Genomic DNA, 55,859 nt, shown 5'->3' with positions numbered 1-55,859 from the left:
GTACGGCAACATCCGGTAACGGCAAATCTGATCCAGTATTCGATTGGCCTTGTATTCTGCGCACCTTTGGCGCTGCTGCTGGAAGACGTTCATGTGCAATGGACCGGGACGTTTGTCGCTGCGCTGAGTTATCTCGTGGTTGGCAACTCGCTGATCGCGATCACGTTATTGCTTGCGTTGGTTCGCGCGGGACAAGCGTCGAAGATCGCATCGTTGTTCTTCTTTATCCCACCGGTTGCAGCAGTGCTTTCATCGATGTTATTGAATGAAGTCATGCCACCGCTGGCATGGGGAGCAATGGTGTTTGCGGTGGCTGGCGTAGCGCTCGCCACTTGGCGATGAATCCCGGAAGACACGAACGGCAGTAGCGAAACGGTGGCCGCTATTTTTGATGGATATCGTGCGGCAAACGCGATCAGATTCTGAACGTTCCGGGCCAACGTGTCGCGGAGTGAAAGTGCGGAGCGTAAAAGCAAAAAGCATTTGAATCGTCACGACTTTGGCCGGACACTGAGCAGTTCTGTCAGCCTTCCGAGTGTATGACCATGTTGCTTGAATGGCCGAATGAACAAAGCGAACGACGTCCTTTAGCGCTCCGACTATATGCCGCGACCGTACTCGCTTTGTGCTTCAATACATCTGCTTTTGCCGATTGCAACGTCCTTAGTAGTGGTCCAGCAGGAATTGCAACGCTGGCGCTTCCCACGAACCTTGCGACTCCCCGCGACGGAGTTGTGGGAACGATTCTGTATGACAGCAATTGGGTCTCGACACCCGACACTAAAGCCAATTGCTCCGGCACCTCGGCAATCACTTTCGGTTATGGCAGCGCGATGACCCCCGTCTCCGGGCAGGCAGGCGTCTATAAAACCGGCCTGGATGGAGTCGGAATAAAGGTGGCTTGGGTCAACGGCATGTCAGGCACCCCCGACATGACTGCCACGAGTCTGGTGAATTGGCCCGCGTCGAACGGTGGGAGCGCGGGTGCTAAAACATACGGCCCAATGGGACGCTTTCGCGTGCAACTGATGGTAACCGGACAGGTTGCCGCCGGTAGCTTCAGCCTTCCAGCCAAATTGGCGACCGGAAATTATGGATCGGCTGAAATAAACGTATTGCAGCTATCAAATAACACCACATCGGTCGCCGCGCCGGCATGCACCGTCCAGCAGTCAGCCGTTTCGGTAACAATGCCGGTGGCCAGCGGGCGTTACCTGCCATCGGTCGGGTCAACAACCGGCGATACCGGGTTCAGCATTTCGATCAATTGCCCAAGCCCGGTCTCTGTGTCCATGACTATGACCGACGCCGCCAATCCCACTAACGTCAGCAGTACTTTGTCACTGTCGCCCACATCGACGGCCAAAGGGGTGGGCTATCAAATTGTCTATAACGGGACAGTAATCAGCTACGGTTCCGATTCGGCCATTGCTAACAACGTGAATCAGTTCAGTGTGGGCACCGTAAGTACCTCCGGCGTACTCGCTATTCCGTTCACTGCACGCTACGTGCGGACCGGGGCGATTACGCCCGGGACGGCGGACGCGAATGCGACCTTTACAATGAGCTACCAGTAAATACCGCCGCCCCCGTCGCCAAGGCGAACGCCAATCTTCAAGGGTGGTTCCGCGGAGTCTTTTGATGCACGGTTTTTTGCGTGCGAGCCGGGATGTCTCTTTGGAACCTCCGCCCTAGGTGTTTAACCCGAGCAAACTCCCTCGCCGTAATAACCCGCTATTACCCTCTTTTCTGTCAACGTTGCATACTTAAGCGACGCTATGACACGAGTCTCGCATGTCCAAATTCCTTCATCTCATGATTCGCGTTGAATCGCTGGATCGCTCCATTGCGTTCTATCAAGACGCGTTCGGCATGCGCGAGTCGCAACGTCTTGACTTCGATACCTTCACGCTCGTCTACCTTCGCGATCCCGAGAGCGGCGCCGAGATTGAACTCACGCTGAACAAAGGTACAACGACGCCCTATACGCACGGCACGGGCTACGGCCATGTGGCGTTTGCCGTCGATGACATTGAAGCGTTCCGTGAGCGCCTGCTGAACCAGGGCATGCAACCGGGCGACCTGAAATCGCTGACTCATGACGGCGCCATTGCCGCACGCTTTTTCTTCATCACCGATCCCGACGGCTACAAGATCGAGGTGCTATCGAGGGAGGGTCACTACGTATGAACTGACGTTGTCGCTGTGCACAATATAAAAGGAGACAAATCATGCCCAAGGCAATCCCCATTGCCATAGTCGCAGCCGAGACCGGCGACGCGATCCCCGCTATATCGTCTATATCGTCTGTGCCGTCTGCACGCGTGAGCCGCAGGCACTTCCTCCAAGGGTCCGTCGTGCTGACCGGTTTGCTGGTGGCCGGCACCCCGATCGCCCTGCTGGCGCCAAGTCGCGCCTGGGCGGTGGAACTAAGCCATATCGATCAGAATCAGGCCGACGCCATCATGGTGCTCGCGCGCACGCTCTATCCGCACAAGACGCTGCCGGATGCGGTCTACGCGCTCGCGGTCAAGGACGTGGACGCCAAAGCCACCGACCCGAAGACCATCGATGTCATCAAGACCGGCGTGGCGAAACTGAACGATGCCGCGTCCGGCAAATGGAACGACACAGCAAGCCTCTCGGACGCGCAGCGAACCGCTATTGTCGAAGCCAATCAGACCGATCCGTTCGTCCTGCTCGTGCGTGGCCAGTGCGTCACCTCGCTCTACAACAACGAGATGGCGTTTGCTCATTTCGGCTACGAGGGCGAAGCGTTCAGCAAGGGTGGCTACGTGTATCGCGGCTTCAACGACCTGACCTGGCTGCCCAATCCGCCCGCCGACGCAAGTCCGCCGGTCGCGTGATAGTCGGAACCGTGGCGCACATCTGATACTGCCGAGGAGGCAAGCATGGCTAAGTTCGACTACAACGACGACTCCGTTGTCGTGATCGTCGGTTCGGGCGCGGGCGGCGGGACGCTGGCAAACGAGTTATGTCAGAAAGGGGTGAAAGTCGTGGTACTGGAGGCAGGCAAGCGCCAGTCATCGGCTACGTTTATCAACGATGAATGGAAGTCTTTCGGGCAACTCGCCTGGACCGACAAACGCACCACGTCAGGTAACTGGCGCGTCGCCAAGGACTTCCCGGAACTGCCCGCATGGATCTGCAAGACGGTCGGCGGCACTACCACGCACTGGGCGGGCGCGTCGCTGCGGATTCACGAGCATGAGTTCAAGGCGCGTACAACTTACGGTTCCATCGACCAGGCGAACCTGCTCGACTGGCCGATCACACTCGCCGATCTCCAACCCTACTACGCGCGCGCCGAAGACAAGATGGGCGTCACGCGCACGAACAACATTCCGGGTCTGCCGGGCAACAACAACTTCAAAATCATGTACGACGGCGCGACGAAGGTCGGCTACAAGAACTGCAGCACCGGCCACATGGCAATCAACAGCCAGCCACGCGCCGGGCGTGGCCGTTGCATGCAACTCGGCTTCTGTTTCCAGGGCTGCAAGTCGGGTGCGAAATGGTCGACGCTCTATACGGAGATTCCCGCGGGCGAGGCCACGGGCAGGCTCGAATTGCGGCCGGAGTCGCATGTGATGCGTATAGAGACAAACGCAGCCGGCAAAGCGAGCAGTGTGGTTTACATGGATGCCGACGGCAAACAGCAGCGTCAGCGCGCACGCGTGGTGTGTGTCGCGGGGAACTCGATAGAAACACCGCGCCTGTTATTGCTCTCGGAATCATCGAAGCACCCGGACGGTCTCGCGAACAGCTCGGGCCAGGTGGGACGCAATTACATGCGGCACACGACCGGCTCGGTATTCGGCGTGTTCAAGGAGCCCGTGCATTTTTATCGTGGCACGGTGATGGCAGGCATCATCACGGATGAAGCCGAATTCAATCCGAAGCGCGGTTTTGCGGGCGGCTATGAAATGGAAACCATTTCGCTGGGCCTGCCGTTCGCCGCCGCATTCTTCGATCCGGGCGCATGGGGATCGGACTTTACTTACTATATGGATAACTACGCAAATACCGCCGGCATGTGGATTGTCGGCGAGGACATGCCGCGTGAGACCAACCGCGTCACGCTGAATCATGACGTGAAGGATCAGGTCGGGTTACCAGTGGCAAACGTCCACTACGACGATCATCCCAATGACATCGCCATGCGCGATCATGCGTTCAAGCAAGGCGAGGCAATCTACGCGGCAGCCGGGGCAGTGAAGACGCTACGCACGCCGCCCTACCCGTCCACGCACAATCTGGGGACCTGCCGGATGAGCGCGAAATCGAGTGACGGTGTCTGCAACAAGCACGGCCAGACCTTCGACGTGCCAAACTTATTCATCTCCGACGGCAGTCAGTTCACGACCAGCGCGGCTGAAAATCCGACGCTGACTATTGTGACGCTGGCGATCCGGCAATCGGATTACATCGCGGATCAGATGAAACGCCGTAATATCTAGGGGCTTGCGAAAGTACGCGCAGAACCCGCAGGAACCGCCGCCCGGCGGTTCCTTCTTCATTGTGAGGAGCTGTCCATGTGCAGGATCTACGCTCAAACCGATCCGATTCTCTATGAATGCCGCGCGCGCTCGGTGCGCATCAGCGGCGTGACGACAACCATCCGGCTGGAAAACCTGTTCTGGCAGACGCTGTCCGAACTCGCCGCCGACAACGACATGACGACGAACCAGCTCATCGCCAAGTTGCATGAAGAGATCACTCAGCATTTGGGCGAAACGACGAATTTTGCGTCGTTCCTGCGCGTCACCTGTCTTCGATATCAAGGGCTGAGGGCGAACGCATCGATGGATTTTCGCAGCCACGTGGCAGCGGCGACGACTGATAAGGTGGCGGGCTGATCGATGACAAAACCGATGACCGGACGTGCATGGGTAAGAAGGTCGTGCTGCGTGTTGTTCGCGGCGCTTGTACTGCCGGTACAGATGGCGCATGCCGCCCCGGACGCGGCAGTTGCCTTGTCGATCGTGCAGAAGAACAACTGTTTGGGTTGCCACGCCGTAAATTCGCAGGTCGTCGGGCCGGCGTATCGAGAGATCGCTAAGAAGTATCACGGCGACGCTACGGCGCCCGACAAGCTGTTTGCCAAGGTCCGCAATGGCGGCGCTTTCGTTTGGGGAGAAGTCCCCATGCCGGCGAACCCCGGTATTAGCGACGCCGACCTGCGTACCGTTATCGCGTGGATTCTTGCCGGGGCGCCTGAGCACTGAGCTCGACCAGTCAGTCCGCGCACGGCGCCTCTCTCCGGCGCGCGGTATTCCTCCCCCATCTAGGTAAAACCCCTGATTTCGCGTGGCCTCCTCACGCACTACTCTCGCGTCACTGATAAACAGAACGACGTTCCGTTAGATAGAACGTCACAAAGCGAGACGCCCATAGGAGGGTTCAATGGCAAGCGTGCCAATACATGCGACACACGGGTCGCCTAATTCAAGCGCCGGCGTGGGCGACACAACGTTCGGCGTCAACGCGCGCATCGACCGGCTGCCGGCGACGCGTTCCGTCTGGATGCTGGTGTTCCTGCTGTCCATTGGCGGCTGGTTCGAATTCTACGACCTGTTTTTCACCGCTTACGTGGGCCCCGGCCTCGTTAAAAGCGGCCTCTATTCCACGACCACAGCGTCCTTCTTCGGTGTCTCGGGACTCGGCGCGTTCGTGGCGGCGTCGTTTGCGGGCTTGTTCATCGGCACATTCTTTCTCGCCGGTCTCGCCGACAAATACGGCCGCCGCACCGTCTTCACGGTCTCGTTGCTCTGGTATTCGGCAGCCACGCTGATCATGGCGCTGCAAACCACCGCGCCCGCCATCAACCTGTGGCGGCTGATTGCAGGCATTGGCGTGGGCGTGGAGCTTGTCACCATCGATACGTACGTGAGCGAGCTCGTCCCCAAGCATCTGCGCGGCCGTGCGTTCGCGTTCGTGCACCTCGTTCAATATTCGGCGGTGCCCTCGGTTGCGTTTCTCGCGTGGTGGCTCGTGCCGCAAAAGCCGTTCGGCCTCGATGGATGGCGCTGGGTCGTGATCATCGGCGCATTGGGTGCAATCGTGGTCTGGGCGATCCGCCGGCGTGTGCCTGAGTCTCCGCGTTGGCTTGCACAACAAGGCCGCACGGCGGAAGCGGAGAAGGTTTTGCAAGCGATCGAGGCTAAGGTCGCTGCGCAGTACGGACGGGCGTTGCCGACGCCGGTCGCAACCGTCGAACCGGCGACAACGAAAGCCGCGTTCCGCGAAATCTGGCAGCCGCCGTATCGCAAACGCGCCATCACCATGCTCGTCTTCAACTTCTTCCAGGCGATCGGGTTCTACGGTTTCGCGTCCTGGGTGCCGACGCTGCTAGTCTCCAAAGGCGTCACGATCACGCACAGCTTGCTGTACTCGTTTGTCATCGCGATCTCGAATCCGTTTGGGCCGCTGATCGGGATGGCGATTGCGGACCGGATTGAACGGAAAACGTTGATCGTGTTGTCGGCGTTCGGGATCGTGGTGTTCGGCAGCTTGTTTGCCACCCAGACATCGCCGGTCATGCTGATGATTATCGGCGTGATGATCACGCTCTGCGGCACGTTGCTTTCCGTCGGGTATCACGCGTATCAGACCGAGCTGTTCCCCACGCGTCTACGCGCTCGCGCAGTTGGCTTTGTTTATTCCATCTCGCGTCTTTCAGCCATGTTTTCCGGCTTCATGATCGCGTTCGCGCTGCGCCACTTCGAAGTGACGGGCGTGTTCGCTTTGATCAGCGTGTCGATGGTGATGGTGATGGGCGCGATCGGCATCTTTGGGCCGCGTACCAACAACCGCAATCTCGATGAGATTTCGCAATGAACATGAGGTTTTGACATGACGCTTCCGTTAACTGGCGTGCGGGTGCTGGATCTATCGAATGTGCTGGCCGGGCCGTTCTGCGCGTATCAACTCGCGTTGCTTGGTGCCGAAGTAATCAAGGTCGAGCATCCGGAAGGCGGCGATCTGGCAAGGCGTCTGGGCGCCGATAAAGAGGCCTCGGCGCGTGACATGGGTGCGTCGTTCGTGGCCGTCAATGCAGGCAAGCAGTCGATCACGCTGAACCTGAAAGATGCGCGCGGCAAGGAGATCCTGCGCTCGCTCGTCAAGACGGCGGATGTGCTCGTGGAGAACTTCCGGCCCGGCGTGATGACGCGGCTGGACCTGGGTTATGAGGCTTTAAGCGAGATCAATCCGAAGCTCATTTATTGCGCAATCTCCGGATTTGGTAAGGATGGCGAATTTTCTAAACGACCGGCTTATGACCAGATCATCCAGGGCATCTCCGGCGTGATGAGCGTGACGGGCGATGCCGACAGCGCCCCGCTGCGCGTGGGTTATCCGGTCTCGGACACGGTCGGCGGCCTGACGGCGGCATTCGGCATTTGCGCCGCGTTGGTCGATGCCCGCGCGAATGGTCGCGGCCGCATGCTCGATGTATCGATGCTCGAAGCCACGCTCTCGACCATGGGCTGGGTCGTGTCGAACTACCTGAACGCCGGCGTCACGCCCGCACCGATGGGCAACGAAAACTTCACGGCCGCTCCGTCGGGCACGTTCAAAACGGGCGACGGCTTGCTGAACATCGCGGCGAATGAAACAAAGCAATTCGTGAGTTTGTGCAAGTTGATCGGCCGCCCGGATCTCTCCGATGACCCGCGCTTTTCCGAGCGCAACACCCGTAAGTTGAATCGCGCGGCGTTGAAGGTGGAGATTGAAGCCGCATTGGCAACGGACAGCGCAATGAACTGGGATGCGAAGTTTACCGAAGCCGGCGTGCCGGTAGGACGCGTGATGTCGGTGCCGGAAATCCTCGCGCATCCGCATTTGGTATCGCGGGAGTTCGTGCACGAGTTCAACGGCGATGACGCCACGACGCGGCAACGTGTCACCCGCGCAGGTTTCCGTTTCTCCGATGCCGACACTGCACCCTCCACCCCCGCGCCGACGTTGTCCGCCAACACGCGCGAGCATCTTGCCACGCTCGGTTTCGACGACACACAGATCGACGAACTACGCGCCGAAGGAGTGATCTGACCATGACGCAAACATTTGACGCCGCTACGCTCGCCGCGGATTACTGGAGCACGTCAATCATCGATATCCATCCGGGATCGATCAACGTGCGCGGCTTTCCGATTCAGGAGCTGATCGGCGCGGTCAGTTTCCCGCAGATGATCTGGCTGATGCTGCGCGGCGAATTGCCCAATAAAGCGCAGGCGGCTTTGTTTGAAGCGGCGCTCGTGGCATCGGTGGATCATGGTCCGCACGCGCCCTCCATCGCCATCTCGCGCATGGCGACGAGTTGCGGTTTGCCGTTGAACGGCGCAATGGCATCGGCCATCAATGCGCTCGACGATGTCCACGGCGGCGCGGGCCAGCAAGCGGTCGAGTTATACGATTCGATCGTCGCGCTCGAAGACGCGGGGGCCGCTTTGAGCGATGCCGTGGCGCAAGGCGTGGATGCGTTCATCGAGACGAAGGGCAAGTATCTGCCGGGCTTCGGGCATCGCTTTCATCCGGTCGATCCGCGTGCGGTCAAGCTGCTTGCTTTAGTCGATGCCAGCGTTGCGCAAGGCGAGATCAGCGGACGATACGCGGCGGTCGCGCGCGGCATTGAAGCGTTGCTCAAGCAGCGGAAGAACAAGCCGGTGCCGATGAACATCGACGGCGCGACGGCCGTTATCTACGCGGAACTCGGCTTCGCGCCGGAGTTGGCGCGCGGAGTGTTTTGCTTATCGCGTGCGGTCGGAATCTTGTCGCATGCGTGGGAACAGCGCGGGCGCAACGAGCGTAACAAAGGCCCGATGCCGCGTCAGATGGCCTACAAATACACGGGTGAACCCGAGCGTCATTTGACTTGAACGTTGGCCGCGTGCCGTTGCGCGTTGCGCAACGCGCGTGCGTCGCCGCCGAGCGCATCAGTCGCACGCGCGGCGCAATCGAACAAAGCGCCAATGTTGCTCGCTACGAACGCCTGATCGATTCGTGAACTCGGACCTGCCAGCGTCAACACGCCGCGCAGGGTCTGACGCACGCCGAAAACGGGCATCGAAATACCGGCTGTCTCGCGGTCCCGCTCGCCCATGGAGACGCAGTAGAAGTCGTCGCGAATGCGCTGGAACACGTCGCCTTCAGCGCCGCCAAACGCGAGCAACGCCAACCCACCTGAACCGCTCTCCAGCGGCAGTACGTCGCCCTCGCGCACGTGATAACGCACGGCATGCGTCGAGTCCACACGATGCAAACACACCCGCACCGCTTCGTCACGCACATAGAACGACACGCTTTCGCCGCTGATTTCGGCGAGTTCACGCATGAGCGGAACGAGGATATCGCCGAGATTCAAACTGCGTTGATACAACGCGCCGAGCATGAAGGTGGCCGGGCCGAGTTGATAGCGGCCGTCGTCGAGACGCAGCAACAAGCGGTGCTGGATCAGCGCGCCCGCCAGGCGAAGCAGCGTGCTTTTGTAGAGCCCGGTACGCGCCGCGAGTTCTGCGAGCGTAAGCGACCCATCGTCGGGTCTGAACGCGAACAGGATCGCGCAAGCACGGTCGATGACGGCAACGCCTTCGCTCTCTTTCGGGCCAGGTTTGATCTCGGGCGTTTGCATGGTTGTACGACGCGAGCGACGTAATCGACGCGTCTCGTCTTGTGTTGATATCGATGGGGAATTTTACGCGATGCGCGGCGCGTCTCATACGGTTCATATAAGAGGCTGGAAGGCCCCTTTTCTACGGAGCCCGCTTTAAAGAATTTCAAAGACGCTTTGATCGGGCGATGGCGGATGACAAATCCACAGGCGCGTGGCGGGGCAGATTGTTAGTTGCTTTTCATCGGAAACGGCACCCGGGCGAAGCTCGGGAATACGTGGCAGCATTTAAGGGTCGAACGTAACTGGCCAATCTTCCGGAGAACGCGCATGGACGATCGAAAACTGCTTGCACGCACATCTAAACTCGACATTGCCTACACCGAGTCCGGACCGGCCGACGGGCCGCCGGTCTTGCTGCTACACGGCTGGCCCGACGCCGCGCGCGCCTGGACGCCCGTGGCAGCACGCCTCGCCGCAGCGGGTTATCGAACGATTGTTCCGGACTTGCGCGGCTCCGGCAACACGCGGTTTCTGTCAGCGGACATTGTGCGTGATGGTTCCGGCGTGGCGCTCGCACAGGACGCGATTGATCTGGCCGATGCCTTGGGAATCGATCGTTTCGATGTCGTCGGCCACGACTGGGGCGCACGCGCGGCCTACACGCTGGCCGCGCTGTTCCCCGGGCGCATTGGACGCATCGCTGCGCTCGCACTGGCGTTCCAGCCTAAGGGAGCGTTCGAATTGCCGCACTTCTCGCAGGCGCGAAAGTTTTGGTATCAATGGTTCATGGCACTCGGTGCCGCGCCCGCAGCAATCGCCGCCGATCCCAAAGGTTTTGCGCGTTTGCAATGGGATACATGGTCGCCGCCCGGCTGGTTCGACGCCGAAGAATTCGCTCTCACCGCCGCCGCCTTCGACAACCCCGACTGGGTGCCCATCACGCTTAACGGTTATCGGCGGCGCTGGCGTGAAGGCGAGGTATCCGATCCGGCGTATGCCGTGCTGCGGGAAAAACTGGCGACCATTGACCAGCTCTCCACACCTACGCTGATGCTCCAGGGAGGCGCCGATTTCTGCGATGAACCGGCTTCATCGGAAGGGATGGATGGACACTTTACGGGCGGGTATCGGCGGGTGGTATTGGATGACGTGGGGCACTTTCCGCCCCGCGAAGCGCCGGATCAAGTGGCCGATCTGGTCATCGCGCATCTGCGCGGCGGGTGAGTGCTTGGTGAGCGGAGTCACTCAAATGAAACCGCCCAAAACGCGAGACCAATTTTCAACGCGGACTAAGCGTTGATGTATTCATCCGTAGACAGCATGGTTGCATAGCCAAAACCAAGCGCTGCCATGAAGGCCGCATGCACGTGCGCGGCCGGAACTTTCACGCCGCCGAATTCCATGTCGAGCGTCGCAACGGCATCATGTATGACCGTCGCCTTGTAGCCAAAGTCGACCGATGCCCGCGTGATCGCGTCCACACACATGTGGCTCATTGCTCCGGCGATAACCACTTCTTCAACGCCATTGGTGTCCAGAATATTCTTGAGATCAGTGTCGCGAAAGGCATTGATTTGATGCTTCAGAACGACGTGTTCCCCTTCTTGATTGATCACTTGCGGAGCGATCGAGGCACCTTCGGACCCCGCGACGAAAAACGCCGCGTCGGGCTTCGGGGATTCATGGCGAACGTGCACGACGAGATGCCCGGCAGCACGCGCTGATTGAAGCAGGCGCGCTGCATTGGCGGCGGCGGCTTCAATCCCCGTCAATGTCCATTTTCCCCCTGGGAAGTAATCGTTTTGCAAGTCTACGACGATGAGTGCACGCTGGGTCATGTCTATCTCCTGGTATTGACGAGAAACGCGATCGTTCTCCGAGACTCAAGAGTAAGCTAGCGCGGTTGATTGGCGAATTGGCAGGACTGACAAAAAACGAGGCAAAACTGACAATGGCGAAAAATATCTCTCCTGTGGAAATAGCGTTGTTGATCTATCCAGGATCCCAGCTCGCCGCCGTTCATGGGCTGACTGACTTGTTCCACATTGCTGAGCGCTTGTTTCATCGGTCGAAACCGCGCTCACAAAGCGGGGAACATTCAATGCTCAGGGTAAGCCACGTTCAGTTTGATGCGGGCAACTCTTCCCCGCCATGGGCCGAGAGCGCACCTGACTTCGTGATTATTCCGCCCTCGCTCGGGGGGCTGCCCGTCGGCGATGCTTTCGCCCCGATCGTGAGGTGGTTGAATGACTGTCATGCGCGAGGCGCCGTGCTGGCGTCCGTTTGTGTCGGGACGTTCCTTCTCGCTCAGACCGGACTGCTCGCGAAGCGCTCGGCGACAACGCATTGGTCCCAGGCACAGCTTCTTGCTGAAAGCTTTCCCGACATCCGCGTGGATGCCGACAAGCTCCTGATTGACGACGGCGACATCCTGACCGCGGGAGGCCTGATGGCATGGGCCGATTTGGGTCTCACGATAGTCGACCGGCTGCTCGGTTCCGCCGCGATGATGGAGACCGCTCGTTTTCTTTTGGTCGATCCCCCCGGTCGAGAGCAACGCTACTACAGCGCCTTCTCTCCGAAGCTCAATCACGGCGACAAAACGATTCTGGACGTGCAGCACTGGTTACAACAGGACGGTGCCCGCCATCCCACCATCGCTTTGATGGCTGAGCGTGCCGGATTAGAGGAAAGGACCTTTCTTCGTCGATTTCAAAAAGCGACCGGCCTTCGCCCGACAGAGTATTGCCAGCATCTTCGGGTCGGCAAAGCACGTGAGATGCTCGAAACGAGCCGACAGTCGTTCGATCAGGTCGCCTGGAGCGTCGGTTATGAGGACGCCGGATCATTCCGGAAAGTGTTCATGAAGCTCACCGGTCTGTCTCCAGGGTATTACAGAAGACGCTTTCGAACGCAAGGCGAAGATGCCTCGCCGGTTCTGCGAGCAAAGCAGGCATGACCCGGAGGATCGGCCCAATCAGGTCTAGCCTCGCTGACGCCGACGCTGTGCGTTCAGAATGGCACGTGCTCACGGCATACTCTGAGAACCAGCTCCCGAAACCATCGATGAGCAGGGTCATTCCCTAAACGAGGATGCCACATTTGAGAAACCGTAAAACCATCGGTTGCCACAGGAAGCTCAAAAGCGTGAACCGCGACGGATGCGACGTGCTGAGTGTTCACAAAAGACGCCGGCAAGAGCGCTACCAAATCTGACGCTCGGACCACCGCCAACGCGGCAGGAAAGCTGGGCACGATCGCCATAATCGTTCGCTCCAACCCTGACAGGGCAATCGCAGCGTCAAGAGAATCGATTGTTTGGCGACCGTGCGGCGTGGCGATGTGGCCACATGCCGCGTATTGCCCGATAGTCACTTCCTGGTTTATATCGAGGGGATGGCCCTTTCTGACAACACCCAGATAGCGGTCCCGAAACAGCGCCCGGACGCGTATTTCAGGCCCCATTTCTTCGAGAACACCAATCTCGAGATCGGCGGAACCATTCCGTAGACATTCCGCGTTCTTTTCCGTTCTGGACGAAAAGTGCAAACGCACAAGCGGCGCCAATGCGCTCACTTCAGCAATCAATGGCGCGCCGAAGGCTTCCACGAACGCTTCGTTGGCACGAATCGTAAGGGTTCTCCGCAACGTTGAAAAATCCAGCGCCGCCGGCGACGAGCGCAGCACGGAGCGAGCCTCATGAACAATATTTTGCGTTCGCTCACGAATCTCTTCGGCATACGGAGTCAGCACCATATCGCGCCCGGCACGGACCAATAATGGGTCGCCGGTCTCAGCACGAAGGCGCGTCAGCGTGCGACTCATTGCTGAGGCACTCAGATGCAACGCCCGGGCAGCGCGGGTCACGTTTTTCTCGGTCAGCAACGCATCGAGTGCGAAAAGGAGATTGAGGTCCGGTTCTGGCATTGGGTTGTAGCAAGCAGAGGTGAGATAAGGCGCCTGACGCACATCTTAGTTGCATTCGGTGCAGCTTCCGCCATTCCCCACGCACCGCTATATTTGGTTTACGCAATTTACTTCAGAGGATCGCTCTCATTGCTGTCAGGTTCGAGAGCGGCCTCGTTCACCCAGGATGCCCATGCAAAACACACCTTCGCAGAAAACTGTTCTCCTTATCGGCGCTTCCCGCGGCCTTGGGCTCGCGATGGTTCAGGAGTATTTAAAGCGCGGCTATCGAGTCATCGCTACCGGGCGGGACGCCTCTACAGAAAAGCTTCGGCACGTTGCAGAAAGCTCCGGAGGCGCGCTCGAAGTAGAAACGGTCGATGTCACGATTCCAGATCAGGTTGCAGCGCTGCGTGCCCGCCTTGCGGATCGACGGATAGATGTGCTCTTCGTGAACGCGGGCGTCAAAAACGACGATCGAGAAACGATAGCGGACGTCTCGACAGAGGAATTTGTACGGGTGATGGTCACGAACTCGCTAAGCCCGATGAGAGTCATTGAGGCGTTTCAAGACCTTGTCTCGCTGACAGGAACGATCGGCGTCATGTCTTCGGGTCAGGGCAGTCTCACGAATGCCACGAACGCAAATTATGAAGTCTACAGGGCGAGCAAGGCCGCACTGAATATGCTTATGCGCACCTTCGCGGCTCGCAGCGCCGAGTACCCGCGGAGCCTCCTGCTCATGGCGCCTGGATGGGTCCAGACAGACATGGGAGGTCCAGCGGGCCGCTTGACTATCGAAGAAAGCATTCCTAACCTGGTCAATACGATCGAGGCGTATGAGGGCCGCTCCGGGTTGCATTACCTTGACTATCTCGGAAGGGTCGTTCCCTGGTAACAGGCTTCATAACCCATAACGGAAATGCTTCATGGCGTTTGCAACCTGGCCTTGCGTGTCACTTGCTCACGCTTTCCTCAATCGCTTGCTCGATGATCGATAGCCCCCTGTCCACCTCAGCCTCGGCGATGGTCAGCGGCGGAGCAAGACGGAAGACGTCTCCCAGTCCCGGCAACTGGACAATATTCATGTGCAAGCCGAGTTCGAGGCAGCGGCGTGTGATTGCAGCGGACAGCGCCGGGGCCGCAGCTTTCGTCGATCTGTTGCCTACAATTTCAATCCCGAGCATCAGCCCGCGTCCGCGTACATCGCCAATACATTCAAAGCGGTGTTGAAGCGTCTCCAGCCCGTTGCGCAAGCGGCTACCCATCACACCCGCCCGCTCTACCAGCCCATCCCGCTCGATGATCTCGACGACCTTGAGGCCGACCGCTGCGGGCATCGGATCCGACACGTGCGTCGTATAAAAGAGGAACCCGTGTTCGTGTGCCTGATTCTCTATCTCTTGCGTCGTCAGCACGGCAGCCAACGGCAGACCCGCGCCAAGCGTCTTGGACAAGGTCAGGATGTCGGGCACCACGCCGTCGTGCTCGCACGCGAACATCGTACCGGTTCTGCCCATGCCGGTTTGCGCCTCGTCCACGATCAATAGCATTCCGCGCTCTACGCACTTTGCTTTCAGCGCGCGCATATAGCCTTGCGGCAGTTCGATCAGGCCACCTGAGCTCAAAATTGGCTCAGCGATGAACGCCGCGAGGCTGCCGCTTGACTGCCTGTCGATCAGGTCGAATGCATAGTCGAGTTCAGCCGCCCAATCATAGACACCGTTGCGTTCGAATCGTGGCCGATACGGGTAGGGTGCCGGAATGGCGAAGGAGCCCACGGCGGCCGGACCGTAACCCTTGCGGCCGGCGCTGTAAGTGGCTGAAGCTGCACCGCCCGTCATGCCGTGCCACGATTGAGCGAAGCTGACGATCTCGTACCGGCCGGTGACGAGCTTTGCCATCTTGATCGCTGCTTCGTTGGCTTCGCCGCCGGTGCTGAGCAGCAGCGAACGTTCGAGTCCCTCGGGTGCGATACCGGCGAGGCGCGTTGCCAGATCCACTACCGGGCGCGAGAGCATGCCGCTGAAAAGGTGCGTGAGATTACGTGCGCTCTCCGCGATAACTTCGGCGATTTCCGGATGCGAGTGGCCCAATATGGCGCTCATCTGTCCAGAGGTGAAGTCGAGTATCGCGCGGCCCGTGGAATCGTAGACATGGCTGCCGCTGGCACGCTCGATTATGACGGGCGAGAATGTGCCACCGTAGCGAATCAGGTGCCGCTGAGCGTTTGACCAAAAGTCCCGATCGGTTTGTGCTGACATGACTGTGTCCAAAGTGGATGGCGGGCGTGCCGAAGGTCAATGTAAGCGAACTGGGTCGACGGGTGGAAATGAAAAGTTGTGATGCCTGCCATTCGAGGAGCTGATGCCATCATGTTGCAGCTGGATTTCGATTTGCTCAGGACATTTGTCGCCATAGCCGATGCCGGATCGCTCACGCGCGCGGCGGCGGAAGTTGGCCGCACGCAATCCGCGATCAGCATGCAGCTCAAGAGGATCGAAGAGATCGTCGACGGCGCCGTGCTCGTACGCACCGCACGCGGCGTGGAACTGACGTCGCGCGGAGATCGGCTGTTGTCGCACGCCCGAAGACTGGTGCGAGCCCACGACGAGGCATTGGTCGACGTGACCGGTCGCGGGCTCACGGGCTCGATCCGGCTCGGATGCCCCGAGGACTATTGCACTGAATTCCTTCCGGCCGTGCTGCGCGCGATAGCGGCGCAGCATCCGCGGGTCGCGCTGGAAGTCGTCTGTGCACCTACGCCCTTGCTCGAGAAAATGCTCGATTCACATCGTGTCGATGTGGCATTGGTATCGCTCGCCGCGGAGGGGAACGTAGAGCGGGTGATTCGCTGGGAGGACCTGGTGTGGATCGCATCGCAAGACTTCTACGCCCCCAGCGATGGACCCCTTCAAATAGCGTTGTCGGTGCCTGAAACGCTCGACCATCAGGCCGCGCGGCGTGCGCTCGACCTTGCCAATGTCAGCTATCGTGTAGCGTATGAGAGCGTCAGCAAGGATGGTCTGCTGGCTATCGTGAGAGCGGGCATTGCAGTCGCCGTGCTGACCCGAGGAGCCGTTCCCGCCGATCTGCGGATCCTGCCCGATGGCGGGATGCTCCCGCCGCTTCCCCATGTTGGCATCGCAGTCGTTTCGTGCTCGGGCGCGGTCGATTCGCTTCTTGTCGAGAGCGTGAAGGACCTCATGATTCGAACCTTGAGAACGATGTCGCCCAGCCTCGCATCAAGCCCGGGTGTAGCCACGCGTGGCTAGCCGATGCTTGCACGAGCCTTTCGAACGCACCTGTGGACGCTTCGGCGCACAGCTATAATCGTGCTCGAACTTGGCCAGGGAAATGTTATCCGTGAAAAAAATCGTCGCTTTTGCGCTTGTCGCGCTTGTACTCACTGCCTGCTCGTCCGCCGAAAAGCAGGCGGATCAAGCCCAGAGATTCGTCCACAACGAAGCGAACCTTGTCGACGCTCAACGCAATGCAGCAGTCAATTGCGATGCGGCAAACTGCGACGCCGCTTGGGCGCTCACCAAGCGCTATATCGAGCAACGCTCCGACACGTCCATCACGCGCGCGGACGCAGTCGCTATCGATACCGACGTGCCCTCTTCGGGCAAGGCCAGCTTTTCAGCGACCCGTGTCGCGAAGGGTACGGGCGCAACGCTGACGCTCTTTGCGCAGTGTCGCGGCATGTATGGACCAGACAACGCGAGAGGTTCGGACTACGACAAATGTGCCGATAAGATCCTCAAGGCGCAGAATGGATATGCGGCGTTTCTCAGGGCCCATGCGTCTGGTCAGTGAGCGTATTTGCGTGCTTTACCACCGCGTCCGTGATTTCGTTCGCATGGGAAAGCGCGGCACAGCGATGCAAAAGGTGAGATGCACGGCGGGTGTACAGTTGCAAATAAGGCTCGCATTTAACTCATTCCCGAGCCATCACACCGGAGTCGCTTGAACCATGCAAAATCCAAGTGTGTCCGTGACCTCCGTCGCGTTGCCGGCCAGCTCACGCGTAACGCTCATGTACGCGCATCCGAACCTCGCCGACGCCTTCTCCATCCGCTTGCCGGACAACGCAACCGCCGATCCCGAACTCCTCGCCCGATTCATGTTTTCGCATCAGGCGGCATGGATTGGCAAGCTCTTGCAAGTACGCGACGCGCTCGTTGCCGGGTTTGGCCTCAAGACAGCGAAGCACCTGGAGGAATCCGCGCGCTCCGAGCAAGACAAGCATGTCTCCATTTTCAGGATTTACGAGCGCGGCGTCGACGAAATCGTCCTCGGCGAAGACGACAAACATCTCGACTTCAGGCTGTCCGTGTTCCAGGAGACCCGGGCAGAGACCGCAGGCGGTGGGCGTTACCTGACGGTATCGACGGTCGTGCGATGCCACAATCTTTTGGGACGTACCTACATCCTGCTGATCACGCCGTTCCATGAAATGGTGGTCCGGTCAAGCCTGCGCCGCGCTGCTCGCATTGGCTGGCCCACTGCCTCCTGAGCCCGCTTGGGGTTGCCGCTTCACAGCACGTCAGCGCGCGCGTCACAGGATGCCGCCTTACCATAACGGTGGCAGCGTACACAATCCGGTCGGCGCCCGCGGACGCTGACCGGATAATACTGCGAAGCGGCCGGTTTATCGCCACTGGCTGGGCCTCTCCGCGCGCTGCGAAAGATAGCGGATGGACCGGATCAGACTTGCGTCGCTCGACAAAACTCGACAATTCTCCAAGTAATTCGACATGAAGGCGTAGACCACGTCGCTAGCATCCTTTCGATCGAAACACTGAAAGGATCTGCCGGGATGCCTCTACTGCTCGGATGGTTGGGTGCGGGTTCGCGGTGGCTGACCGATCTCTCGGATGCATGCGCCGCGATCCAGCGCGCCGGGAGCGTACTTCACCCGGGCGCGAGCCGCTTTCATCGCTGGCGGCGTACGCGCTTCTGGTTGCGCTCGCTGATCTGCTGGCGAACGACGAACGTGTGGCTCAAGCGCTGTTCAAGCACACCGCTGCTCGATCTGGTGAAGCGTCACCCTGCCACGCTCGAACGCATGCACCGGCCGTTCCTGCACGGTCGCTTCACGGCGGGCGAGCGGCTCGCCGCGAGCCTGGATCACCACACCCTCACGCAATGCCAACTGGCGATACTGTCTGCGCAAGCGCCGGGTGTCCGCCGACTACGATAGTTTGTCGCGTGAATGTGGCGCGTTTAATGACTGGAACGGGTGGTTCGTGCTTGCGCCGCCGGCGCTTTATCTGGCCGGTCATCAAGGGACGGACACGGGTAACGCGGTGCGGCGCAAACGCTACGCGCTCAAGGCAGATGTTGCTTCGCAGATCAAGGCGAGCCTTACGCGCTGAGCCGGGATTCTCGCTCGCACGGCTCGCTCGCGAAATTCAACGTCCGCCCCGCCCGCCTCAAGCGATCAATTTGGTCAGCGCCGGAACGCTTAGCACTGCCGCGTAATAGCCCATGAACTGGACCCCGGTGTTAAAACCAAAGCGCCGGGATAACAGTCCTCCCAGCAGCCCGATCGTCACAATCACCAGAAATCCCAGCAACTGCCCTTCCCACACGCTGATCACCACGATCAACCCGGCGAACGTCGCGATGATCGCTTCATGGCTGAGCCGACGGGCGACAAACGAAGCCGCCCGGTGCGCATAGTTCATCGAAAACGGATACGCAATCAGCGCCGCCAGCACCACCGACAACAAACCGTAGCCGAGGAACTCCCAGCTCGTCATCAACGTGTGCAGGTTGTTCATGTGCCCCGTGGCTGTATCGACGAAAAAGCGCGGCGGCGCATTGAAAAGCGGCGCAGCCGGACCCGCTGCAACGGGACTCAAAGGCAGTCCGAACGCGATCAGCGAAATCAGTGCCTCGGCAATATAGGTTGCCTCGGTGACGCCATTTCGTGCAGCGATGACTGTAGTCAAACGATGGTATGCATGCTTGATCCGCGAGCCCACCAGTTCGCCCATCACGACCGTCATCGCGACCGGGCTGAACACGAACGTCGCGCTCGACACCGCCGCCGTCGCAATGGTCCAGTTCCGCTGCTGCCGGTCGAGCACCTTGAGGGGATTTGGGAAGTAGCCGCTCCAGCCCTTGACGTCCGGCGCAAGCGAGAACGTTTTGACGCGATCGCGGCGCATCACAGCGCGATCAGCGGGCGAAAGGATGGAGAACAGGTCTGCTATCAACGGGCCGATGGCAATGCCCAGAAAGTAGCTGACGCTGAGCTTCACGCCATATTTCGCGGTCAGCGCCTGAAGCCCGACAATCACCAGAACGAATGGCACGAGCAGCAACACCGACGCCCATCGGCCCGATGAAAAATACGCGATTGCAACGGCTGCGGCAAGAAACACCCACGGCGCCGCTTTCGATATTGACGGGCCAAATGGCGCGAGCAACACAGCGAACAGCACGGCCAACGGCACCGCGACGAAGGCCGCGATGATCGCACCCGAAATCATCTTTCGCAGCGCAATGTGCGGCACGCCGAGATTGCGCAGCATGGTCGCCTGCTGAAGCAAGGGGGCCGCGAGCGTGTCGCCTGGAATGCCGAGCAGCGCGGTCGGGATCGCGTGCGTCATGTGTTTTGCGACGGCCCCGGCCATGAAAAACGTGAAGACACCCGCGGGCGGCACGCCGAGCAGCGCAACCAGCAATGTGAGCGGTGCAAGCGTCGTGGTTTCGTCCGTCCCGGAGATAAGACCGATCCCGGCGAACACGATAGCGCCAAGCAAGCCCATCGATACCGCCACAAGCACCTGGTGAGCAAGCGCGTCCATCAGGAGGACTCCTTGCTTGTATTTGTTTCAGTGACTTCAGTAACACCAAGGCCTTCGTCGAGCGTACCCTTTGACGCCTCGATACGCTGCTCGTGTTTGAGGAATACATCGTAGAGACCGAGCTCTTTCATCTCCGTGGCAACCGCGAGCGGAAGATCGGCGACGAACCCCAATCCACCCGCCTCGGCGGCAAGCTGATTAAGCACTTCGTCGCGGCGAGCCGTGTCGGATGACTGGTCGACCACAACCCGTTTCGGCTTGAACAGCTTCGCGCACACGGCGCCCGCGATCAGGCAGCCAGCGAGACCCACGAGCATTGCGTAAGCGCGGGTCATCGCGGCGTCGTGGACGTAAAGCGCGAGAAAATAATTGGCGGAGAAAAAAGCGCCCAGGCTGATACCTATGCCAAGCGCAACGGACCACGCGAGATGCCGGATATCGACCGTGTCTCCCCACACTTCAACCAGGTGGGAAGCCTGCGCGTCGACTGCGGCGGTCATGTTCACCGACGCCGGCCCTAACGCCTCGCCGGCGTCCAATACTGAATGTTTCATTGTCTCCTCCGTTTGCGGAAGTTTTTGATTCGGTCGCTAAGCACGTCGCCGATCAGGCTGCTACTCAGGCGTCGCGAGGTCCTGCAAGCAGCGTCATTGCGTAGTCGGTACGCACGTCGTTTGCCGCGACCATTTTCTTGACCACCCAATCGATGTCCGCGCCGGTCGCGCCTGCGGACATCGCGATGTTGCGCGCGTGCAGCGCCATATGCCCGCGCTGGATACCTTCGGTGGAAAGCGCGCGCAATGCACCCATGTTTTGCGCGAGGCCGACGGCGACAGCTATCTCGCCGAGGTCCTGAGCCGAATGCACGTCCATGATCTTGAGCGCGAGCCGGGCGAGCGGATGCGTCTTGGTGGCGCCGCCAACAAGACCCACGGGCATAGGCATTTCGATCGTACCCACCAGATCGCCGTTATTCGCTCTCTCCCACGTGGTCAGCGATGTATATCGACCGTTGCGGCACGCATACGCATGCGCGCCCGCTTCGACCGCGCGCCAGTCGTTACCCGTCGCGACGATCACCGGATCAATGCCGTTCATGATCCCTTTGTTGTGCGTCGCGGCGCGATACGGATCGATGGCCGCGAACAGACACGCATCGATCACGCCTTCTATAACCTGCTCACCCGAATACTCCTTGGTCGTCAGCGTATCGGCCGAATAACGAACCTGTGCGCGTGCGAGACGCAGATCCGCGAGGTTCGACAAGATGCGCAGGCGAACTTTACCGCCCGTGATCTCCTCGATACGACCGGCCACCGACTCCGCCATCGTATTGACGGTGTTCGCGCCCATCGCGTCCCGTACGTCGACTATCAGGTGCGCGACCACCATTGCCCCGCGCGGCGTGTCGGGAAACACGTGAACCTCGATGTCCTTGCAGCCGCCACCCAGACCAATCAGCACCTTGTCGCGCGTATTCGCGAGCTGGACCAGTTCCTCCTTGTGCTTGAGGATCGACAAACGCGCACCGTAAGGATCGCTCACGCCGATGATCTGCACCTGCGCGCGCATCAGCGGCCCGGTGCTCGACGTGATGAAACCGCCGGCTTCGCGCGCCATTTTCGCCATGAACGACGCCGCGGCGACGATCGATGGTTCCTCCACCGCCATGGGCACGAGCACGTCGCGTCCGTTGATCTGGAAGTAGCCGGCCACGGCCATCGGCAACTGGAACGTTCCGATCACGTTCTCGATCATGCCGTTCGCCGTTTCCAGCGAGAGCGCGGCGGGGTTGCCGAGCAACGCATGATCGGCGTCGCTCAGATTCGCTGCCTGGGCAATGTGCGTCAGGCGTTGCGCCGGCGAGAGCCCGCGAAAATTCGGCAACTTTGAATCGATGTTCACTTGCAATGCTCCTTGCTTACTCAGTTATGCATTCGCCGCGCGTCCGGCTTGCGGAAGTCTCTGGATGGAGCGAATAATAGGCCGGCTGTACCCTATTAAAAGGCACACTTTCGCAAGACAGTGAAACCACTGTACCCAGAACAATTGAGTGGAAACCGGAGCAATCACGATCATGCAACGCGAAAAGACGGGCCTGCCTCGATCCATCGCAGACAATTTGGCCAGACAGATTAAAGACGGCCTGCTGCAGGCCGGCGCCAAATTGCCTTCGATTAGGGAATACGCTGAGGGGAACGGTTGTTCCAAGAACACCGTCATCAGCGCGTTCGACATCCTGACGGCGAACGGCCTGATCGAACCGAAGCGGGGGTCGGGGTTTTTCGTGTCACGTTCGGTCGAGGTACAGCCGGTCGGCGACGAACCCACCACCCTGGACCGGGCGATGGACGTCGTCTGGCTGATGCGCGAGCAGCTGCAGAACAAGTCCGAGTTTCTCAACCTGGGCGAAGGATTTCCGCCGGTGGAATGGCTGGAAGAAACGCGTCTGGATCAATTTCATCAGCGCGTGGTTCGTACCGGCGTGGGATCGCTGTTTCGATACGGCAGCCGCTTTGGGTATCTGCCATTGCGCCAGCATCTTCAGCAAAAGCTGGCCGGGTATGAGATAGAAGCGGCGCCTACGCAGATCGTGCTGACGCACGGCGCGAATCAGGCAATGGACATGGTGTTGCGATATTTTGTGCGCCCAGGCGACACCGTACTCGTCGATGACCCAGGTTATTACCCGCTGTTCGGGAAGTTGAAGTTGAGCGGCGCGAACATGGTCGGTGTTCCAAGAGAGATCGACGGCCCTGACATCGCGGTGCTCGAAGAGCACTTGAAAACCTATCGGCCGAAACTCTTCTTCACGCAGTCCGTGGGACACAATCCGACCGCGACGGACACGAGCGCCGCGAAGGCGCATCGCATACTCAGGCTGGCTGAAACCTACGACCTCACGATTGTCGAGAACGATGCGTTAGCGGATCTGAAACCGCGCTCGCTCACGCGCATCTCGACGCTCGATCAACTGCGCCGGACGATTTATATCGGCAGTTTCGCGAAGTCGGTTTCCGCCGCGTTGCGAGTGGGTTTTCTTGCGTGCGATCCGGCGCTGGCAAGCGATCTCGCCGATGTAAAAATGCTGACGCACGTGAGCAGTTCGGAGTATTGCGAGCGCACGCTGGAGGCCATTCTGAGCGATGGCCATTTCCTGCGTCACACCAATCACATGCAGGAAAAACTTCGCCGGGCGACCGAGGCGGGCGTCAACGCGCTCCACGCACTGGGCGCGAAGATCTACAAGGTCAGTGAGCAGAGCCTCTATCTTTGGGCAGCGCTGCCCCATGGCGAAGACTCAATCAAGTTTGCCAAGGCGATGCTCGCTCAATCCGTGATTCTCGCGCCGGGGACGGTGTTTTCGCCTCACACGGAAGGCGTTTCGCCGTACTGCCGGTTTAACGTCGCGTACTTGAAGGACCCTCGATTCGCGGCCGCGCTCAAGACGCTCGGTTGAGGGTGCGCACCTGCAACTCGCATATCGTCGAATGCAAAAAAAGCCCAACTTATAGCTGGGCAAAATCCACGGGGATCGGAGCGACCCCGATGGAGGAGGTGCTATTCGTTGATTCGAACTAGTCGGTTCGAAATGACTGCGCGCACAGGATCGCTGCGCGCTCATCAACCATCGTCGAACCGTCTTCAATACCGCCCGAGTTGCTGGGCGGTTTGGCAACGCGATTGATTAGTGGCCGAAGTAGACCGACTTTGCGTTGTCGTTCAGCGCGGGGCTCACGACTGCGCGGGCGCCTGATGCCGACGAGCCATCGTTCACACCGCCGAAGCTGGTATTAGCGCCATTTTGCGCAGCGACACGTGCTTCTGCAGCTTGAATATCAGCCGGGTAATTCGGGTCATCACGGCCGGGTTGATAGCCCGCCTTTTCAAGCTGAACCAGTTGAGCTTTCACTTCAGCGCGGGTAACAGGCGCATTCGATTGAGCAAACGACGACACGGCCGGGACAGCGAGGACTGCAGCAACAATAAGCGATTGAACGAGTTTCATGACCTACCTCCGAATCTTGATTTTCGTCGCGAACAACCCTGTTCGCGTTTCAGTGATTGAAGTGTAGGTAAATGCACGCTTAAGATTAATAGCAGACTGCGCAAGGGATTATTGTCGAATTAGGTGTAAACCCTAGATCCGTGAAAAAGCATCGCCATACAAACAGCTGACGGTTATCGAACGGCTCGTTTGCCGGCACCGCCGCGAATGGGCCCGGCACGTTCTTCAATCGCGCGGCGAACCGGGTCGCGCAGACCCAGGAAAAACGCCACCTCCGCCACGATGAACAACGGCCCGACCGCGAGCCCGATCACATCGTCAACGAAAGCCGGCTTGCTGCCTTCGAAGTAGTGACCGGTGAACTGGATCACCCAGCCGATAAAAAACAATCCCACGCCCCAGGCGAGCCAGGACACGGTCGTTTGCATCGCGAGCAGTTTTCCGGCCCATACGCTCAACGCAAGCAAGAGAGTCATCAGGATACCGAATCGTATGTCGAGCCGAAGATAGAACACGGCGACCGCTACGGCGAGCAGCATTGCCGGCGACAGGGTCAGCGTGCCCATCACATCAACCGCCGGACGCGCCAGCAAAGTGGCGACCGCGACGACGATCAGTGGAATACCAATGAGGTGCGAAACAATGTTGCGCGAGTCGCGGTGATACATCGCGTACTGTCCGAGCTGGTCCACCAGGGATCTCATGGGACTACCCTCCGAAGCGTGGCTAACGGCATTCTTGTGCGAACAAGCCGCCCTGGCTAGCGTACGCGATGACGGCTTAACGCGCATCCGCGTTGCCCCGCATAGTTCGCCGCCATGCTTGCACGAAAAGCGCAGCGGACAAGCCGATCATCGACTCCCGGCAGGGATTCGATCGGTGTGAAATTCGCCCGGTCAACAACCATTGTTTGTTGTCCCGTGTTCGTTTTCATGCACAAATTCACGCGCTGCTTCGCGCAGCATTTTCCCGTCCCAAAGCCCTCTACCCGTTTGACTTTCCACGCCTTCAATACTATATTCTCTATAAATATAAGCTTATACTCATACGTAATATAGAGATTTTTCGAGGTTATAAGGCAATGCTGTTCCGGCAATTTTTCGACAGTCAGTCGAGCACCTACACCTATGTGCTCGCCTCTCGGGCGGGTGGGGAAGCGGTGATCATCGACCCCGTAAAAGAACAGCTTGCGCACTATCTGAAGGTGATCGAGCAGTTAGGTTTGCGGCTGGTTCACGCCATCGATACCCACACGCACGCCGATCACATCACCGCGCTCGGTGACCTGCGCGACGCCACGCATTGCACCACGATCATGGGCGAATTGTCGAAGGCACATTGTGTATCGCAGCATGTGCGTGAAGGCGAAATCTTGCGTGTCGATGGCATCGAGTTACGTGCGCTCTATACGCCCGGACACACCGACGAATCGTTTAGCTTCGTCCTGAATCCTTCCGCGCCGCAAGCTGTTTTCACCGGCGACGTACTACTCATTCGCGGCAGCGGACGTACAGACTTTCAGGGCGGCGACCCGCATCGGTCATGGGATTCGATCGTCAACAAGCTGTTCACGCTACCCGACGCAACCACGCTCTACCCCGCCCACGATTACAAGGGGTGGACTGCGTCAAGCATTGGCGAGGAGAAGCATTTCAATCCACGACTCGCAGGGAAAACCGAAAGCGAGTACGTAGCAATCATGAAGGGCTTGAATCTTCCGAACCCCAAGATGATGGATGTCGCCATACCGGCGAACCTGGCATGTGGTCAGCTATCGACGCCCGCAAAACGCCAGGGCTGACCCATGATTTTTGCTTTCACCCCGGTGATACAAGCTATCGCCGCAGTGCTGTGCGGCGGTTTCGTGAGTTTCTCCCTCGGCCTCGTCGGCGGAGGCGGTTCCATCCTCGCCGTGCCGCTGATCCTCTACGTAGTCGGCGTTCACAACCCGCACATCGCGATCGGGACCGCGGCGTTGGCGGTCGCGGCCAGCGCCTACATCAACATGATCCCGCACGCGCGCGCCGGGCATGTGAGGTGGGGCCCGGCCTTCGCGTTCGCCGCCAGCGGCGTGCTTGGCGCGACGCTGGGTTCGACCGTCGGCAAGCTGGTCGATGGCCAGAAGCTTTTGACGTATTTTGCGTTTCTCATGTGCTTCGTCGCTTTCCTCATGCTCCGGCCGCGCCCCTCGGCAACGGTCGGAGGCAGCCCCTTCCCGACGCCTTATCCACGTTTATGCGGAACGGGATTGGGCGCAGGAAGCTTGTCGGGATTTTTCGGGATCGGCGGAGGCTTTCTGGTGGTCCCGGGCCTGATGTTCGCGGGTCGAATGCAGATCGTCGATGCAATCGGCACGTCGTTATTCGCGGTCGGTTCGTTCGGATTGACGACAGCGATCAACTACTCGCTGTCGGGTCAGGTCGACTGGCTGGTTGCGGCGGAATTTGTCGGCGGCGGGGTGGTTGGCGGTTTGCTGGGCACGCAGGCCGCTAGCCGCCTCGCGAAAAAACGTGGCGCGCTGAACCGCGTTTTCTCAGCGATGATCATTTCGGCCGCAGCCTATATGCTCTATCACTCATGGCAGGCGCGATGACTTTCGGCTGCTTCCGTCCCAGGGACTTTGTTTTGCCGGACGGCAAGCGCCGCGCCGAAACGCTGATGCTGATGCTGATGCTGAAGCAATTCAATACCTAAATCGAAGCAGGCAACTCATGACGCAAGATAACTTCGCTGCCGGAAATCCGGTCATCGAGCAATTCGGCAAAGCGCATTGGATCGACGGCGCGGTTCACCTGCCAGACGCGAATGCGACATACAAAATCGTCTTCTCGGTCAGCGCGCCAGCCAAGAAGCCCGAGGCGCCCAATGCCGGACTAGAACGTGTTGCGCGAGCCGTGAACTTGTACAGCATGTCCGGCGTGACACCCGATCGCCTTCACTGCGTCGCCGTTATCCACGGCGAAGCAACGTCCAGTGTTTTGAACGATGCGCAATACCAGACACTCAATGGACGGCCAAACCCAACCGCGCGTCTCATTGCCGCGCTGCAAGTCGCGGGCGTTGAAATATCGGTTTGCGCGCAGGCGCTGATCGGCAATGGCTTTCCCCAGGACGGACTTCTTCCCGGCGTGACGCGCTCACTTTCAGCGCTCACGACCATTACCGTTTTGCAACGCGATGGCTACAGCTTGATGCCGCTATAGACGGCAAGAGGCATGGAAACGTAATGAATATTGGTCCGATCGCGTTACCCCTGCACCCGCTGATTTTCTTGTTGAGTGTCGCGGTAGCGCTGGCTGTTGCGCAATTTGTGAGTCATGGTGAGCAGAAGCTCCAACAGGCACTTTTCACCAGCGTTTGGGTCGGCTTGCTGGTTGCGCGCCTGTCGTTTGTCATTCGCTATTTCCCGGACTTCCAGGACAACTTCCTGAAGATGTTCGATATACGCGATCTCGGATTCGACTTTATCGCGGGTATCCTTGGCGGGCTTTCCGTGGTTGCACGCTTCTTCTTTCGCTTACCGGCGTTCCGCAAATCCCTGGTCGTCGCCGTATCGTCAGGCATGCTGGTTTGGGGCGCCGCGAATGCTGCCGTCGAGTTCTTCAAAACGCCCGAAAGCATTCCATCGATTGCATTGATGAATCGCGACGGCGATCCACAAGCGCTCACCAAAGGGGATGGCCGCCCGACGGTCATCAATCTATGGGCGTCGTGGTGTGGTCCGTGCCAGACCGAAATGCCGGTGCTCGAGCGCGCGCAGATAGACCATCCCGGTGTCCATCTCGTGTTTGTGAATCAAGGTGAGTCGGCGGGCCGTGTCGACAGCTACCTTGAATCGCATGACCTGCGCATCCGAAACTCGCTGCTTGATCCAGCGCACGCCGTTGCGAAAGCAGTGGGCGCTGTAGGCTTTCCGACCACCCTTTTCTACGATGCAAACGGCCGGCTGTTAGCGGCGCATCTCGGCCCCTTTTCGAAAGCAACGTTCAATCAGGCGCTCAAGCGGTTTTATCCAGTTGCTGTATCGAAGGATGACTGATTAAGCAGCAACGTTCACGGATAAGATGTTTGTTTAAAACGATTTGTTATCTTGATCCCGCATCCGGATCAACACCGCTTTGCGGAAAGATCAGGATGACCCAATCGACAAAAGCCTTGATAGCCGCGCCCGCATTTCTACCGTTCGGATAAACGATTGAAATGGGCACGGGCGCACTCCTCGCGCTTGCCAGCACCTCTTTCAGGCGCCCTGTTTCAAGGTACGGCGACGCGACAAACTCCGACAACTGGATCAGTCCCAATCCTTCCAGGCCGCATTGCAAATACGCTTCTGTTTCGTTGATGGCAAAGCGGCTTGGCATAGTCACGGCAACGTTTTCACCATCGACATTAAAGCGCCAATCGAGCGGCCGGCCCGTGGCGTTCGATATGTAGTTGACCGCGCGATGAGCACTCAGCGCTTGGACGCTATCAGGTTCGCCATACTCCTTCAGATACCGCGGCGCGGCGCAGGTCAGCCAGCTTAGTTGGCCCAGCCTGCGTGCGGTCAACGTCGAATCTGTCAGCTCGCCGGTGCGGATCACGCAATCGATGCCATCGTAAATCAGGTCGACGGGACGGTCGCTAAGAACCAGCGTCAGTTCAATACCGGGAAAAAGCTGTTCGAATTCACGCAGTCGCGGCAACACGATCCCGCGGCCGATGACACCCGGCATGCCCGCTCGTATTCGGCCATGCGGAGTCGTTGGGTCCACTAACAGGCCGGTCTCTGCCTGGGCGATGTCCGACAGGATTGCCCGGCATGACGCGTAGTAACGTTCGCCCGCATCGGTGAGGCTGAGCGTCCGGGTACTTCGACGAAGCAGTGTTGTGCCCAGATGCCGCTCAAGATTCTTGATCAACGTCGTTACCGATGACCGGGGCATTGACAAGGTCTGCGCCGCTTTGCTGAAGCTCTGTGTTTCGACGACGCGCGCAAAGGTTGTCATCGCTTGAAGTTTGTCCATGAACGGGGTACGTGTCCGGTTTGTATTTCGTCGGCGGCGGGCGGCTCAGCAGCGTCGTTCATCCGGCGCTGATCTCCGGCCTCTCCTGCTGAGTCGTTCGATTCCCACGCGTTCTCATTTCCGTTACAGCGAACAATGCCGCGTACCCCCGCCCCTACACTTCCGATTGTCCGGCTGACCTCCCCTATAACGCGCTGCGGAGTATTGAGCCGGTGATGACGGGTCGCGTCCAGCACGCGCTTCCGATAACTTTTCTCAAGCTAAAAAGGGTATTTGTATGTCGCATGCTAATTCTATTCTGGTCTTGGGCGCCGGCGAACTCGGCATGTCCATGTTGCGCAGTCTCACGCGCCGCGCTATGCCGGCGTCAGGCATTTCTATCGCGGCGCTCCTGCGTCCGTCGACAATCGATTCGCGAGATCCCACCAAGCAAAAGGACATTGCCGAGCTGCGCTCGCTTGGCATCGAATTGGTCGCCGGCGATCTGGCGGCACAATCGGAAGAATCGCTTGCCGCCGTTTTTGGCCGGTTCCACACGGTGATTTCGTGCACCGGATTCGTGGGCGGCAGCGGCGTTCAGCGCAAGCTCGCCCGGGCCGCGCTTAAGGCCGGAGTGCAGCGATATTTCCCCTGGCAATTCGGCGTCGACTACGATGTCATCGGCCGGGGTAGCCCGCAGGATCTGTTCGATGAGCAGCTCGACGTGCGCGACCTGCTGCGCGCGCAAGATCAGACAGAGTGGGTGATCGTATCGACCGGGATGTTCACCAGCTTTCTCTTCGAGCCATCGTTCGGCGTGGTGGACCTCAATCGGAAGACCGTGAACGCATTGGGCAGTTGGGAGAACGGTGTGACCGTGACAACGGCCGACGACATCGGCGCGTTGACCACCGAGATTGTGTTTGCGGAGCCGCGCATCGTGAATCAGATCGTGTACCTAGCCGGCGACACCGTTACCTACCGTCAACTCGCCGATACAGTCGATGGGTTACTGGACCTGAACGTCCGTCGCACTGAGTGGAACGTGCCGGACTTGAAGCGCGAACTGGCCGACGATCCCGACAATTCGATCAAGAAATATCGCGCGGTATTCGCCGAAGGAAAAGGCGTGGCATGGGACAAGTCGCAGACGTTCAATGCTCAACGTGGCATGGCGGCTTGTGGGCTTGAAGACTGGATGCGCGCGAATCTGTTGGCGAATGAAAGCGTTGCGCTGCCGGAGGTTGGGCGCCGGTGAGATAGGGTCGGGCGGACTCGTACTGATCGAGCGATTAGACTATCCCGCATATCAGCCGCCGCGTCCGGCTGATATGCAGCGCGTCCAACACTGCCAGCCGCTGCAACGTACGCGATCGCCGATCGCGTGCCGCCGCCTACGCCTCCACCGTCCGTGCGCTCAGGATGCGAGACAGATTTACCTCGATCCAGTCCGCCAACGACCTGACCTGGCGCGCGACTTCCTCCCCCAGCGGCGTCAGCCGATAGTCCACATGCGGCGGCACCTCGTCATACGCAGTGCGTATCACAAAGCCATCGGCCGCCAACCACTGCAGCGTCTGCGCGAGCATTTTTTCGCTCACGCCATCCACCCTTCGGCGCAGATCGCTGAAACGGCAGGTCTGCTCCAGCAACACCATCAACACGAGAACACCCCATCGGCTGGTGACATGCTTGAGCACTTCCCGCGACGGGCAGTCCGCCTGCAACAATTCACCGCGGCGCAACAGATCCGACAACGGCACGCCGTCACGGGCCAAATCCACATTTGAGTCCATCGATACTTACCTCCGCGTACGTACTTACGAAAAGTTAGTTTATCCGATACGGTACGGTTTCTGTCGCATTCACCCCAGGAGTTTGATCATGATCGTCGTTACCGGAGCCACCGGCCAACTTGGCCGGCTTGTTATCAAAGCCTTGTTGAAAACTGAATCGGCGAGCGCAATTGTTGCCGCGGTACGCAGTCCGGAGAAGGCGGCCGATCTCGCGGCGCTGGGCGTGCAAGTCCGGCGCGCCGACTATAACGAACCCGCCACGCTCGACGCCGCGTTCAAGGGCGCGGACAAATTGTTGCTGATTTCATCGAATGAAGTTGGGCGGCGTGCAGTCCAGCATCGCGCCGCGATCGATGCCGCGAAACGCAATGGCCTGCAATTGATCGGCTACACCAGCGTGCTGCACGCCGATACTTCTCCGCTAGAACTAGCCGGTGAGCATCGCGAGACGGAAGAGGCACTGCGCGCATCGGGCGTACCGTTCGTTTTGCTACGTAACGGCTGGTACACCGAAAACTACACCGGCAGCCTCGCCCCCGCGCTCGAACACGGCGCGATCCTTGGCAGCGCTGGCGACGGCAAGATTTCCTCGGCGGCACGTGCGGACTATGCGGGAGCGGCAGCGCTGGTGATGACGCGCGACGGCCAGGCGGGACGCGTGTATGAACTGGCCGGCGACTCGGCCTACACGCTCGCCGAGCTCGCTGCCGAAGTGACGCGGCAGTCGGGCAAGAAGGTCGAGTACCGGAATCTTTCGGAAGCCGACTACAAAGCGGCGCTGATCGAAGTCGGGTTGCCGGAAGCCCTGGCTGCGCTGTTGTCGGATTCGTCTACGGGGTCATCAAAAGGTGCTCTCTTCGATGACAGTCATCAGTTGAGTCAACTCCTTGGCCGGTCGACTACGCCCTTGGCTACCGTGGTGGCCGAAGCGCTCGCGGCGTAATTGCAAGTTCCTTATAGTTAGTAGCGATGGTGCGTGTGGGTCAGTCACTGGGACCCGACACGCACCATTCGTTCGTTGTGACTTCCGCGTTGCAACTTGCTCATTGTTCTTCGGTCGCTAAAGCCTAAGAACGAACGCTTCCCAGCATCGACGTTCGACGCCGCTTCGTTCAGGGGCATCTTCCATTTCATCGGGCGTGCGCATAGCGACGCTTGCGATTTCATTCCCCTCCCGTTCTCACCTCGAACCGGGTCATTGCACATCAATCCGCCGATAACGCACCGCGATCGCTGGCAAGTGTTCGTATACTTATCAGATGTAGCGTTTTTTGTTGTCAAACCGCCTCTACGCTGGTAGCCTCCCTCCAAGCTATTGAAACGTAAGCATAAATAACTCATGCCGACTGCTTTACCTTCGTCATCCGTTCGCAATCCGGAGAACCGCTCCTCAATCAAGCGGCTTACTCGTGAACATTTCGCGCTCTATCGCGGATATCTGGATGGCGTTTCGGTCGAGCAACTGCATGCGACCTACGGCGATGCCACAACCGATCTCCGGGCTACCCGACGTCTGATCGGCTTGTTGCGCGACACGCTGTCGGGCGCTGCACGCCGTACCCGCGATGTCGAAGCCACGCATCTTCTGCGCCTGAGACCCGGCAGCATTCCTGACGCCCAGCGGCTGGAGGCCAGCGAAATGCCATCGCTGGAGGCTTATCGGGAATCCGTCGATCCAGACGGTTTTCATAGTGAAGTCGAGCTGCTGGAGCTTTATCAGGCGGAATTTCCGCAGAAAAATGACCTGAGCGTCGACCGGCGTTCATCCCGGAATGCCCGCCTGCGCCGCCGTCAGATCGACGCCCTCGCTCGCATGGAAGCCAGTCTGGTCCAGGCGCCGCAGCCGGACCACCCGGTCGCGAGCTGGCTCGAACCCGCGATTGCCGGCCGTATGCAGGTCACAGGTATTCATACACTCGCCGATCTCCTCGAGTTCATCGAGCGACGCGGCCACCGCTGGTATGCGAGCGTGGCGCGTGTCGGGCCAAAGGCCGCACGCCGGATAGTTGACTGGCTTGCGCTTCACGCCGATTCGCTTCGTCATACGCTGTCCAAACGGGCGCTCATTGCGCGCCGGCGCTTGTCCAGCAACGATCCCGCGCTTGTGCGGCCGCGCCAGAACGGCATTGTGCCGATCGAATCACTGGCTGTACCCGCGGAAATAGACGGATCAACGGGGACTAACCGCGCGCGAAACCGAGCTTTGGCGTGTTCACTGGAAACGGATTTGCAGGCAATCGATGCGTGGCTTGCTGCGAAGCAACACAGTCCGCATACCGTCCGGGCTTATCGCCGGGAAGCTGAGCGCCTGCTTCTGTGGGCCATCAACGAAAAGAAAAAGGCGCTGTCGTCGCTGAATGGTGTCGACTGCGCGGGGTATATCGAGACGTTTTTAGGCGATCCGCAGCCAACCGCCCGCTGGGTCGGACGCGCGAAAATCGAGCGAACTCACCTGGATTGGCGGCCGTTTGTCGGCGCCCTCTCCAATCGCAGCCGGGAAACCGCGCGGTCAATTCTTCACGCAATGGGCCAGTGGCTGGTCGAGCAGAACTACTGGGCGGACAACCCGTTTTCGAATACCCCGGCGGTAGCGATTGGCGCCCGAATTGACGTTTCAGGGCGCTCGCTCAACCACGGGCAGTGGCAAAGCGTGGTGCAGGCGGCCTCGCGTGACCGGTATTCTCAACGGGAATTGCGCGACTATCTGGCGCTGAATCTTGCGTACTCGACTGGGCTGCGGCGGGCGGAACTGGCGCGTGCAACAACCGGTGGGCTGATCCGGCCTACGCTGGAATGTGAGGTTGAAAACAGGCCTGAAGGCCCGTCGGCTAACGCGTGGCAACTGGCCATTCCCGGAAAAGGCCGGGCAGCACGAACCATTGCGATCCCACAGGCCGTCATGGAGTTAATTTTTGAGACCCTGCGAGCCCGCGGCTTGCCCGGAGACCCGGGCGCTTGCCCGGCCGACACCCCGCTCCTGCCGCATTTTCGCACCGGCAATTCACTGACGCCGGACGGGATGGGTCAGGTATTCCGGCGGCTTTTCTCCTGGGCCGCCCTTCTTTCAACACCGCAAAATCTGCTCGATTCACGTCGTTGCTTCGATGCGAGCACGCACTGGCTCCGTCACACCCATTCGCATCACGCACTGGAAAGCGGCGCGGATTACCGTGAGGTGCAAATCCGCCTCGGCCACGCTAACCTGGCCACCACGCTTCTTTATGTGAAAGCCCGTCGTCACGGTCCGCTCACGAGCGGTAAAAGCAGCGTTTTGTCGACACGTTAACAGCAAGAAATTCCTCGCCGACGCTTGAATCTACAGACCTAAAGCGCCGCACACCCCCCGATTTGCCTCAAGTCTTTTCTCATCTTTTTCCTCTAAGCCCAACAACCACGTGCCTTTGCGGTTATCCCGGCCCGGCAAAGTTTACTTGCGTTTACTCCGTATACCTCTTAGTCTTCGCTTACCGTCGGTTCTACCTTTTAAGGGAGAATCCACGTTTTTGGTAGAACGAGAGCCACCGGGAAGAACGCATGGATATTAACCTTTCGACGCCACCCATTGAGGTGACGCCGGACGACCTCGTCAATTTGGCGGCTCGGTCCGCGAAAATGCTCGAGCGAATTCGCACGCAAATGCTCCAGCCGTTCCCACGGAAGGTTGCCCCGGTGTTTCCGAGCGGCAAACTGCAGGAACTGTGCGGTATCGACAAAGCCCGTTTCTCCTATCTGATCAAGAAAGGAGAACTGCCTCAAGGCACCCAGGAGAAACCTGGGGCTGCGCGGCAGTTTACGCTCGCCGAAACCATCGAATGGGTCAAGGCGGAACGAAAGCCAAGACAACGTCCGGCGGGGAAAGACGGGAAAGTCATTGCAATTGGCAACTTCAAGGGCGGCGTGACCAAGACCACGACGTCCATGGTGCTGGCGCAAGGCTTGTCGTTGCGCCACGGCCGCCGGGTACTCCATATAGATATGGACCCGCAGGGCAGTGCGACCACGCTATACGGGATCAACCCGCACGCGGAGATCAATGGCGACCAGACTATCTTGCCCTTGATCGAGGCTTACGTCAGCGGCGAAACCTTCGACATGAAGCATTTGCCGATGCAGACGTACTGGGAAAACCTTGACCTGATCCCGTCATCCACGGATTTGTTCAACGCCGAGTTCATGCTCCCGGCACGCGTTCACGCGTCGCCCAGTGCAAAGTTCTGGAATGTGCTGAACGACGGCCTCGAGGAATTGAAGCACGAGTACGACTACATCATCATCGATACCGCGCCCACGTTGAGCTATCTGACCATCAACGCGCTTTTCGCGGCGGATGGGGTCATTGTGCCGGTCATGCCGGACACGCTCTCGTTCGCATCAATGGTCCAGTTCTGGTCGCTTTTCTCCGACATGGTCTCCGGCATGAAGCAGTTCGGGGAGTCGGCCGATGAAGCCAAGGTGTTCGACTTCATCGACATCCTGGTGACGCGTATGCCGAACAAGGCAAATGCGTCCATTGTTCGCGACTGGGTCATTACGACTTACGGCGAGCGCGTCTTGCCCGTCGAAATCCCGGAAACCGACCTTGCCCGGACGACGACCAACGATTTTTCGACGGTGTACGACTTCCCGAACTACGACGGCAACGCCGCAACGCTTCGGCGAATTCGTGTGCCGTATGACCAGGTCGTGGATCTGATCGACAGCAAGGTCTGTTACCTCTGGGACAAGGAGTAAGCATGTCTACAGCAGCGAAACAAAAGGCAAAGGCAGCAGGGATTCGACTGGACGACGATGGTCTCGATACACCGTCGGAACCGGTCGCGCCGCGCACCGCGCCTGGGCAGTTGATCGGTCTTCAAGGACGGGTTCACAGCCAGCAGGCTGAAATTGACAAGCTGAAACGGGCACTGGAACAGCGTGCGCCCGGCAAGCTCCCGCTGGACAAACTTCACGAGATTCCGGGCCGTCGCCGACGCCTCACGCCTTCAGAGTATGCAGAACTTAAAGCGAACCTGACGGCGTACCCTCTGGCGCAACCAATCACGGTGCGCGAACGCCACGACGGCGAGTACGACATCGTCGCTGGTCACAACCGGGCTTCGGTGTATCGCGAACTGGGTCGCACCGAGATTGACGGCATTGTGCTCGACATCGATGCGTCAATGGTCGAGTACGCCGCCTTCTTCTCGAACCTCTTGTCACCCACTCTTTCGGATTTCGAGAAATTCTGGGGCTTCAAATCGCTTCAGGATTCAACGGGAATTACGAAAGAAGATTTGGCTAAGGCTGCGGGCGTTAGCGACTCGCACGTCGGGCGGATCATGAAATTCGATTTACTCCCTGACGAGTGCAAGGAACTGTTGTCAACTCGACCTGAACGTTTGGGGAGTAACGCAGCGGAGCAAATGGCCAAGGCGGTAGCGGAAGGTCGGGAAGACAAAGTCAAAGCAGCAATCGAGCGGCTTTTAACGGATGACACATACACCCAGGCGCAAGCGGTCGCGGCAACGAAGCCAGACCGGGCGCCCCGCGAGAAGCACGAGCCCCTGATTGTCAAACGCGGCGCCAAGAAGGTTTGCCAGATTTCGGCTCGGAACGGCGTGGTGGGGGTGTCATTCTCCGGCAAAGCCGCTGACGAAGCAGAGCAATGGGCAGAACGAATCCACGCATTTATTGAGTCGCAACTCGAAAAGCAGTGATCCCTAGTAGGGAACTGCTTTAAATCAATGACTTAGCGCGAAACACATCGGTTCTCTGAAGTCACAAATCGACGATCATGACTTCCCTAGTAGGGATTCGTTAAAAATCATGGACTTAACCAAACGGCTGAACACGATCATGAACTGATTTCAAAGCAGAAAAAACAAAAGCCTTCGGCGGGAACCGAAGGCTTTTGAGTAACCGGGCTTCGCTGTCGCTTGCCCACCGCTGCATTTCTCCGACGGGAATCGGATAAAGGCCCAACACCTCGAAGTGTAGCGGATAGCGATCGGCAGTCAAGCGTTTCTCTTCCATTTTGAAGAAATGGACGTGTGACATGCTTATCGCGCAACTTTCCGTTGCTGGCGAGGGGGACTTGTACCCTCTTCCACCCACCGACGATTCCGCCGACATCGATCAAACCGCGCTGGATGAATTTCTCGCCGGTCAGTCAAACCTCCCTTGGGTTGTATTCCGGGCCGCGCATCGTGCCGCAAACTTTCCAGCACTCCCCGCTCGTGCTCGCGCCGTGCTGGCCGCACTTGCACGCACCGTTGACGCGAATCGACCATATGCCGCCATATTCGCCCGTCGCGAGCTTCTGACGGGACGCGCCATGCAGTCGATGCGCACGTTCTATCGAAGCCTGGACGACCTCGAAGCAGCTGGCCTGATTGAACGCGTCCCGCAGAAACGCTTTGGGACCGCCGGCTTGTTTGGTCGTGCCTATCTGCACCTCACGGAAAAATCCGCCCTCGTTCTCGGATACGTGTCGCAGTTGTCCGACGCACAGCGGTCTGAAACGCAATCTCTCCCTCGCAAACTTTCCGCACCTCAGTGCGATGACTTAGCGTCACTGGACGGTGAAACACTCAACGCACCTAGACATTCGTTTAACCCACCGTGTGTCACCGTGGCAGACGGAGCTATATATAAGGATCTGCTCCCTAAGAATCAAAAGAGACAACCAGGCGAGCTCCCAGCGGATCTCCAGCGCTTGCTGAGTTTGGGTTTTCGTCAATTTTTGATTTTTAAACTCATGCGAGAAGCGAAGGTGCAGGCAAAGCTGCTTTCCGACGTTGTTGAAGCAACCTGGGAGCATCTGCGAAATGCGAAGCGCCCCATAAGCTATCTTCGTGCCCTGCTCCGTTCCCCGGTTGATTTCGGACATCAGATCCGCGCCAAGCGACTCGCCGCTGAACGACTGGCGGATGAGAACGCACAAGCTGCGAATATTGACGCCATCGTGCGTCAGTGCGCTGGACACGTATTTATCGATACCGCCAACACCCGCCTCATCACGGTATCCAGCACAGCCGACTCGGTCACCGTCCACGACTACCGGGAAGCAAGACCACGCGTCTCGACAGGCCAGTGGGCAGTCGCGTTCGTCGCTGCGCTGAGCGCGAGAGAGGTTGTCCGAGCGACGCCCGAAAAGGTCACTTCCTTCCGATTGAAGTGTGACGACAATCGCGTAGGTCAGCCCACGCCCACGCCCACGCCCACGCCCACGTCGTCAGTCGGACATGCGGTCCCGCGAGCAAGGACCTCAACAATCGACGATCGCCTCAGCGAGATGAAGAAGATGCTCCGGGCTGCGTGCGCCGGGGTCTCTTTGGACAACCGTGACACGCGATTTGCTGAGAGTGCAGCGCAGGCTCTGAAGGTCAATGGCTGATGATGCTCTTCGGGATCGCTGCGATGACCGGTAGTGATCGAACTAGCGTAGCCAGCGTGTATCGACACAAGAGCGGTACCCGTTCTAATGCCACCCCCTGGATGGGTGCTTATGCGTGCTGCTATGTCCTGGGGACAAACGTCGAGCCAACTTACGCCGGAAGAAACTGCACAACGCAACGAGGCTGGAAAACCGACCGAACGAAAATGATCACCTGCGTAAGTTGCCGACGCTTCCAAATCCGCAGCCCACTCATTCGCATCCACACAGTCGCAACTAACGGTCGCTCAGTTACATATCTGCCTTCTGCATCGCTCAGACTCCGACTGCCCGCGCGCGCCGAAAAATCGGCTTCCAAAAAAGGGGGCCGCTCGACCGTTGGCCGATTCCTCGCGAGATATGTTGCGCCTTATGAGTCATTGCGACGCTGGCACGAAAGAGTAAGCGAGTGCAGATGACCCCCTGGAGGCAAATTGAGAAATCGAAAAGTAACCTGCAGAAGAAGTCGATGACTGACCCTTCCAGTCCGCAGAGTGTTTTCCAACCAGGCGAGTAGTTTAGTCAGACAATCATTTAATCAGACGATACCACGGAAATTCAAGACACTCCGACCGAGCGGCATCGAGTTGAGCTCACGATCATTCTTTTTGCCCTGCCGCATCAAGTATCATGCCGAAATGATCTTTGTCAGACGGGAATACAATAATGACAACCGAAATGGGTTTGGTGAGGCCGGAAACGCTGCGTCATCAGGTGGAGAATGTGCTTCGACAGGCCATCATGTCTGGTCGCTTCGCTCCGGGCGCGCGGCTCATCGAACGTGAGTTGTGCGAGACGCTGGGTGTGAGCCGAACGTCCGTTCGGGAGGCTCTGCGTCGGCTGGAAGCGGAAAAACTCGTACGCAGCGTGCCGCACAAGGGGCCGGTAGTCGCGATCATGTCAAAGCAGGAGGCGACCGAGTTGTATGCCATCCGAGGGTTGCTCGAAGGTTTCGCGGCCGGAGAATTCGCCCGAATTGCGGACGACGAGGCCATCGCGCAGTTCGGCGAAAAAGCAAAGTTGCTGCGTGCGCAAGCTTTGGCCAACGATCAAGCAGGCGTGCTCAGGGCGAAGACCGAACTCTATGATGTACTGCTCGATAACTGCGGCAATGCCCTGGTGAAAGAGATACTGACGAGCCTGTATTCACGGGTCAACCTGTTACGTGCGACTTCGTTGATGCATCCCGATCGTCTTCCGACCAGCTTTCGTGAAATCGACAAGTTGTTCAAAGCATTGAAGGCACGCGACGCGGAAGGTGCCAGCGCGGCCGCACGTCTGCATGTGGCAAATGCGGAGAAAGCGGCAATGCGAATGCTCGATGAAAAAGCCGAAGAGCAAGAATAAGGGCGCTGGATAAACAGGAGTAAACGGAAGCGGACATCAGTACCGAAACCTTCCGCAACCCAAGCAGAATCGGCAGGCAAGCGGGACCGAAACCTAAACGAAAGAGGCCATTTTCAATGAGTTGAAAATGGCCTCTTACGGCATTTCAGTGACCATTTGGCGACCGCTGGCGACGCCGCACGCCACGCCAGTATTCCTGAAAGCAACGCAAAGCCGCCTAATCCCCCCGGGCGGTATCTTTGTACCCGCAAGGCCGAGGCATTCAAACCGGCTCACTTCCAGCCGCCAGCTCAATGGCCGAAGTAGATGGAGTGCGTCCCATCTGCCGGTGCCATCGACGAGCGCATACCTGAAGCGGAACTGCCGCTCATCGAAGGGCCATATGACGTCGCGGCCACGCCGCGCTCCGACTCCACGCGCTGTTCGGCAGCTTGGGCCTGATCTGGATACGTAGTGCGATCAGCCGCCGGGTTATAGCCCGACTGCTCCATTTGTTGAAGGTCGGTTTTCACCGCGGAGCGCGGCACTTGCGTGTTGTCCTGAGCAATGGCGAATGTCGGCGCGGCGAGCGCCGACGCGATAACAACAGCAGGAATAAGGGTCTTGAACATGATCTATCTCCAATGAAGTTTGCTAACCAATTACACGCAAACTGCAGGCCAGATCAGCGGTCACTTAACTTCTACGGTCGATTTCCCGCGCCAGTGACAACAATTCAACCCCTTATGCCCATTCCGTCGCTGCTTGTTGCGAGCCAAGCAACAAAGCACATGCTAAGGATTGCCGACAATGGTCAGAATTTACACCGGGCTGGAAAGGAGAAGACTGCAAATCAGTCTAGCCAACGAATGCACGCCCCGAATGCACCCCTATGCAAGCCCCGGACGTCACAAGCCCCTGAGCCTCCCACGATATCTCTTTGCCGGACTTACTTATTTAAATAACTTGTTTTTGCAAAAAGTCATAAGCGCCTACGATAGTTTCTTGAACATATCAAATCACTGTCGTGAGCAGCTCACAACCTAACGGCCATGACCTACGACGAATCCACTGCGCGCTTTCCTGATCCGCTCGCACCATCAGCCACCGTGCCGTTGCGCGGCGATGACGCCTACGAACGCATTCGCCGGGACTTGCTTTCATGCAAGCTCATGCCCGGGTCGACGGTTACCGAAAGCCAGTTGATGTCGGAATACGACATAGGTAAAACGAGCTGCCGCATTGCCCTCGTGCGGCTCGTGCACGAAGGTTTCGTGCGTTCTCTGCCACGACAGGGCTACCGAATTGCGGCGATCACACTGAAAGACGTGGAAGAGGTGTTCGCGCTGCGGGTACAACTTGAACCACTGGCAGCGCGGCTAGCTTGCGGCCGCGTTGACGTGGAGTTGCTACGGCGTCTCGAAGCGGCGTGCCGCGTGCCGCATCCTGAGCGGGCGTTGTCGGCGCAAATCGATGTTTTTCTCGACGCGAACCGGGAGTTTCATCTGGCGATTGCCGCGGCGAGCGGCAACGAGCGGTTGCATCGGACGCTCGCGAGCCTGCTCGATGAAATGTCGCGCCTCGTTGCGCTTGGCTTTGGCGTGCAGGGAACCAAACCCGAGATCAAGCACGATCACAACGCAATGATCGACGCGTTCATTGCGGGCGATGGACGTCGTGCAGAGACCATTGCGCGCCGTCATATAGAGACGTTCCAGAGCATGACAATGGAGAAGGTCTACGCGAGTCTTTCCAGCGCAGGTGCATCGTTACCACTGTATACGGTGGCGGAGCTTCGACGATGAGCGGTGCAATTTCCACCGGGATCTCGTTACGCAGCGTAAGCAAGAGCTTCGGAACCCTAAAAGTTCTGGATCATGTTTCCTTCGATGTCGCCCAAGGTGAAATAGTGGCGCTGCTCGGCACGTCGGGATGCGGCAAGAGCACGCTGCTCAACATGGTCGCAGGACTGCTTGAAGCGAGTGAAGGCGAACTCTGGATCGATGGCAAGCGGACCGAAGGGACGAAGGACTACAAACACAGCGCGCTTTCTTATATGTTCCAGGAAGACCGGCTGTTGCCGTGGCGCACTGCGCGTGCGAACGCCGAGTTCGGGCTTGAAGCCGCGAACCCCGCGATTCCCGCTCGCGAACGCCATACTCGCGCGAACGCCGTCCTCGATCTGGTCGGACTGCAAGGTTTCGCCGATGCCCACCCGCATCAGCTGTCAGGCGGCATGCGCAGTCGTGTTGCCCTCGCACGGAGCCTCGTCACGGGCCCTCGCATCCTGCTGATGGACGAACCGTTCTCAAAGCTCGACCCGCAGATGCGCTCCCAAATGCACGACGAACTGCTGCGCATTCACGCGATGCAGCGCATGACCGTGCTGTTCGTAACCCATGACGTAGAGGAAGCCATCGTGCTTGCGGATCGAGTCGTGGTGCTCGCGCCGCGTCCTGGCCGCGTGCGCGAGATTGTCGATGTCGAGCTGCCCCGTCCGCGTACCGCCACCAATCCTGCCGTGGCCGAGGCGATCCGCCAATTGCGTCTTCTGATCTGACCCATGTCCACTGTTCCGCGTAGTTCGTTTGCTTCAACCGTTGCGCAACGCGTGGTGCTCGTTGTCCTGCTGCTCGCGGCATGGTGGCTCGTGTCGTTGCGCATGCCGCAGTTTGTATTGCCCGGGCCGCTGCGCGTGGCGAACGCATTTGTTGGACTCCTACAGAGTGGCACGTTCTTCGACGACCTCGGCATCACGCTGTATCGCGTCGTGGCTGGATTTTTGCTGGCGGCCGCGGCCGGTGCGCCTCTCGGCATTGCGCTTGGTTCGAACCCGCGCGTGGCGCATTTCTTCGAGCCGTTGCTGTCGATTGTGAACACGGTGTCGTCGGCGATCTGGGCTGTGTTCGCCATCATCTGGTTCGGCATCTCGAACGCCACCACCATCTTCGTGGTGTTCATGACGGCAATGCCGCTGATCCTGACGAACGTATGGCAGGGCGCGCTGACGGTAGACAGCAACCACGTCGAGCTCGCGCGCAGTTTTCGCATGTCGCAGACACAGATCATGCGCAAGATCTTTCTGCCGACCATCCTTCCGCATTTCTTCGCCGGCGCGCGGCTTGCGTTCGGCTTTGGCTGGCGTGTGTCGCTGGTGGCGGAGACGATCGGGTCGTCGAACGGCATTGGCTACCGTTTGCGGCAGGCGGCCGATCTCGTGCAGACCGATCAGGTTTTCGCGTGGACGGTCACACTCGTTGTCCTGATGCTGCTGCTCGAAGCGGGTGTGTTGAAGCCACTCGAGCGCCGCCTGTTTCGCTGGAAAAAGACCGACTGATCTAACGGGGAACAAGGAACCATGAAAGGCACTTCACTCTTCAGGCGAGTGGCGGTTGCGACCGCCGTTGCGACGACCGCGATGCTCGGTGCCGCGCAAACGGCGCACGCAGAACCCATACGCATTGGCTACTGGACAAGCGGCGTGAGCCTGGGCTTCGGCGCAGTGCTCGAAGCACAAAAATTCCTGCAGCAGCGTGGCCTCGATGTCACCTTCATTCGCTTCTCCGACGTCAACGCGCCGAATCGCGCATTGGCCGCCAACGCGATCGACTTCGCGTTTGCCGCGCCGGCGGCCGCTGTATTCAGCACGGCCGCCGATGGCGTGCCGTTGAAGATCGTGCTCGCGACTCAACCAGCCGATGTCGAATTCGTCGCGCCGGAGGACTCACCGATCAAGTCACTCGCCGACTTGCGCGGCAAGAAAGTCGGTATGTCGCCGCCGGGCAGTTCGGTCGCAGCGATTGCCACCGCGGTGCTGCAAGGCAATGACGGCATCAAGGCGAACGATTTTTCCATCGTCCCGGGAAATGAAGCGCGGCTCGCTCAGTTCCTCGTACAAAAACAGGTCGATGCCGCTGCGTTGCGCTCGGTAACCATCGCACAACTCAAGGAGCTGAAGGTCAAGCGGCTCGGGAGTTTTGGCGCTGAATGGAAGAAGCTGACGAAGTCCGACGCAACGCCCTACATAGGCGTGAGCGCGATCCGTGCGGATTACCTTGCCCAGCATCCGCTAGACGTGGCGAAACTGATCGCGGGCATGCGCACGGCGTTGCAATGGGGCGCGACGCATCAGAACGACGTCGCGGCAATCCTGCAGAAGAGCGCGAATCTGCCCGCTGAGGACGCGCAAGCGTACGCCGCGCGCTGGTCGGATATCAACCGTGTGACCTTCGAGCCGATCGACCTGGAGACCCTGAAGCGCGAGCATCAGATCTTCGTGGATGGCGGTGTGATCAAAGGCACGCTGCCCGCCGATCTCTTCGATACCGGCCCGTATGCCGCATCGAAATCAATCCAATAATGTGGAGAAGACATCGTGATAACAGCCATTCCATCGACCATGAAGGCACTCCTGCTGAACCAGCACGGCGACCTCGATCAACTCCACGTGGTGACCGACAAACCTGTGCCGAAGGCGACGCCCGGGCATGTGGTGATCCGCGTGCGCGCGTCGTCGTTCAACTATCACGATGTATTCACCGTGAAGGGCATGCCGGGAATCAAGGTGCCGTTTCCGGTGGTGATCGGCCTCGACATGGCGGGTGAAATCGCGGAGTTGGGTGAAGGCGTGAAGGGCTGGAAGGCGGGAGACCGAGTGCTCGTGAATCCGCTTTATCCCGAGAAAGGTCTGATGGGCGAAATGCTTGATGGCGGCATGGCGCAATACTGCCTGGTGTCGGTCGGGCAGTTGATCCCGTTACCCGATGCCGTGAGCTACGACGCCGCGTCCGCGTTGCCGGTAGCGTACGGCACGGCACATCGCATGCTGGTCACCCACAAGACCGTGAAAGCGGGCGACCGCGTGTTGATTCTCGGTGCAAGCGGCGGGGTGGGCACGGCGTGCATTCTTATCGCGAAGCAACTGGGTGCCGAAGTGATCGCCTGCGCCGGTAGCGACGAGAAGTGCGAGCAACTGAAAGCGCTCGGCGCGGATCATACGGTTAACTACAAAACCACGGACTTCTCGAAGTGGGCGATCGGCGAGTACGGCAAGCCGCAACGCCGGACCTACGAGGGCGGGGTGGACGTGGTGGTGAATTTCACCGGCGGCGATACATGGGTGCCGTCGCTGAAATGCCTGAAGCGCGGCGGCACGTTGCTCGTGTGCGGCGCAACCGCCGGCCACGCGCCTGCCGAAGACCTTCGATACATCTGGAGTTTCGAACTGAAGATCATCGGCTCGAACAGTTTCTACGATGAAAACCTGCGCGCGCTGCTCGATCAGATTGCGGCGGGAGAGCTGGTGCCGGCCATCGACCGGACGTTGCCGCTGGAACAAGCCGCCGAGGGGCTGCGCCTGATCCGCGACCGCGAAGTGCTGGGCAAGGTCGTGGTGAACCCCTGAATGTATTGGTTAGATAAGCTAAGGAAAACATCATGAGCGAAGCAACATTACCAAGCGCGCAGGATATCGAGGCGCGTTTGCGGCGCGGCCCGTTTCACGAATGGCTGGGTTTGAGCGTGGTATCGGTGAGTGAGGGCGAGATCGAACTGCGCGCTACGTGGCGCGAAGAATGGGTCGTGAATCCGGATAAAGGCTACACACACGGTGGCATTCTCGCCGCGCTGGTGGATCTGGCGGCGGACTGGGCGCTGGTATCGAAGACCGGACGGGGCGTGCCGACCATCGACCTGCGCGTGGACTATCATCGCGCCGCGTTGCAGGGCGACCTGACGGTGAAGGGCAAGGTGATCAAGTTCGGCTCGCAGGTTTCCGTGTCTGAAGCGCAGGTCTTCGACCAGGACGGCAAGCTTGTCGCCAGCGGCCGCGGCGCCTATTCAACGGCGCCGGTCAAACCCTGATGCTGAAGCTCGACCATCTCGTCATCAACACGCGTTTCGATACCGACGCTGCCCAGCAAACCTTTGAGCAACTCGGCTTCACGGTCGCGCCGCGCGGGTATCACACGCTCGGTTCGATCAATCACGCGATCGTGTTCGATGACCACTACCTCGAACTCATCGGCCTGCCTGCCGATGGCAAGACCGTGCGCGAGGAGATTGTGTCGAGTCCGCTAGGTCCCGATGGCCTCGTATTTCGCATCGACGATCCGGTGGCGACCTTCGATACCCTGCGTCACGCCGGTTTTGACGCTACGCCGCCGCAGACCTTCTCGCGGCCGGTCGAGCTTGACGGCGAGCCCACTCTAGACGCGCGATTCACCACCGTGCGGCTGAAGCCGGGCCAGCTCGACGGAGGTCGCGTCTATTTCTGCCAGCACCTGACGCCCGAGTTCGTTTTCCGCAGCGAGTGGCAGAGCCATCCGAATGGCGCGGCGGGGTTGAGCGCGCTGCATCTGATCGATGTTGCGCCTGAACCGTATGTGCAACTCGGGGAGCTCGAGGCGGGCTTCAAACTGGTGTACTGGACGCGAGCGGATTTCGACGCGCGGTTCGGCACGACTGCGCAGTACATTGCTGCGTACGGACCGCGCTATGCCGCCATTACGGTGCATACGCCCGGCTGGCGATCGGTGGGTGAGCGCGCGGACGCGGCGGGTTTCCCTGCGTCCATCGAGATGCAACGATCGCTTGTCGCTTTGCCTCGCTTCGATACCTTGCTGGAATTCATACCATGACGTTCCCGAAGAATCTTGGCGCGTTGATTGCACGCGGCGAGGGTGGCGATCGAGGCGCCGATGCACTGGCCATCATTGGCCTTGACGATGGTTTCAACGCGCGTCAATACACCTTCGCTGAACTCGATGCGCTCGCCGACGCAGTGGCATTTACGCTCGCCGCTCAGTACACCCGCGGCGAGCGCATTGCATTGCTCGCGGCCAATTCGGCGGACTATGTCGCGACGATGCTGGGCATCATGCGCGCTGGGCTGGTCGCCGTGCCGGTCAACTATAAATTCCCGCGGGCGCTGATTGCGGACGTGATCGCAGATAGCGGCGCACGTCTCGTGTTCACTGATTCCCAGCGTGTAGGCGACACGCCTGCGATCTTGCCGCGCATGGTTTTCGATGGTCAAGATGAAGCCCATGGTGCGAAGGGATTTCAATCGTTTATTGCAGCGGCAAAATCGCAGGGCCCGAGCTTTGAGCCAGTAGTTCCACACGAAAAAGAAGCCGCGTTGTTCCTCTATACATCGGGTTCCACGGGGCGGCCCAAGGGCGTGGTGCTTTCGCACGCGAGTCATCTCTGGGTGGTCGAGACGCGCCTGAAAGCGCAGCCGCTGAGCGGTGAACGTGTGCTGATCGCCGCGCCGCTTTATCACATGAATGCGCTCGCGCTGGTGTTCCTTGCGTTGGCCGCCCGCGCGACGACCGTGCTGATGCCAGCCTTCAACGCGCGCAATTACATTCGCGCTATCGATACGTATCGCTGCACGTGGCTGACGTCCGTGCCGCCGATGATCGCCATGATGATGCAGGAGCATGAACTGCTCGCGCGCACGGATTTGTCGTCGGTGCGTTATGTGCGGATGGGCTCGGCGCCGGTCAGCGGCGCGTTGCTTGAGCGAACTCACGCGCTGCTGCCGAACGCGAAGGTGATCAACGCGTATGGGACGACCGAAGGTGGCCCGGTCGTGTTCGGACCGCATCCCGCGGGCTTGCCTACGCCTGCGCACGCGATCGGCGCGGCACATGGCCAAGTTGAGCTTCGTCTTATCGATACGAACGGCGAGCTCACGAGTGAAGGCGAACTGGAGATGCGCAGCCCTGGTCTGATGAACGGATATCACAACCGCCCGGACCTCGTGACGCCGATCACGCCGGACGGGTTCTATCGCACCGGCGATGTATTTCGCCGCGACGAAAACGGCTTTTATACGTTCATCGGACGACGCGACGACATGTTCGTTTCCGGTGGAGAAAACATCTTCCCGGGCGATGTAGAAAAGATGCTCGAGCGGCATCCGTCGATCCAGCAAGCGAGCGTGATTCCCGTCGACGATGCCATCAAGGGAACAAAACCCGTTGCCTTTATCGTGCTGAAACCGGGGGCGCAATTGAGCGCGGAGGAAGTGAAAGTGTTCGCGCTGGAACACGCGCCGGCTTACCAGCATCCACGGCAAGTCTGGTTCATCGATGCGTTCCCGCTTGCGTCGACCAACAAGATTGACCGGGCGGTTTTAAGGCGCGAAGCGGCAAGGCGCTTGGCCGATGAAGGGCGGCCCGAAACGGCCTGAGGGACGCTCTGTATCAGGCTATATCATCGATTTTGATATATATCAAAACCGATGATATAGTTTGAGACATGAAACCCGATCAATGGCATTTTTCTCGTCCAGAGCTTGCGGCAGGATATCTGAATCTCTTCGGGCTGGGTCTTTCGTCCGCGCGCACGCTGTTCGCCCGAAGACGCATGGGCAAGACTGAATTCCTGCTTAAAGACCTTATCCCGGCAGCCACGAAGGGCGGTTACCTGACCGCGTACGTGAACCTGTGGGACGACAACGAGGAACCCGCCGGAGCGCTAGTAGGTGCGCTCTACGGCGCGATCGAGCCCAATTGGTGGGGCAGGCTGGCACGACGCGCTAAAAGCCCGGTTAAGAAGCTCAAGGCGACCGGCAACATTCCGGCATTCGGTGAGGCGTCGATCGAGGCGGAATTATCGGCGGAAGACAAGAAGTATGTCGGCACGCTTTTATCCGAAGCGCTCAAGTCGTTCGATTCCCAGTCGAAGCCGTTGCTTCTGATCATAGACGAAGCGCAAGTTCTGGCTGCCGCGGCCCACTCGAATTTTGCGCATGCGCTGCGTGCGGGGCTGGACGTTCGCAAGGACCGGCTGAAGGTGATCTTTGCCGGCAGTTCGGAGCCGACTCTGCGAACCATGTTCGGGCGCTCGTCCGAGCCGTTCTTCAACTGGGCGCCGCTTGAACCGTTTCCTTTACTCGGCCGCGATTTCCTTGAGTTCATGGTGGAGAAGGTCAACGCCATTGCCAAGCATCAGCTCTCGATGAAACATGCGGTCGCGGCTTTCGCTCAGCTCAACAGCACGCCGGAATTTTTCAGGCGTTTTCTAGAGCGGCATCTTACGTATCCATTCGATGGTCCCAACGCCGCGCTGCAATTTACGAAAGAGCGCGTGTTTAATCACGAACAATTCCAGCGGCAGTGGAGCGGATTGCTGCCGGCCGACCGCGCGTTGCTCGGCATGATGGCCGAGGGCATGGTGTCTGACTTCCATGGCCAGCCCGCGCGCGAGCAACTAGGGATCTTGCTTGGCTTGCCCAAGGCGCCACCTATGAATACGCCCGCGCATTCGTTGCGCAGGCTTCAAGCCGGCAACATCGTGACCAAACTTGCACATGGCGAATATCGCTTCGAAGACGAAGCGTTTGCGCAGTGGATTCGGGAACAAGGCACCCTGGGTGAGGACGCCCGGGTCTGACGGACGCGTTCTTTAACGCCTTTCAAGGTTCATGGTCTGCAGGTCGTCGAGCAGCGTGCGTCAAGCGCGGCGTTTGAACCACCCCGTGAGCGACAAGCGGTCGCGTGTCGCGGGCAATACTTCATGCAGCATGTCGGCGGATAAAAACACCGCGATCCGGCTGCCGACCGGCGCGATATCCCGCGTGCTCAAACCTTCCGGATGCAGCCTTAAAGCACCGCCGTGCTCGGGCAGCCAGTCCGCATTCAGGTAGACGATCACGGACACGGTCCGGCTGTCGTCGTGGCGAAACCGGTCGCGGTGCTGCATGTATGAGGCGCCCGGTGCGTAGAACGCAAAATGGCTTTCGTATTCATCGAGGCCCAGGAACAGCCCGCGATTCAACGCAACGCGCAGTGTTTCCATGATCGCGAGATAACGGTCGCACGCCTCCGACTGACCCGCCTCCAGCCACTTGATCTGGTCGCCGCGCACGTCAGGCTGCAGCGATCGCGCTGCGCCCTGGCTGACACGCGCCAGGGTGAGCTCACCGGACGCCGCGAGCGCCGCGCATTCCAGCGCCAGCGCGAGGGTCAGATCCGGCGGCAAGAAAATATCCTGCTCCGACCAGCCATGCTCATGAACGGCATCGACAATATGACGATGCAGGTCATCTCCGGACGCATCGGAATGCGCCGGCGGTTGCGATCGGATCACTGCGGGTTCCTTCGAACGAAGGTGCTGGGTGGAAATTCGGGTGGCCGTCCGAGCCCAGGCCTTGGGACAGCGGGGATCGGATATGTGCGGGGTGGGGCTTTAATCTGAGCGGCAGATATTAACACCGGCGGCTTACTGGTCCCGTGACGGGAGCGCGCGGTTCTCTAGCCCGGTTTACCGGCGCCGCGCCGTTGAACGCCTCGATAGGTTCATCGGCGCGAGCGAAAGCTGTTCGTCACAGCTACATTAAGGGCAACCACACTTCTGTTCGGAGTTCTTCCGGAGGCGTGACTTGGGGCCGGTTCAGGTTGACCTCCAGCGGTGGTTCGTCACGAAGCTGTTCGCCCGAGGACGGCAGCCAGTCCCGATACGCCGCCTTCCACGTGCGATGCAGCGTCGTATAAGGACCAACGTGGGTGAACACCGCGTAACGGCCGCTCGCGATCGGTTGCCAGTTCAGCGTGCCGGAAAGCGGCAGGCCGTCCGGTTGCTGGCACTGCCCGCTGCCTGTAGCCATCGAATAACCGAACACCAGCCCTGCGATAAAACGGCACTGTGGATCATCAGGACCTTTGGGGTCGTCAGGAACCACGCTCATATAACTCGACACTTGATCGCGAAGGCTCGCGCCATTCACCACCTGCATCAACTCGCCAAACGCCTGTTGCGCTGCGCGCATCATGTTGTTGTCGACCATGCCGCGCCCTGTGGCAGTCAGGGCGACGATGCCCTCGGGCAAATGGGTGATTCGAGAGACTTGCATAGCATCGGCTCCTTTAAAAACAGAGGAAAAATCGGGTTCGTGACAGCGCGAAAAGATGTCTTTCCACGCGGAGACGTCGCCATCGACATCGCCTCGACGCACAGCCGTTGGCGTGGTGTCGAGATCACGGCGCATGGCTTTAGCGAGTGCCTGCGCGGACTCGTAGCCCACCGTCAATGCAATATCCGATACCGGCTCGTGGCCGCTGACCAGCAGCGCGCAGGCGCGTCGAAGCCGCAGCAAGGTCACGTAGTTCGCCACGGTGCAGCCCGTATGGGCGCGGAACACCCGATGAAAATGATGACGCGACATGGCGGCGCAATCGGCGAGCGTGTCGGCGGTCAGCGGCTCGTCGAGATGGCGCTCTGCATGAGCCAGCGCACGGGCAATCAACTCGGCGTGGCGATTGGATGTCGGTCTGGAAATAGGCGGCGGCATGGACACCATTGTAGAAGGCGATGCCCGCGCGGCAAGTGTCCCATCGTGCTCGATGCAGGTCACCGGGTCGGGCACCACGGGGCTGGTGATTCCCGTTGTCGAGGTCAGGACCGAGCGGGATTTTCTGCAGCCGCCGCGCCGCTGACCAAACCGAGTCACCGCCTCAAATTCGAATCACATCAAGCGCTTAGATCACCGCCAGACACGTTATCCACAGGGTTCTCAACATAAACGGTGAATAACCTGCGCGATGGTTTCACTTCAACGCTTCGCCGCGTGAGTACGTTGCGCCAGCCTAAACCGGAATCGGAAAATGTACGCCGGCCCGCTGCGCCGCGTTCACGATATGCGCCTCGATTGCACGCCCGGCGTGTTCGCTATCGCGCGCCTTCAATGCTTCGACAATAGCCAGATGTTCGTGGTACGTCGACAGCACCAGTTCCCGCCGATAAAACGGCAAACGCTGGCTCTCTTTCATGATGTCGGCGCTGCCGCGCAGGATCGATTCAATGGCCGTATTACCCGCGAGGCTCACGATCCGCATATGGAACGCGAAGTCGAGTTGCGCCGCTTCGTCGAGTTCGGCGCAGGTCAACGCGCTTTGCAGCGAGTCGAGGTTGTCCTGCAGCCAGACGATATCCGCATCGCCAATAGCCGGCGCAGCCAACCGCGCGACAAAACCCTCGAGCGCGAAGCGCATCTGGTAGGTATCGGGCAGCGACGCCTGATCGGCGAAACGCCACGCGTGTGCGCCGGCCGCCTCGGCGCTGTTCACATACACGCCCTTGCCGGGACGAATATTCAGCATCCCGAGCGCTTCGAGCGTGGACAACGCTTCACGCAGTGAGGCACGGCTGATTGCCAGTTCTTCGGACAACTGCCGCTGCGCCGGAAGCAGACTTCCCACCGGATAAACACTCGTCTCGATGCGCTCTCGAATAGTCGCGATGGCGGCATCGGTCACGGTATGCGGAAGATTTTTCATAGGACGATTAAGAGTGGCGCGGTCTGACCGCCATTGTAGGCGCGACACCGCCAAGCGTCTGCTTCATCACGATTTCTCTGACGAATAACACCAAAAAACCCGGGTAAACCGTATCAAACGGATCTTGACTCCACTATATCGGCTTTCTAATATTCCTCATCAGCAACTGGTCGGACCAGTCTGAACAGTTAGCATGGTCATCATCCCGTGCCGTGCGACACCGAGGAGAACCACTGTGTTGAGATTTCTTAATTCCCTGTTTGGGCGGGTCGTGATCGCGCTGGTCGCGGGCATTGTGATCGGCGCGGTGTTTCCCCATTTCGCGCAATCGCTGAGACCGCTCGGCGATGGTTTCCTCAAGCTCATCAAGATGGTGATCGGACCGATCGTGTTCTGCGTGGTCGTCTCGGGCATGGCAAGCGCAGGCAACTTGAAGAAAGTCGGCCGCGTCGGGCTGAAGTCAGTGATCTACTTCGAGGCGATGACCACGCTCGCGCTCGTGATCGGCGCCTTGCTCGCGTATGCGACCCGCCCGGGCGCAGGCATGAATATCGACTTGCATACGCTCGACGCCGGTTCGCTCGCCACCTACACCGAACACGCGAAAAGCCTGAAAGACACGGCCGGCTTCCTGCTCAAGATCATTCCGGATACCGCCACCGACGCCTTCGCGAAGGGCGACATCCTCCAGGTACTCGTGTTCTCCGTGCTGTTCGGTGCGGCGCTCTCGTTGCTTGGCGAGAAGGCGCAGCGCGTGACAGGTCTTATCGATGAACTGTCGCACGTGTTTTTTCGCATCATGGGTTTCATCATCAAGCTCGCGCCGCTCGGCGTGCTCGGTGCAATTGCATTCACGACCGGGACCTATGGCGTTGAGTCGCTGAAGCAACTCGGCATGCTGGTAGTCGTGTTCTACGCCAGTTGTTTCCTGTTCGTCTTCGTCGTGCTCGGCGTGGTGATGCGGCTTACCGGCTTCAGCATCTTCAAGCTCGTGCGCTATCTGCGTGAGGAACTGCTGATCGTGCTTGGCACCGCTTCGTCGGACGCCGTGCTGCCGCAGATCATGCGCAAGCTCGAATGGATGGGCGTGAAGGACTCCACCGTCGGCCTCGTGATCCCGACCGGCTATTCGTTCAACCTCGATGGGTTCTCGATCTATCTCACGCTCGCCGTTATCTTCATCGCGCAGGCGACCAATACGCCGCTGTCGATTCACGACTTGATCGTGGTCGTGCTGGTGTCGCTGGTGACGTCGAAGGGCGCGCATGGCATTCCCGGTTCAGCTATCGTGATCCTTGCCGCTACGCTTTCCGCGATTCCGGCCATCCCCGTGCTCGGCCTCGTGCTGATCCTGCCGGTGGACTGGTTCGTCGGTATTGCGCGCGCTGTCACCAACCTGATCGGTAACTGTGTCGCGACGGTGGTCGTGGCCGTGTGGGAGAAAGATATCGACCGCGTCCGCGCCACACGTGTACTCAATCAGGATGCCGAACTGCTTTTCGTCCCGGCCGATCATGCCGGTGCAAGCCATGGCCATGCCCACGAACCCGCGCATGCTGTCTGAGCGCGGCGTGCTCATCGCCTTCTAACTCGTTTTAAAGGAACTCACTTCATGGCTAGTCCCGTTCTCGACCCTAACGCTCCGGCGTTTACCCGCCGCTTCATGAACCTCGCCGATCCGCGTCTCGGCGCCACGGCGCTTTTCGCCAGCGATGAATTCTTCGCGCCCAAGGAGCGGATGCTCGACCCGCAGCCAGCGGTTTTCATCCCGGGCAAGTACGACGACAACGGCAAGTGGATGGACGGCTGGGAAACGCGCCGCAAGCGCACTACCGGCTACGATTTCTGCATCGTCAAACTGGCGCGGCCGGGCACCATTCACGGCATCGACCTGGACACGAGCCACTTCACTGGCAACTTTCCGCCAGCAGCTTCAATCGATGCCTGCATGAGCGACAGCGCCGCGCCGCAGGACGACGCCGACTGGCGCGAGATCGTGCCGGCGACCACGCTACAGGGCAACCAGCATCACTATCTCCCCATTGCCGATGCTCGCGCCTACACGCACCTGCGCGTGAATATCTACCCGGACGGCGGCATCGCGCGTTTGCGGGTATATGGTCAGCCGAAAGTGGACTGGACGCGCGTGGAGCGCGGAACGCGAGTCGATCTGGCGGCCATTGAAAATGGCGCTTATCTGGTGGCGGCGAACAACCAGCATTTCGGGCCCGCATCGCAGATGCTGATGCCCGGGCGCGGTGTCGACATGGGCGACGGCTGGGAAACGCGGCGCCGCCGTGAGCCTGGCAATGACTGGGCGATCGTCGCGCTGGCGCATCCCGGCGTGATCCACGCGATCGAAGTCGATACGGCCCACTTCAAGGGCAATTTCCCCGATGGCTGTTCGCTGCAGGCAGCACGCGTGACCGGCGGCACGGACGAATCGCTTGTCACCCAGGCCATGTTCTGGCCGGTGTTGCTGCCGCAACAGAAGCTCTCAGCGGACAATATCCATCGATTCGAAAGTGAAGTGGCCGCGCTTGGACCCGTCACGCACGTTCGCTTCAACATGTTCCCGGACGGTGGCGTGTCGCGCTTGCGCCTGTTCGGTGCGATCGAGTAAGAAGACATGAACACGCTTACGCTCGAACCGCTGACGCGCGCGGCGTTCAAGCCGTTCGGCGATGTCATCGAACTGGACAGCGCGCAGCATTTTCCAATCAATGGCGGTACGACCGAGCGTTTTCACGATCTGGCGCGCGTGGATGTTGGCGCGGACGAGGGAGGCCGGCCGCTCATTAACGTGTTCCGAGGGCAGCCGCGTACGCAACCGGTCGAGGTCTCGATGATGGAACGTCACCCGCTGGGAAGTCAGGCGTTCCTGCCGCTCGGCGTGGTGTCGTATCTCGTTGTGGTCGCGCCGGCAGGTGAATTCGATGCATCGAAACTAAGGGCATTTTTCACACGCGGCTGGCAGGGCGTGAATTATGCGCGGGGCGTCTGGCATCATCCGCTGATTGTGCTGGATGCGGCGGCGGACTTTATCGTGATCGATCGTGGCGGGAAAGAGGAAAATTGTGAGGAAACCTATCTATTGGAAAATATTCGACTGATAGAAGGCGATCTCGTTTTTTCGTCAACCGCCTGAAAGCTCGTAATCGGGCCTTGCTGCTTTTGTTCGCGCATCAAGGCCCGGCTTCAAATCATGATGCTGCTGGTGTCCGCGAACCGATAAGCGCAGCGCATCGAAACCTAGCGCTGCGTGACGGCGAATACGCCCAGATCCGGCGCATCCAAAACGCCCGGCGCCGCGCTGGCGCACACCCGATTGCGCCCGGCGTTCTTCGCGCGATACAACTGCGCATCGGCGGCACCCACCAGGCTTTCCTCGGTCACAAGACCTGATTCGCCCGCGCAATTCACGGCGACTACACCGAAACTCGCAGTGGAACGCACCTCGCGGCCATCCCACGCACGCGTGGTCGTCAGCTCGAACGATTGGCGCATGCGCTCGGCGAGCACCGTCGCGCCGGCCAGATCCGTTTGCGGAAGCAGCAACAGGAACTCTTCGCCGCCGTAGCGAACCACGCTGTCGACCCGGTGCCGCGTGTGCGCAAGAAGCATGGCAGCGAAGGTACGCAAGACTGCGTCGCCCGCGGGGTGCCCGTAGGTGTCGTTGAT

60 protein-coding genes (2 of these 60 cut by a window edge) are annotated in these 55,859 nt (G+C 59.4%); 43 read left to right on the top strand and 17 right to left on the bottom strand.

Going from position 1 to position 55,859, the window contains the following annotated elements:
* The 10 genes from GSQ93_RS25800 to GSQ93_RS25755 all read left to right on the top strand — a co-directional run.
* Positions 1 to 342, top strand: the final stretch of a protein-coding gene (locus GSQ93_RS25800; protein WP_158938475.1) for a DMT family transporter. The gene continues 549 nt to the left of window position 1, outside the view; only the last 342 of its 891 coding nucleotides appear in the window; its start codon lies off the left edge, out of view; it ends in the stop codon at positions 340 to 342.
* Positions 343 to 545: 203 nt separating this feature from the next.
* Positions 546 to 1,577, top strand: coding sequence for a fimbrial protein (locus GSQ93_RS25795; RefSeq protein WP_158938474.1), 1,032 nt, complete (start codon positions 546 to 548; stop codon positions 1,575 to 1,577).
* Positions 1,578 to 1,794: 217 nt separating this feature from the next.
* Entirely contained in the window at positions 1,795 to 2,190 is a 396-nt protein-coding gene (locus GSQ93_RS25790) for a VOC family protein (protein ID WP_158938473.1), read from the top strand.
* Positions 2,191 to 2,231: 41 nt separating this feature from the next.
* A complete protein-coding gene (locus GSQ93_RS25785) occupies positions 2,232 to 2,867 on the top strand; it encodes a twin-arginine translocation signal domain-containing protein (protein WP_158938472.1) in 636 nt (211 codons plus the stop codon).
* A gap of 45 nt (positions 2,868 to 2,912) precedes the next feature.
* Positions 2,913 to 4,481, top strand: a complete 1,569-nt coding sequence (locus GSQ93_RS25780; RefSeq protein WP_158938471.1) for a GMC family oxidoreductase — start codon at positions 2,913 to 2,915, stop codon at positions 4,479 to 4,481.
* Between the two features lie 75 nt (positions 4,482 to 4,556).
* A complete protein-coding gene (locus GSQ93_RS25775) occupies positions 4,557 to 4,880 on the top strand; it encodes a ribbon-helix-helix domain-containing protein (protein WP_031360302.1) in 324 nt (107 codons plus the stop codon).
* 84 nt (positions 4,881 to 4,964) lie between these two features.
* Positions 4,965 to 5,249 (top strand): c-type cytochrome, encoded by a 285-nt coding sequence (locus GSQ93_RS25770; protein ID WP_254074079.1) that lies wholly within the window; start codon positions 4,965 to 4,967, stop codon positions 5,247 to 5,249.
* 178 nt (positions 5,250 to 5,427) lie between these two features.
* Positions 5,428 to 6,861 carry an MFS transporter gene (locus GSQ93_RS25765; RefSeq protein WP_158938470.1) on the top strand — a complete coding sequence of 478 codons (1,434 nt, stop codon included), beginning with the start codon at positions 5,428 to 5,430 and terminating at the stop codon, positions 6,859 to 6,861.
* A gap of 15 nt (positions 6,862 to 6,876) precedes the next feature.
* The gene (locus GSQ93_RS25760) at positions 6,877 to 8,076 is read left to right on the top strand and encodes a CaiB/BaiF CoA-transferase family protein (protein WP_158938469.1); all 1,200 of its coding nucleotides are present in this window, start codon (positions 6,877 to 6,879) and stop codon (positions 8,074 to 8,076) included.
* Entirely contained in the window at positions 8,073 to 8,903 is an 831-nt protein-coding gene (locus GSQ93_RS25755; RefSeq protein WP_158938764.1) for a citryl-CoA lyase, read from the top strand. The genes GSQ93_RS25760 and GSQ93_RS25755 overlap by 4 nt, the downstream gene beginning before the upstream one ends.
* Here the strand turns inward: GSQ93_RS25755 and GSQ93_RS25750 are convergent.
* Positions 8,891 to 9,655, bottom strand: coding sequence for an IclR family transcriptional regulator (locus tag GSQ93_RS25750; protein WP_158938468.1), 765 nt, complete (start codon positions 9,653 to 9,655; stop codon positions 8,891 to 8,893). The genes GSQ93_RS25755 and GSQ93_RS25750 overlap by 13 nt on opposite strands.
* A gap of 309 nt (positions 9,656 to 9,964) precedes the next feature.
* Between GSQ93_RS25750 and GSQ93_RS25745 the strand changes: the two genes are divergently transcribed.
* The gene (locus GSQ93_RS25745; protein ID WP_158938467.1) at positions 9,965 to 10,861 is read left to right on the top strand and encodes an alpha/beta fold hydrolase; all 897 of its coding nucleotides are present in this window, start codon (positions 9,965 to 9,967) and stop codon (positions 10,859 to 10,861) included.
* Between the two features lie 65 nt (positions 10,862 to 10,926).
* Here GSQ93_RS25745 and GSQ93_RS25740 read toward each other — a convergent pair whose 3' ends face one another.
* Positions 10,927 to 11,475, bottom strand: a complete 549-nt coding sequence (locus GSQ93_RS25740) for a cysteine hydrolase family protein (protein WP_158938466.1) — start codon at positions 11,473 to 11,475, stop codon at positions 10,927 to 10,929.
* Between the two features lie 113 nt (positions 11,476 to 11,588).
* Between GSQ93_RS25740 and GSQ93_RS25735 the strand changes: the two genes are divergently transcribed.
* Positions 11,589 to 12,596 (top strand): GlxA family transcriptional regulator, encoded by a 1,008-nt coding sequence (locus tag GSQ93_RS25735; protein ID WP_158938465.1) that lies wholly within the window; start codon positions 11,589 to 11,591, stop codon positions 12,594 to 12,596.
* Between the two features lie 53 nt (positions 12,597 to 12,649).
* On the opposite strand, the gene GSQ93_RS25730 is transcribed toward GSQ93_RS25735, so the two are convergent.
* Positions 12,650 to 13,564, bottom strand: coding sequence for a LysR family transcriptional regulator (locus GSQ93_RS25730; protein ID WP_158938464.1), 915 nt, complete (start codon positions 13,562 to 13,564; stop codon positions 12,650 to 12,652).
* A gap of 172 nt (positions 13,565 to 13,736) precedes the next feature.
* Between GSQ93_RS25730 and GSQ93_RS25725 the strand changes: the two genes are divergently transcribed.
* Entirely contained in the window at positions 13,737 to 14,441 is a 705-nt protein-coding gene (locus GSQ93_RS25725) for an SDR family NAD(P)-dependent oxidoreductase (protein ID WP_158938463.1), read from the top strand.
* Positions 14,442 to 14,499: 58 nt separating this feature from the next.
* Here the strand turns inward: GSQ93_RS25725 and GSQ93_RS25720 are convergent, their stop codons facing one another.
* Positions 14,500 to 15,807 carry an aspartate aminotransferase family protein gene (locus GSQ93_RS25720; RefSeq protein ID WP_158938462.1) on the bottom strand — a complete coding sequence of 436 codons (1,308 nt, stop codon included), beginning with the start codon at positions 15,805 to 15,807 and terminating at the stop codon, positions 14,500 to 14,502.
* A gap of 111 nt (positions 15,808 to 15,918) precedes the next feature.
* Between GSQ93_RS25720 and GSQ93_RS25715 the strand changes: the two genes are divergently transcribed.
* The 5 genes from GSQ93_RS25715 (at position 15,919) to GSQ93_RS25695 (ending at position 18,924) form a co-directional block, all read left to right on the top strand.
* Entirely contained in the window at positions 15,919 to 16,818 is a 900-nt protein-coding gene (locus GSQ93_RS25715; protein ID WP_254074052.1) for a LysR family transcriptional regulator, read from the top strand.
* A 91-nt stretch (positions 16,819 to 16,909) separates the two neighbouring features.
* Positions 16,910 to 17,362, top strand: a complete 453-nt coding sequence (locus GSQ93_RS25710) for a hypothetical protein (RefSeq protein WP_158938461.1) — start codon at positions 16,910 to 16,912, stop codon at positions 17,360 to 17,362.
* A 157-nt stretch (positions 17,363 to 17,519) separates the two neighbouring features.
* A complete protein-coding gene (locus GSQ93_RS25705; RefSeq protein WP_158938460.1) occupies positions 17,520 to 18,062 on the top strand; it encodes a DUF2867 domain-containing protein in 543 nt (180 codons plus the stop codon).
* Positions 18,063 to 18,365: 303 nt separating this feature from the next.
* A complete protein-coding gene (locus tag GSQ93_RS25700; RefSeq protein WP_158938459.1) occupies positions 18,366 to 18,749 on the top strand; it encodes a DUF535 family protein in 384 nt (127 codons plus the stop codon).
* On the top strand, positions 18,730 to 18,924 hold the full coding sequence (locus tag GSQ93_RS25695) for a hypothetical protein (RefSeq protein ID WP_158938458.1): 195 nt from the start codon (positions 18,730 to 18,732) through the stop codon (positions 18,922 to 18,924). Before GSQ93_RS25700 ends, GSQ93_RS25695 begins: the two co-directional genes overlap by 20 nt.
* A gap of 57 nt (positions 18,925 to 18,981) precedes the next feature.
* On the opposite strand, the gene GSQ93_RS25690 is transcribed toward GSQ93_RS25695, so the two are convergent.
* The 3 genes from GSQ93_RS25690 to GSQ93_RS25680 all read right to left on the bottom strand — a co-directional run bounded on the left by GSQ93_RS25690 (position 18,982) and on the right by GSQ93_RS25680 (position 22,275).
* Positions 18,982 to 20,364, bottom strand: a complete 1,383-nt coding sequence (locus GSQ93_RS25690) for a tripartite tricarboxylate transporter permease (RefSeq protein WP_158938457.1) — start codon at positions 20,362 to 20,364, stop codon at positions 18,982 to 18,984.
* Positions 20,364 to 20,864 (bottom strand): hypothetical protein, encoded by a 501-nt coding sequence (locus GSQ93_RS25685; RefSeq protein WP_254074078.1) that lies wholly within the window; start codon positions 20,862 to 20,864, stop codon positions 20,364 to 20,366. Before GSQ93_RS25685 ends, GSQ93_RS25690 begins: the two co-directional genes overlap by 1 nt.
* A 118-nt stretch (positions 20,865 to 20,982) precedes the next feature.
* A complete protein-coding gene (locus GSQ93_RS25680) occupies positions 20,983 to 22,275 on the bottom strand; it encodes a hydroxymethylglutaryl-CoA reductase, degradative (RefSeq protein WP_158938456.1) in 1,293 nt (430 codons plus the stop codon).
* A gap of 166 nt (positions 22,276 to 22,441) precedes the next feature.
* Here GSQ93_RS25680 and GSQ93_RS25675 point away from each other — a divergent pair, with 166 nt between their 5' ends.
* A complete protein-coding gene (locus tag GSQ93_RS25675; protein WP_158938455.1) occupies positions 22,442 to 23,824 on the top strand; it encodes a PLP-dependent aminotransferase family protein in 1,383 nt (460 codons plus the stop codon).
* A 228-nt stretch (positions 23,825 to 24,052) separates the two neighbouring features.
* On the opposite strand, the gene GSQ93_RS25670 is transcribed toward GSQ93_RS25675, so the two are convergent.
* Both GSQ93_RS25670 and GSQ93_RS25665 read right to left on the bottom strand, forming a co-directional pair.
* Positions 24,053 to 24,373, bottom strand: a complete 321-nt coding sequence (locus GSQ93_RS25670; protein WP_158938454.1) for a DUF4148 domain-containing protein — start codon at positions 24,371 to 24,373, stop codon at positions 24,053 to 24,055.
* A 173-nt stretch (positions 24,374 to 24,546) separates the two neighbouring features.
* Complete coding sequence (locus GSQ93_RS25665) at positions 24,547 to 25,077, bottom strand: DUF962 domain-containing protein (RefSeq protein ID WP_158938453.1); 531 nt, start codon at positions 25,075 to 25,077, stop codon at positions 24,547 to 24,549.
* Positions 25,078 to 25,454: 377 nt separating this feature from the next.
* Here GSQ93_RS25665 and GSQ93_RS25660 point away from each other — a divergent pair, with 377 nt between their 5' ends.
* The 4 genes from GSQ93_RS25660 (at position 25,455) to GSQ93_RS25645 (ending at position 28,412) form a co-directional block, all read left to right on the top strand.
* Positions 25,455 to 26,174, top strand: a complete 720-nt coding sequence (locus GSQ93_RS25660; protein WP_158938452.1) for an MBL fold metallo-hydrolase — start codon at positions 25,455 to 25,457, stop codon at positions 26,172 to 26,174.
* Between the two features lie 3 nt (positions 26,175 to 26,177).
* Complete coding sequence (locus GSQ93_RS25655; RefSeq protein WP_174254678.1) at positions 26,178 to 26,966, top strand: sulfite exporter TauE/SafE family protein; 789 nt, start codon at positions 26,178 to 26,180, stop codon at positions 26,964 to 26,966.
* Between the two features lie 118 nt (positions 26,967 to 27,084).
* A complete protein-coding gene (locus tag GSQ93_RS25650; protein ID WP_158938451.1) occupies positions 27,085 to 27,576 on the top strand; it encodes a DsrE family protein in 492 nt (163 codons plus the stop codon).
* A 23-nt stretch (positions 27,577 to 27,599) separates the two neighbouring features.
* Positions 27,600 to 28,412, top strand: a complete 813-nt coding sequence (locus tag GSQ93_RS25645) for a TlpA disulfide reductase family protein (RefSeq protein WP_158938450.1) — start codon at positions 27,600 to 27,602, stop codon at positions 28,410 to 28,412.
* Between the two features lie 46 nt (positions 28,413 to 28,458).
* On the opposite strand, the gene GSQ93_RS25640 is transcribed toward GSQ93_RS25645, so the two are convergent.
* Positions 28,459 to 29,379, bottom strand: coding sequence for a LysR family transcriptional regulator (locus tag GSQ93_RS25640; RefSeq protein ID WP_158938449.1), 921 nt, complete (start codon positions 29,377 to 29,379; stop codon positions 28,459 to 28,461).
* A gap of 277 nt (positions 29,380 to 29,656) precedes the next feature.
* Here GSQ93_RS25640 and GSQ93_RS25635 point away from each other — a divergent pair, with 277 nt between their 5' ends.
* A complete protein-coding gene (locus GSQ93_RS25635) occupies positions 29,657 to 30,616 on the top strand; it encodes an aromatic alcohol reductase (protein WP_158938448.1) in 960 nt (319 codons plus the stop codon).
* Between the two features lie 136 nt (positions 30,617 to 30,752).
* On the opposite strand, the gene GSQ93_RS25630 is transcribed toward GSQ93_RS25635, so the two are convergent.
* Complete coding sequence (locus GSQ93_RS25630) at positions 30,753 to 31,154, bottom strand: helix-turn-helix domain-containing protein (RefSeq protein WP_174254677.1); 402 nt, start codon at positions 31,152 to 31,154, stop codon at positions 30,753 to 30,755.
* Positions 31,155 to 31,242: 88 nt separating this feature from the next.
* Between GSQ93_RS25630 and GSQ93_RS25625 the strand changes: the two genes are divergently transcribed.
* From GSQ93_RS25625 to GSQ93_RS25610, 4 genes are all read left to right on the top strand, one after another.
* Positions 31,243 to 32,097, top strand: a complete 855-nt coding sequence (locus tag GSQ93_RS25625) for an SDR family oxidoreductase (protein ID WP_158938447.1) — start codon at positions 31,243 to 31,245, stop codon at positions 32,095 to 32,097.
* A 396-nt stretch (positions 32,098 to 32,493) separates the two neighbouring features.
* The gene (locus GSQ93_RS25620; RefSeq protein WP_158938446.1) at positions 32,494 to 34,440 is read left to right on the top strand and encodes a site-specific integrase; all 1,947 of its coding nucleotides are present in this window, start codon (positions 32,494 to 32,496) and stop codon (positions 34,438 to 34,440) included.
* 248 nt (positions 34,441 to 34,688) lie between these two features.
* Positions 34,689 to 35,885, top strand: a complete 1,197-nt coding sequence (locus tag GSQ93_RS25615; RefSeq protein ID WP_158938445.1) for a ParA family protein — start codon at positions 34,689 to 34,691, stop codon at positions 35,883 to 35,885.
* A 110-nt stretch (positions 35,886 to 35,995) separates the two neighbouring features.
* Positions 35,996 to 36,850 carry a ParB N-terminal domain-containing protein gene (locus GSQ93_RS25610; RefSeq protein WP_254074050.1) on the top strand — a complete coding sequence of 285 codons (855 nt, stop codon included), beginning with the start codon at positions 35,996 to 35,998 and terminating at the stop codon, positions 36,848 to 36,850.
* A 115-nt stretch (positions 36,851 to 36,965) separates the two neighbouring features.
* Here the strand turns inward: GSQ93_RS25610 and GSQ93_RS25605 are convergent, their stop codons facing one another.
* A complete protein-coding gene (locus GSQ93_RS25605; protein WP_158938443.1) occupies positions 36,966 to 37,190 on the bottom strand; it encodes a hypothetical protein in 225 nt (74 codons plus the stop codon).
* Between GSQ93_RS25605 and GSQ93_RS25600 the strand changes: the two genes are divergently transcribed.
* Together GSQ93_RS25600 and GSQ93_RS25595 are read left to right on the top strand one after the other, a co-directional pair.
* Complete coding sequence (locus GSQ93_RS25600) at positions 37,189 to 38,529, top strand: replication protein O (protein WP_216857674.1); 1,341 nt, start codon at positions 37,189 to 37,191, stop codon at positions 38,527 to 38,529. The two genes, GSQ93_RS25605 and GSQ93_RS25600, sit on opposite strands and share 2 nt — an antisense overlap.
* Before the next feature lie 705 nt (positions 38,530 to 39,234).
* A complete protein-coding gene (locus GSQ93_RS25595; protein ID WP_158938442.1) occupies positions 39,235 to 39,915 on the top strand; it encodes a GntR family transcriptional regulator in 681 nt (226 codons plus the stop codon).
* A gap of 290 nt (positions 39,916 to 40,205) precedes the next feature.
* Here GSQ93_RS25595 and GSQ93_RS25590 read toward each other — a convergent pair whose 3' ends face one another.
* Positions 40,206 to 40,526 carry a DUF4148 domain-containing protein gene (locus tag GSQ93_RS25590; RefSeq protein WP_158938441.1) on the bottom strand — a complete coding sequence of 107 codons (321 nt, stop codon included), beginning with the start codon at positions 40,524 to 40,526 and terminating at the stop codon, positions 40,206 to 40,208.
* 420 nt (positions 40,527 to 40,946) lie between these two features.
* Between GSQ93_RS25590 and GSQ93_RS25585 the strand changes: the two genes are divergently transcribed.
* From GSQ93_RS25585 to GSQ93_RS25545, 9 genes are all read left to right on the top strand, one after another.
* Entirely contained in the window at positions 40,947 to 41,699 is a 753-nt protein-coding gene (locus GSQ93_RS25585; protein WP_158938440.1) for a GntR family transcriptional regulator, read from the top strand.
* A complete protein-coding gene (locus GSQ93_RS25580; protein ID WP_158938439.1) occupies positions 41,696 to 42,454 on the top strand; it encodes an ABC transporter ATP-binding protein in 759 nt (252 codons plus the stop codon). Before GSQ93_RS25585 ends, GSQ93_RS25580 begins: the two co-directional genes overlap by 4 nt.
* Positions 42,455 to 42,457: 3 nt before the next feature.
* Positions 42,458 to 43,231, top strand: a complete 774-nt coding sequence (locus GSQ93_RS25575) for an ABC transporter permease (protein ID WP_158938438.1) — start codon at positions 42,458 to 42,460, stop codon at positions 43,229 to 43,231.
* Between the two features lie 21 nt (positions 43,232 to 43,252).
* Entirely contained in the window at positions 43,253 to 44,254 is a 1,002-nt protein-coding gene (locus tag GSQ93_RS25570; RefSeq protein ID WP_158938437.1) for an ABC transporter substrate-binding protein, read from the top strand.
* 39 nt (positions 44,255 to 44,293) lie between these two features.
* Entirely contained in the window at positions 44,294 to 45,298 is a 1,005-nt protein-coding gene (locus GSQ93_RS25565) for a zinc-binding dehydrogenase (RefSeq protein WP_174254682.1), read from the top strand.
* 32 nt (positions 45,299 to 45,330) lie between these two features.
* Entirely contained in the window at positions 45,331 to 45,756 is a 426-nt protein-coding gene (locus GSQ93_RS25560) for a PaaI family thioesterase (RefSeq protein WP_158938436.1), read from the top strand.
* A complete protein-coding gene (locus GSQ93_RS25555) occupies positions 45,756 to 46,532 on the top strand; it encodes a VOC family protein (RefSeq protein WP_158938435.1) in 777 nt (258 codons plus the stop codon). The genes GSQ93_RS25560 and GSQ93_RS25555 overlap by 1 nt, the downstream gene beginning before the upstream one ends.
* Positions 46,529 to 48,091, top strand: a complete 1,563-nt coding sequence (locus GSQ93_RS25550) for a class I adenylate-forming enzyme family protein (protein ID WP_158938434.1) — start codon at positions 46,529 to 46,531, stop codon at positions 48,089 to 48,091. The genes GSQ93_RS25555 and GSQ93_RS25550 overlap by 4 nt, the downstream gene beginning before the upstream one ends.
* A 68-nt stretch (positions 48,092 to 48,159) precedes the next feature.
* Positions 48,160 to 49,296 carry a hypothetical protein gene (locus GSQ93_RS25545; protein WP_158938433.1) on the top strand — a complete coding sequence of 379 codons (1,137 nt, stop codon included), beginning with the start codon at positions 48,160 to 48,162 and terminating at the stop codon, positions 49,294 to 49,296.
* Between the two features lie 60 nt (positions 49,297 to 49,356).
* On the opposite strand, the gene GSQ93_RS25540 is transcribed toward GSQ93_RS25545, so the two are convergent.
* Both GSQ93_RS25540 and GSQ93_RS25535 read right to left on the bottom strand, forming a co-directional pair.
* The gene (locus GSQ93_RS25540) at positions 49,357 to 49,992 is read right to left on the bottom strand and encodes a 2OG-Fe(II) oxygenase (protein ID WP_216857673.1); all 636 of its coding nucleotides are present in this window, start codon (positions 49,990 to 49,992) and stop codon (positions 49,357 to 49,359) included.
* Positions 49,993 to 50,233: 241 nt separating this feature from the next.
* Positions 50,234 to 51,193 (bottom strand): GyrI-like domain-containing protein, encoded by a 960-nt coding sequence (locus GSQ93_RS25535; RefSeq protein ID WP_158938432.1) that lies wholly within the window; start codon positions 51,191 to 51,193, stop codon positions 50,234 to 50,236.
* Here GSQ93_RS25535 and GSQ93_RS25530 point away from each other — a divergent pair.
* Positions 51,192 to 51,338, top strand: coding sequence for a hypothetical protein (locus GSQ93_RS25530; protein ID WP_158938431.1), 147 nt, complete (start codon positions 51,192 to 51,194; stop codon positions 51,336 to 51,338). The two genes, GSQ93_RS25535 and GSQ93_RS25530, sit on opposite strands and share 2 nt — an antisense overlap.
* A 150-nt stretch (positions 51,339 to 51,488) precedes the next feature.
* Here the strand turns inward: GSQ93_RS25530 and GSQ93_RS25525 are convergent, their stop codons facing one another.
* Positions 51,489 to 52,178, bottom strand: coding sequence for a FadR/GntR family transcriptional regulator (locus GSQ93_RS25525; RefSeq protein ID WP_158938430.1), 690 nt, complete (start codon positions 52,176 to 52,178; stop codon positions 51,489 to 51,491).
* Between the two features lie 235 nt (positions 52,179 to 52,413).
* Between GSQ93_RS25525 and GSQ93_RS25520 the strand changes: the two genes are divergently transcribed.
* The 3 genes from GSQ93_RS25520 to GSQ93_RS25510 are packed head-to-tail and all read left to right on the top strand — an operon-like array spanning position 52,414 to position 55,326.
* Positions 52,414 to 53,742 (top strand): C4-dicarboxylate transporter DctA, encoded by a 1,329-nt coding sequence (locus tag GSQ93_RS25520; protein WP_158938429.1) that lies wholly within the window; start codon positions 52,414 to 52,416, stop codon positions 53,740 to 53,742.
* Positions 53,743 to 53,790: 48 nt separating this feature from the next.
* A complete protein-coding gene (gene alc / locus GSQ93_RS25515; protein WP_158938428.1) occupies positions 53,791 to 54,801 on the top strand; it encodes an allantoicase in 1,011 nt (336 codons plus the stop codon).
* 6 nt (positions 54,802 to 54,807) lie between these two features.
* A complete protein-coding gene (locus GSQ93_RS25510) occupies positions 54,808 to 55,326 on the top strand; it encodes an ureidoglycolate lyase (RefSeq protein ID WP_158938427.1) in 519 nt (172 codons plus the stop codon).
* A gap of 104 nt (positions 55,327 to 55,430) precedes the next feature.
* Here the strand turns inward: GSQ93_RS25510 and GSQ93_RS25505 are convergent, their stop codons facing one another.
* Positions 55,431 to 55,859 carry the 3' end of a GGDEF domain-containing protein gene (locus GSQ93_RS25505; RefSeq protein WP_158938426.1) on the bottom strand. Its footprint extends 798 nt past the window's final position, so only the last 429 of its 1,227 coding nucleotides appear in the window; its start codon lies off the right edge, out of view; its stop codon occupies positions 55,431 to 55,433.

It is taken from the genome of Burkholderia sp. S171 (assembly GCF_009766085.1).
Classification (GTDB): Bacteria; Pseudomonadota; Gammaproteobacteria; order Burkholderiales; family Burkholderiaceae; genus Caballeronia.
Note: the sequence above shows the minus strand (reverse complement) of the source record. Positions and strands in the feature narration are given on the sequence as shown.

Coding starts and splice junctions, on each gene's coding strand:
- GSQ93_RS25795 (WP_158938474.1), top strand. CDS start 546: ATGTTGCTTGAATGGCCGAATGAACAAAGCGAACGACGTCCTTTAGCG.
- GSQ93_RS25790 (WP_158938473.1), top strand. CDS start 1,795: ATGTCCAAATTCCTTCATCTCATGATTCGCGTTGAATCGCTGGATCGC.
- GSQ93_RS25785 (WP_158938472.1), top strand. CDS start 2,232: ATGCCCAAGGCAATCCCCATTGCCATAGTCGCAGCCGAGACCGGCGAC.
- GSQ93_RS25780 (WP_158938471.1), top strand. CDS start 2,913: ATGGCTAAGTTCGACTACAACGACGACTCCGTTGTCGTGATCGTCGGT.
- GSQ93_RS25775 (WP_031360302.1), top strand. CDS start 4,557: ATGTGCAGGATCTACGCTCAAACCGATCCGATTCTCTATGAATGCCGC.
- GSQ93_RS25770 (WP_254074079.1), top strand. CDS start 4,965: ATGGCGCATGCCGCCCCGGACGCGGCAGTTGCCTTGTCGATCGTGCAG.
- GSQ93_RS25765 (WP_158938470.1), top strand. CDS start 5,428: ATGGCAAGCGTGCCAATACATGCGACACACGGGTCGCCTAATTCAAGC.
- GSQ93_RS25760 (WP_158938469.1), top strand. CDS start 6,877: ATGACGCTTCCGTTAACTGGCGTGCGGGTGCTGGATCTATCGAATGTG.
- GSQ93_RS25750 (WP_158938468.1), bottom strand. CDS start 9,655: ATGCAAACGCCCGAGATCAAACCTGGCCCGAAAGAGAGCGAAGGCGTT.
- GSQ93_RS25745 (WP_158938467.1), top strand. CDS start 9,965: ATGGACGATCGAAAACTGCTTGCACGCACATCTAAACTCGACATTGCC.
- GSQ93_RS25740 (WP_158938466.1), bottom strand. CDS start 11,475: ATGACCCAGCGTGCACTCATCGTCGTAGACTTGCAAAACGATTACTTC.
- GSQ93_RS25735 (WP_158938465.1), top strand. CDS start 11,589: ATGGCGAAAAATATCTCTCCTGTGGAAATAGCGTTGTTGATCTATCCA.
- GSQ93_RS25730 (WP_158938464.1), bottom strand. CDS start 13,564: ATGCCAGAACCGGACCTCAATCTCCTTTTCGCACTCGATGCGTTGCTG.
- GSQ93_RS25725 (WP_158938463.1), top strand. CDS start 13,737: ATGCAAAACACACCTTCGCAGAAAACTGTTCTCCTTATCGGCGCTTCC.
- GSQ93_RS25720 (WP_158938462.1), bottom strand. CDS start 15,807: ATGTCAGCACAAACCGATCGGGACTTTTGGTCAAACGCTCAGCGGCAC.
- GSQ93_RS25715 (WP_254074052.1), top strand. CDS start 15,919: ATGTTGCAGCTGGATTTCGATTTGCTCAGGACATTTGTCGCCATAGCC.
- GSQ93_RS25705 (WP_158938460.1), top strand. CDS start 17,520: ATGCAAAATCCAAGTGTGTCCGTGACCTCCGTCGCGTTGCCGGCCAGC.
- GSQ93_RS25700 (WP_158938459.1), top strand. CDS start 18,366: ATGCCTCTACTGCTCGGATGGTTGGGTGCGGGTTCGCGGTGGCTGACC.
- GSQ93_RS25690 (WP_158938457.1), bottom strand. CDS start 20,364: ATGGACGCGCTTGCTCACCAGGTGCTTGTGGCGGTATCGATGGGCTTG.
- GSQ93_RS25685 (WP_254074078.1), bottom strand. CDS start 20,864: ATGACCGCCGCAGTCGACGCGCAGGCTTCCCACCTGGTTGAAGTGTGG.
- GSQ93_RS25675 (WP_158938455.1), top strand. CDS start 22,442: ATGCAACGCGAAAAGACGGGCCTGCCTCGATCCATCGCAGACAATTTG.
- GSQ93_RS25670 (WP_158938454.1), bottom strand. CDS start 24,373: ATGAAACTCGTTCAATCGCTTATTGTTGCTGCAGTCCTCGCTGTCCCG.
- GSQ93_RS25665 (WP_158938453.1), bottom strand. CDS start 25,077: ATGAGATCCCTGGTGGACCAGCTCGGACAGTACGCGATGTATCACCGC.
- GSQ93_RS25660 (WP_158938452.1), top strand. CDS start 25,455: ATGCTGTTCCGGCAATTTTTCGACAGTCAGTCGAGCACCTACACCTAT.
- GSQ93_RS25655 (WP_174254678.1), top strand. CDS start 26,178: ATGATTTTTGCTTTCACCCCGGTGATACAAGCTATCGCCGCAGTGCTG.
- GSQ93_RS25650 (WP_158938451.1), top strand. CDS start 27,085: ATGACGCAAGATAACTTCGCTGCCGGAAATCCGGTCATCGAGCAATTC.
- GSQ93_RS25645 (WP_158938450.1), top strand. CDS start 27,600: ATGAATATTGGTCCGATCGCGTTACCCCTGCACCCGCTGATTTTCTTG.
- GSQ93_RS25640 (WP_158938449.1), bottom strand. CDS start 29,379: ATGGACAAACTTCAAGCGATGACAACCTTTGCGCGCGTCGTCGAAACA.
- GSQ93_RS25635 (WP_158938448.1), top strand. CDS start 29,657: ATGTCGCATGCTAATTCTATTCTGGTCTTGGGCGCCGGCGAACTCGGC.
- GSQ93_RS25630 (WP_174254677.1), bottom strand. CDS start 31,154: ATGGACTCAAATGTGGATTTGGCCCGTGACGGCGTGCCGTTGTCGGAT.
- GSQ93_RS25625 (WP_158938447.1), top strand. CDS start 31,243: ATGATCGTCGTTACCGGAGCCACCGGCCAACTTGGCCGGCTTGTTATC.
- GSQ93_RS25620 (WP_158938446.1), top strand. CDS start 32,494: ATGCCGACTGCTTTACCTTCGTCATCCGTTCGCAATCCGGAGAACCGC.
- GSQ93_RS25615 (WP_158938445.1), top strand. CDS start 34,689: ATGGATATTAACCTTTCGACGCCACCCATTGAGGTGACGCCGGACGAC.
- GSQ93_RS25600 (WP_216857674.1), top strand. CDS start 37,189: ATGCTTATCGCGCAACTTTCCGTTGCTGGCGAGGGGGACTTGTACCCT.
- GSQ93_RS25605 (WP_158938443.1), bottom strand. CDS start 37,190: ATGTCACACGTCCATTTCTTCAAAATGGAAGAGAAACGCTTGACTGCC.
- GSQ93_RS25595 (WP_158938442.1), top strand. CDS start 39,235: ATGACAACCGAAATGGGTTTGGTGAGGCCGGAAACGCTGCGTCATCAG.
- GSQ93_RS25590 (WP_158938441.1), bottom strand. CDS start 40,526: ATGTTCAAGACCCTTATTCCTGCTGTTGTTATCGCGTCGGCGCTCGCC.
- GSQ93_RS25585 (WP_158938440.1), top strand. CDS start 40,947: ATGACCTACGACGAATCCACTGCGCGCTTTCCTGATCCGCTCGCACCA.
- GSQ93_RS25580 (WP_158938439.1), top strand. CDS start 41,696: ATGAGCGGTGCAATTTCCACCGGGATCTCGTTACGCAGCGTAAGCAAG.
- GSQ93_RS25575 (WP_158938438.1), top strand. CDS start 42,458: ATGTCCACTGTTCCGCGTAGTTCGTTTGCTTCAACCGTTGCGCAACGC.
- GSQ93_RS25570 (WP_158938437.1), top strand. CDS start 43,253: ATGAAAGGCACTTCACTCTTCAGGCGAGTGGCGGTTGCGACCGCCGTT.
- GSQ93_RS25565 (WP_174254682.1), top strand. CDS start 44,294: ATGAAGGCACTCCTGCTGAACCAGCACGGCGACCTCGATCAACTCCAC.
- GSQ93_RS25560 (WP_158938436.1), top strand. CDS start 45,331: ATGAGCGAAGCAACATTACCAAGCGCGCAGGATATCGAGGCGCGTTTG.
- GSQ93_RS25555 (WP_158938435.1), top strand. CDS start 45,756: ATGCTGAAGCTCGACCATCTCGTCATCAACACGCGTTTCGATACCGAC.
- GSQ93_RS25550 (WP_158938434.1), top strand. CDS start 46,529: ATGACGTTCCCGAAGAATCTTGGCGCGTTGATTGCACGCGGCGAGGGT.
- GSQ93_RS25545 (WP_158938433.1), top strand. CDS start 48,160: ATGAAACCCGATCAATGGCATTTTTCTCGTCCAGAGCTTGCGGCAGGA.
- GSQ93_RS25530 (WP_158938431.1), top strand. CDS start 51,192: ATGGACACCATTGTAGAAGGCGATGCCCGCGCGGCAAGTGTCCCATCG.
- GSQ93_RS25535 (WP_158938432.1), bottom strand. CDS start 51,193: ATGCCGCCGCCTATTTCCAGACCGACATCCAATCGCCACGCCGAGTTG.
- GSQ93_RS25525 (WP_158938430.1), bottom strand. CDS start 52,178: ATGAAAAATCTTCCGCATACCGTGACCGATGCCGCCATCGCGACTATT.
- alc (WP_158938428.1), top strand. CDS start 53,791: ATGGCTAGTCCCGTTCTCGACCCTAACGCTCCGGCGTTTACCCGCCGC.
- GSQ93_RS25510 (WP_158938427.1), top strand. CDS start 54,808: ATGAACACGCTTACGCTCGAACCGCTGACGCGCGCGGCGTTCAAGCCG.